At 53.0% G+C, this 57,671-nt stretch carries 55 protein-coding genes, 2 tRNA genes and 1 pseudogene (1 of these 58 only partly in view); 33 read left to right on the forward strand and 25 right to left on the reverse strand.

Annotation, left to right across the window (positions count from 1 at the left end; translation table 11 throughout):
- From FKW19_RS02540 to FKW19_RS02550, 3 genes are all read right to left on the reverse strand, one after another.
- A protein-coding gene (locus FKW19_RS02540) for an SNF2-related protein (RefSeq protein WP_089179962.1) crosses the window boundary here: on the reverse strand, positions 1–1,818 show its 5' portion. 1,122 nt of this gene lie to the left of the window's left edge; 1,818 of the gene's 2,940 nt are visible here — the first part of the coding sequence; its start codon is at positions 1,816–1,818; its stop codon lies beyond the left edge, outside the window.
- A gap of 2 nt (positions 1,819–1,820) precedes the next feature.
- On the reverse strand, positions 1,821–2,399 hold the full coding sequence (locus FKW19_RS02545; protein ID WP_089179556.1) for a recombinase family protein: 579 nt from the start codon (positions 2,397–2,399) through the stop codon (positions 1,821–1,823).
- A gap of 154 nt (positions 2,400–2,553) precedes the next feature.
- A complete protein-coding gene (locus FKW19_RS02550) occupies positions 2,554–2,949 on the reverse strand; it encodes a plasmid mobilization protein (protein WP_202878126.1) in 396 nt (131 codons plus the stop codon).
- Between the two features lie 212 nt (positions 2,950–3,161).
- Between FKW19_RS02550 and FKW19_RS02555 the strand changes: the two genes are divergently transcribed.
- Positions 3,162–3,530, forward strand: a complete 369-nt coding sequence (locus FKW19_RS02555) for a TraK family protein (RefSeq protein ID WP_238331258.1) — start codon at positions 3,162–3,164, stop codon at positions 3,528–3,530.
- A gap of 401 nt (positions 3,531–3,931) precedes the next feature.
- Here the strand turns inward: FKW19_RS02555 and FKW19_RS02560 are convergent, their stop codons facing one another.
- Together FKW19_RS02560 and FKW19_RS02565 are read right to left on the reverse strand one after the other, a co-directional pair.
- On the reverse strand, positions 3,932–4,846 hold the full coding sequence (locus tag FKW19_RS02560) for a replication initiator protein A (protein ID WP_338076418.1): 915 nt from the start codon (positions 4,844–4,846) through the stop codon (positions 3,932–3,934).
- Entirely contained in the window at positions 4,812–5,033 is a 222-nt protein-coding gene (locus tag FKW19_RS02565; protein WP_089179558.1) for an AlpA family transcriptional regulator, read from the reverse strand. The genes FKW19_RS02560 and FKW19_RS02565 overlap by 35 nt, the downstream gene beginning before the upstream one ends.
- Before the next feature lie 109 nt (positions 5,034–5,142).
- Here FKW19_RS02565 and FKW19_RS02570 point away from each other — a divergent pair, with 109 nt between their 5' ends.
- The gene (locus FKW19_RS02570; protein ID WP_116100217.1) at positions 5,143–5,985 is read left to right on the forward strand and encodes a helix-turn-helix domain-containing protein; all 843 of its coding nucleotides are present in this window, start codon (positions 5,143–5,145) and stop codon (positions 5,983–5,985) included.
- Here the strand turns inward: FKW19_RS02570 and FKW19_RS02575 are convergent.
- Both FKW19_RS02575 and guaA read right to left on the reverse strand, forming a co-directional pair.
- Positions 5,982–7,178: a site-specific integrase gene (locus FKW19_RS02575; RefSeq protein WP_089179559.1), complete on the reverse strand. Its 1,197-nt coding sequence runs from the start codon at positions 7,176–7,178 to the stop codon at positions 5,982–5,984. The genes FKW19_RS02570 and FKW19_RS02575 overlap by 4 nt on opposite strands.
- 306 nt (positions 7,179–7,484) lie before the next feature.
- Entirely contained in the window at positions 7,485–9,086 is a 1,602-nt protein-coding gene (guaA, locus tag FKW19_RS02580) for a glutamine-hydrolyzing GMP synthase (protein WP_089179560.1), read from the reverse strand.
- Between the two features lie 219 nt (positions 9,087–9,305).
- On the opposite strand from guaA, the gene FKW19_RS02585 reads away from it, so the two are divergent.
- Both FKW19_RS02585 and FKW19_RS02590 read left to right on the forward strand, forming a co-directional pair.
- A complete protein-coding gene (locus tag FKW19_RS02585; RefSeq protein WP_006115865.1) occupies positions 9,306–9,758 on the forward strand; it encodes a hypothetical protein in 453 nt (150 codons plus the stop codon).
- A 73-nt stretch (positions 9,759–9,831) separates the two neighbouring features.
- Positions 9,832–9,908, forward strand: a tRNA-Arg gene (locus FKW19_RS02590).
- Positions 9,909–10,021: 113 nt separating this feature from the next.
- Here the strand turns inward: FKW19_RS02590 and FKW19_RS02595 are convergent.
- Both FKW19_RS02595 and FKW19_RS02600 read right to left on the reverse strand, forming a co-directional pair.
- Complete coding sequence (locus tag FKW19_RS02595) at positions 10,022–11,422, reverse strand: sugar porter family MFS transporter (RefSeq protein ID WP_006115850.1); 1,401 nt, start codon at positions 11,420–11,422, stop codon at positions 10,022–10,024.
- A 79-nt stretch (positions 11,423–11,501) separates the two neighbouring features.
- Entirely contained in the window at positions 11,502–12,749 is a 1,248-nt protein-coding gene (locus FKW19_RS02600; RefSeq protein ID WP_089179561.1) for a lytic transglycosylase domain-containing protein, read from the reverse strand.
- 276 nt (positions 12,750–13,025) lie between these two features.
- On the opposite strand from FKW19_RS02600, the gene FKW19_RS02605 reads away from it, so the two are divergent.
- On the forward strand, positions 13,026–14,621 hold the full coding sequence (locus FKW19_RS02605) for an L-lactate permease (RefSeq protein WP_116100216.1): 1,596 nt from the start codon (positions 13,026–13,028) through the stop codon (positions 14,619–14,621).
- 85 nt (positions 14,622–14,706) lie between these two features.
- Here FKW19_RS02605 and FKW19_RS02610 read toward each other — a convergent pair whose 3' ends face one another.
- Entirely contained in the window at positions 14,707–15,009 is a 303-nt protein-coding gene (locus FKW19_RS02610; protein WP_089179562.1) for a putative quinol monooxygenase, read from the reverse strand.
- A gap of 149 nt (positions 15,010–15,158) precedes the next feature.
- Between FKW19_RS02610 and rfaD the strand changes: the two genes are divergently transcribed.
- From rfaD to FKW19_RS02635, 5 genes are read left to right on the forward strand one after another with little or no spacing between them, the layout of a single operon-like run.
- On the forward strand, positions 15,159–16,139 hold the full coding sequence (rfaD, locus tag FKW19_RS02615; protein ID WP_089179563.1) for an ADP-glyceromanno-heptose 6-epimerase: 981 nt from the start codon (positions 15,159–15,161) through the stop codon (positions 16,137–16,139).
- A gap of 24 nt (positions 16,140–16,163) precedes the next feature.
- Complete coding sequence (gene lgt, locus FKW19_RS02620; protein WP_063354605.1) at positions 16,164–17,003, forward strand: prolipoprotein diacylglyceryl transferase; 840 nt, start codon at positions 16,164–16,166, stop codon at positions 17,001–17,003.
- A gap of 8 nt (positions 17,004–17,011) precedes the next feature.
- Positions 17,012–18,040 carry a class I SAM-dependent methyltransferase gene (locus FKW19_RS02625; protein ID WP_089179564.1) on the forward strand — a complete coding sequence of 343 codons (1,029 nt, stop codon included), beginning with the start codon at positions 17,012–17,014 and terminating at the stop codon, positions 18,038–18,040.
- Entirely contained in the window at positions 18,037–18,822 is a 786-nt protein-coding gene (pgeF, locus tag FKW19_RS02630; RefSeq protein WP_063354607.1) for a peptidoglycan editing factor PgeF, read from the forward strand. Before FKW19_RS02625 ends, pgeF begins: the two co-directional genes overlap by 4 nt.
- The gene (locus FKW19_RS02635; RefSeq protein ID WP_150150524.1) at positions 18,819–19,862 is read left to right on the forward strand and encodes a hypothetical protein; all 1,044 of its coding nucleotides are present in this window, start codon (positions 18,819–18,821) and stop codon (positions 19,860–19,862) included. Before pgeF ends, FKW19_RS02635 begins: the two co-directional genes overlap by 4 nt.
- Before the next feature lie 48 nt (positions 19,863–19,910).
- Here the strand turns inward: FKW19_RS02635 and FKW19_RS02640 are convergent, their stop codons facing one another.
- Entirely contained in the window at positions 19,911–21,272 is a 1,362-nt protein-coding gene (locus FKW19_RS02640) for a transglycosylase SLT domain-containing protein (RefSeq protein ID WP_089179566.1), read from the reverse strand.
- A 189-nt stretch (positions 21,273–21,461) separates the two neighbouring features.
- Here FKW19_RS02640 and FKW19_RS02645 point away from each other — a divergent pair, with 189 nt between their 5' ends.
- Genes FKW19_RS02645 through FKW19_RS02655 form a run of 3 tightly spaced genes read left to right on the forward strand, consistent with a single transcriptional unit; the run spans position 21,462 to position 23,530 of the window.
- Positions 21,462–22,325 carry an ABC transporter permease gene (locus tag FKW19_RS02645; RefSeq protein ID WP_006115842.1) on the forward strand — a complete coding sequence of 288 codons (864 nt, stop codon included), beginning with the start codon at positions 21,462–21,464 and terminating at the stop codon, positions 22,323–22,325.
- A complete protein-coding gene (locus FKW19_RS02650; RefSeq protein ID WP_089179567.1) occupies positions 22,322–23,179 on the forward strand; it encodes an ABC transporter ATP-binding protein in 858 nt (285 codons plus the stop codon). The genes FKW19_RS02645 and FKW19_RS02650 overlap by 4 nt, the downstream gene beginning before the upstream one ends.
- Positions 23,180–23,530, forward strand: a complete 351-nt coding sequence (locus tag FKW19_RS02655) for a YnfA family protein (RefSeq protein ID WP_081461423.1) — start codon at positions 23,180–23,182, stop codon at positions 23,528–23,530. It begins immediately after the preceding gene.
- 4 nt (positions 23,531–23,534) lie between these two features.
- Here the strand turns inward: FKW19_RS02655 and FKW19_RS02660 are convergent, their stop codons facing one another.
- The 4 genes from FKW19_RS02660 to FKW19_RS02675 form a co-directional block, all read right to left on the reverse strand.
- A complete protein-coding gene (locus tag FKW19_RS02660) occupies positions 23,535–24,596 on the reverse strand; it encodes a transporter (RefSeq protein WP_035353675.1) in 1,062 nt (353 codons plus the stop codon).
- A gap of 146 nt (positions 24,597–24,742) precedes the next feature.
- A complete protein-coding gene (locus FKW19_RS02665) occupies positions 24,743–25,030 on the reverse strand; it encodes a hypothetical protein (protein ID WP_063354611.1) in 288 nt (95 codons plus the stop codon).
- 176 nt (positions 25,031–25,206) lie between these two features.
- Positions 25,207–26,277, reverse strand: a complete 1,071-nt coding sequence (gene hisC, locus FKW19_RS02670; protein WP_089179568.1) for a histidinol-phosphate transaminase — start codon at positions 26,275–26,277, stop codon at positions 25,207–25,209.
- A 102-nt stretch (positions 26,278–26,379) separates the two neighbouring features.
- Positions 26,380–26,952, reverse strand: a complete 573-nt coding sequence (locus tag FKW19_RS02675; RefSeq protein WP_063354613.1) for an ankyrin repeat domain-containing protein — start codon at positions 26,950–26,952, stop codon at positions 26,380–26,382.
- Between the two features lie 338 nt (positions 26,953–27,290).
- Here FKW19_RS02675 and tkt point away from each other — a divergent pair, with 338 nt between their 5' ends.
- The 8 genes from tkt (at position 27,291) to FKW19_RS02715 (ending at position 36,591) form a co-directional block, all read left to right on the forward strand.
- Complete coding sequence (gene tkt, locus FKW19_RS02680) at positions 27,291–29,393, forward strand: transketolase (RefSeq protein ID WP_089179569.1); 2,103 nt, start codon at positions 27,291–27,293, stop codon at positions 29,391–29,393.
- 84 nt (positions 29,394–29,477) lie between these two features.
- On the forward strand, positions 29,478–32,333 hold the full coding sequence (locus FKW19_RS02685; protein ID WP_089179570.1) for a bifunctional transaldolase/phosoglucose isomerase: 2,856 nt from the start codon (positions 29,478–29,480) through the stop codon (positions 32,331–32,333).
- Between the two features lie 21 nt (positions 32,334–32,354).
- Positions 32,355–33,353: a phosphogluconate dehydrogenase (NAD(+)-dependent, decarboxylating) gene (gene gnd, locus FKW19_RS02690; protein WP_089179571.1), complete on the forward strand. Its 999-nt coding sequence runs from the start codon at positions 32,355–32,357 to the stop codon at positions 33,351–33,353.
- Between the two features lie 36 nt (positions 33,354–33,389).
- On the forward strand, positions 33,390–34,277 hold the full coding sequence (locus tag FKW19_RS02695) for a Cof-type HAD-IIB family hydrolase (protein ID WP_063354617.1): 888 nt from the start codon (positions 33,390–33,392) through the stop codon (positions 34,275–34,277).
- Complete coding sequence (gene pgl, locus FKW19_RS02700) at positions 34,274–35,020, forward strand: 6-phosphogluconolactonase (RefSeq protein ID WP_006115830.1); 747 nt, start codon at positions 34,274–34,276, stop codon at positions 35,018–35,020. The genes FKW19_RS02695 and pgl overlap by 4 nt, the downstream gene beginning before the upstream one ends.
- 16 nt (positions 35,021–35,036) lie before the next feature.
- Complete coding sequence (gene rpiA, locus FKW19_RS02705) at positions 35,037–35,750, forward strand: ribose-5-phosphate isomerase RpiA (RefSeq protein WP_006115829.1); 714 nt, start codon at positions 35,037–35,039, stop codon at positions 35,748–35,750.
- 10 nt (positions 35,751–35,760) lie between these two features.
- Entirely contained in the window at positions 35,761–36,345 is a 585-nt protein-coding gene (locus FKW19_RS02710) for a gluconokinase (RefSeq protein WP_089179572.1), read from the forward strand.
- A gap of 18 nt (positions 36,346–36,363) precedes the next feature.
- Entirely contained in the window at positions 36,364–36,591 is a 228-nt protein-coding gene (locus tag FKW19_RS02715) for a hypothetical protein (RefSeq protein ID WP_006115827.1), read from the forward strand.
- 21 nt (positions 36,592–36,612) lie between these two features.
- Here FKW19_RS02715 and FKW19_RS02720 read toward each other — a convergent pair whose 3' ends face one another.
- Positions 36,613–36,825, reverse strand: coding sequence for a hypothetical protein (locus FKW19_RS02720; RefSeq protein ID WP_193561086.1), 213 nt, complete (start codon positions 36,823–36,825; stop codon positions 36,613–36,615).
- Positions 36,826–36,922: 97 nt separating this feature from the next.
- Between FKW19_RS02720 and FKW19_RS02725 the strand changes: the two genes are divergently transcribed.
- The 8 genes from FKW19_RS02725 (at position 36,923) to FKW19_RS02765 (ending at position 46,143) form a co-directional block, all read left to right on the forward strand.
- Positions 36,923–37,945 carry an ABC transporter substrate-binding protein gene (locus FKW19_RS02725; protein WP_089179574.1) on the forward strand — a complete coding sequence of 341 codons (1,023 nt, stop codon included), beginning with the start codon at positions 36,923–36,925 and terminating at the stop codon, positions 37,943–37,945.
- 84 nt (positions 37,946–38,029) lie between these two features.
- Positions 38,030–39,796 carry a chloride channel protein gene (locus tag FKW19_RS02730; RefSeq protein ID WP_089179575.1) on the forward strand — a complete coding sequence of 589 codons (1,767 nt, stop codon included), beginning with the start codon at positions 38,030–38,032 and terminating at the stop codon, positions 39,794–39,796.
- A 122-nt stretch (positions 39,797–39,918) separates the two neighbouring features.
- Entirely contained in the window at positions 39,919–40,950 is a 1,032-nt protein-coding gene (locus FKW19_RS02735; RefSeq protein WP_089179576.1) for an NAD(P)H-quinone oxidoreductase, read from the forward strand.
- A gap of 145 nt (positions 40,951–41,095) precedes the next feature.
- Entirely contained in the window at positions 41,096–41,794 is a 699-nt protein-coding gene (locus tag FKW19_RS02740; RefSeq protein WP_089179577.1) for a YggS family pyridoxal phosphate-dependent enzyme, read from the forward strand.
- Positions 41,795–41,907: 113 nt separating this feature from the next.
- The gene (locus FKW19_RS02745) at positions 41,908–43,890 is read left to right on the forward strand and encodes a potassium transporter Kup (RefSeq protein WP_089179578.1); all 1,983 of its coding nucleotides are present in this window, start codon (positions 41,908–41,910) and stop codon (positions 43,888–43,890) included.
- Positions 43,891–43,894: 4 nt separating this feature from the next.
- Entirely contained in the window at positions 43,895–45,049 is a 1,155-nt protein-coding gene (hemW, locus tag FKW19_RS02750; protein ID WP_089179579.1) for a radical SAM family heme chaperone HemW, read from the forward strand.
- Positions 45,050–45,093: 44 nt separating this feature from the next.
- Entirely contained in the window at positions 45,094–45,528 is a 435-nt protein-coding gene (locus FKW19_RS02755; protein WP_035353660.1) for a DUF1489 family protein, read from the forward strand.
- 539 nt (positions 45,529–46,067) lie between these two features.
- Positions 46,068–46,143 (forward strand) — tRNA-Glu (locus tag FKW19_RS02765).
- A gap of 564 nt (positions 46,144–46,707) precedes the next feature.
- Here the strand turns inward: FKW19_RS02765 and FKW19_RS15650 are convergent.
- The 4 genes and pseudogenes from FKW19_RS15650 to FKW19_RS02785 form a co-directional block, all read right to left on the reverse strand.
- Positions 46,708–47,772, reverse strand: a pseudogene (locus FKW19_RS15650) (recombinase family protein); the annotation flags it as partial.
- Positions 47,773–47,958: 186 nt separating this feature from the next.
- Positions 47,959–48,330 carry a hypothetical protein gene (locus FKW19_RS02775; protein WP_089179581.1) on the reverse strand — a complete coding sequence of 124 codons (372 nt, stop codon included), beginning with the start codon at positions 48,328–48,330 and terminating at the stop codon, positions 47,959–47,961.
- Between the two features lie 156 nt (positions 48,331–48,486).
- The gene (locus tag FKW19_RS02780) at positions 48,487–49,899 is read right to left on the reverse strand and encodes a hypothetical protein (RefSeq protein WP_089179582.1); all 1,413 of its coding nucleotides are present in this window, start codon (positions 49,897–49,899) and stop codon (positions 48,487–48,489) included.
- A gap of 95 nt (positions 49,900–49,994) precedes the next feature.
- Positions 49,995–51,212 carry a hypothetical protein gene (locus tag FKW19_RS02785; RefSeq protein WP_089179583.1) on the reverse strand — a complete coding sequence of 406 codons (1,218 nt, stop codon included), beginning with the start codon at positions 51,210–51,212 and terminating at the stop codon, positions 49,995–49,997.
- A gap of 1,790 nt (positions 51,213–53,002) precedes the next feature.
- On the opposite strand from FKW19_RS02785, the gene FKW19_RS02795 reads away from it, so the two are divergent.
- The 4 genes from FKW19_RS02795 (at position 53,003) to FKW19_RS15320 (ending at position 55,301) form a co-directional block, all read left to right on the forward strand.
- Positions 53,003–53,767 (forward strand): hypothetical protein, encoded by a 765-nt coding sequence (locus tag FKW19_RS02795; RefSeq protein ID WP_089179966.1) that lies wholly within the window; start codon positions 53,003–53,005, stop codon positions 53,765–53,767.
- A 133-nt stretch (positions 53,768–53,900) separates the two neighbouring features.
- Complete coding sequence (locus tag FKW19_RS02800; protein ID WP_089179584.1) at positions 53,901–54,134, forward strand: hypothetical protein; 234 nt, start codon at positions 53,901–53,903, stop codon at positions 54,132–54,134.
- A 79-nt stretch (positions 54,135–54,213) separates the two neighbouring features.
- Positions 54,214–55,005 (forward strand): hypothetical protein, encoded by a 792-nt coding sequence (locus FKW19_RS02805; protein WP_238331243.1) that lies wholly within the window; start codon positions 54,214–54,216, stop codon positions 55,003–55,005.
- Positions 55,006–55,133: 128 nt separating this feature from the next.
- Positions 55,134–55,301 carry a hypothetical protein gene (locus tag FKW19_RS15320; RefSeq protein ID WP_162870686.1) on the forward strand — a complete coding sequence of 56 codons (168 nt, stop codon included), beginning with the start codon at positions 55,134–55,136 and terminating at the stop codon, positions 55,299–55,301.
- Positions 55,302–55,342: 41 nt separating this feature from the next.
- Here FKW19_RS15320 and FKW19_RS02810 read toward each other — a convergent pair whose 3' ends face one another.
- The 5 genes from FKW19_RS02810 to FKW19_RS15325 form a co-directional block, all read right to left on the reverse strand.
- Positions 55,343–55,891: a hypothetical protein gene (locus tag FKW19_RS02810; RefSeq protein ID WP_089179585.1), complete on the reverse strand. Its 549-nt coding sequence runs from the start codon at positions 55,889–55,891 to the stop codon at positions 55,343–55,345.
- Positions 55,892–55,903: 12 nt separating this feature from the next.
- Complete coding sequence (locus FKW19_RS02815) at positions 55,904–56,416, reverse strand: hypothetical protein (RefSeq protein ID WP_089179967.1); 513 nt, start codon at positions 56,414–56,416, stop codon at positions 55,904–55,906.
- Between the two features lie 63 nt (positions 56,417–56,479).
- A complete protein-coding gene (locus tag FKW19_RS02820; RefSeq protein WP_086642075.1) occupies positions 56,480–56,878 on the reverse strand; it encodes an outer membrane protein assembly factor BamE in 399 nt (132 codons plus the stop codon).
- A 306-nt stretch (positions 56,879–57,184) separates the two neighbouring features.
- Positions 57,185–57,319, reverse strand: a complete 135-nt coding sequence (locus tag FKW19_RS15930) for a hypothetical protein (protein WP_255446463.1) — start codon at positions 57,317–57,319, stop codon at positions 57,185–57,187.
- 13 nt (positions 57,320–57,332) lie between these two features.
- Positions 57,333–57,503: a hypothetical protein gene (locus FKW19_RS15325; RefSeq protein ID WP_162870685.1), complete on the reverse strand. Its 171-nt coding sequence runs from the start codon at positions 57,501–57,503 to the stop codon at positions 57,333–57,335.
- Positions 57,504–57,671 lie beyond the last annotated feature (168 nt).

Here is a 57,671-nt window from a genome sequence, read left to right on the forward strand (position 1 = left end):
GCTCACACCAAACACGCCGGAGAATAGGTTGAATTTCTCGGTGAGCAGTTCCAGCACGCGCTGGTCAGCCTGGTTGCGGGTGTTGAGGAAGTTGATAACCACCACGTCGAAACGCTGACCGTAGCGATGACATCGGCCAATGCGCTGCTCGACGCGCTGCGGGTTCCACGGCAAGTCGTAGTTGATGATCAGCGCACAGAACTGCAGGTTGATACCTTCGGCAGCCGCCTCAGTGGCAATCATGATTTCCGCTCCGGTGCCGTCGTCTTTGCGGAAGTGGTCGATCAGCGCAGTGCGACGATCCACCTGCGGCGAGCTGGTAACGCGATCCGTGCCTTTGTAATCCTCCATCCAGCGCTGATAGATGGCAATGGAGTCATCGTGGTTGTTGGTGCCGCTGAACAGCACCAGCTTGCTCGCGTAGCCATTAGCTGAGAGGAAACGGTACAGGTACTCCTGCGTACGCTTGGACTCTGTGAAGATAATGGCCTTGCGTGGCGCACGTAGCTCGGCCATCTTGCCGAAACCTAGGTTGAGCGCCTTGAGTAAAGCCTGCGCCTTGGTGTCGGTTTGCAACGCCTGTGCGGCATCGACGAACGCGGTCAACTCCTCGATCTCGGCGGTGATGGCAGCACAGGTGGCATGGGCATCTTTTGCAGCGCCAGGCTTGTCGTCTTTGCCTGGCTTGGTCGTAAATGTTTCAGGGGCTTCGTTAGCCTCGCTGGCTTCCTCTTCTAGGTAGTCCTGCTTCAGGTCGTCCTCGGCAATCAGTGTTTCTACCAGCTGGCTACCATCGTCTTCCGCTTTTTCGACTGTGAGCAAACCCTGCAGGCGTTCGCGGATAGTGGCCAACGTGGCAGCAACGGCGTGCGAACTGGACGCCAGCAACTTGCGCAATATTAGGCCCGTGAGATGGCGCTGTTGTTTTGGCAGAACGTAGGAGTCTTCCTTTTGCAGAAAGGCCGAGATGCGCTCGTAGAGTGCTTGTTCGGCATCGGTGGGGTTAAAAGGCTGGGTGAACGCTCTACGTTCGGTGTAACTGATGTACTCCAGCACATCGTGGCGCAGTGTGCGTTTAGCAAAGCTGCCAAGTCGCTCGCGAAGTTCGTCCAAACCTGTCCCGCTGCTCATGAACTGCTTACGGAAGGCAGTTTCGTCGCCGAACAGGTGCTCGTCGATCAACGTGGACAGTCCGTACAGCTCCATCAGGGAGTTCTGCAACGGTGTGGCAGTAAGCAGTAACTTCTTGCGGCCTTGCAGTGCGCGCTTGAGTGCCTGCCCGGTACGGTTGCTGGCGCGGTGCGCATTACGCAGTTTGTGCGCTTCGTCGATCACCACCACATCCCAAGGCACGGCACGCAGCTCAGCTTCCAGCTTGGCTGCAAACTGGTAGGACATGATCAAGACCGCCTGACCGACAAGCCGTTGCATGGTCGACAGCATGTCGCCAGCACATTGCGTGCGCAGCGAAACGGCATCCACCACGATAGTAGGTACCGCGAACTTGTCGTGCAGTTCCTGCGCCCATTGCTTGCGCAGGCTGGCTGGGCAAATAACCAACAGTCGACGGCGGCGCTCAGCCCAGTACTGGCAGACGACCAGAGAGGCCTCGATGGTTTTGCCAAGCCCCACCTCGTCAGCCAGCAGCACTCCTTCCTGCAAAGGGTTCCGTAGGGCGAACAGCGCCGCCTCGATCTGATGCGGATTGAGGTCGACGCTGGCATCAAACAACGATTGGGAGAGACGATCTACGCCCCCTGCAGCGTGTCGCCGCGTCAGCTCGTGGGCATAATACTTAGCGTGATAGGCCGAATACAAGATCAATCGCCCCGACCACGAGGAGCAATCACACCTACATGCTTGTAAAGCGTGGTGCGCGACACGCCGTAACGTCTTGCCACGTCAGCAACCTGAATGTCCGGATCGCGCAGAAGCGCCTTGATCTCGCGCACCTGCATTTCCCCCAACTTCGGTTTACGGCCGCCTAAACGGCCTCTGGCACGTGCTGCGGCAAGCCCGACGTGGGTGCGCTCACGGATCAGACTGCGCTCAAACTCCGCAAGGGCCGCGAAGACATGGAAGACCAACTTGCCCGCAGCGCTGTTCGTTTCGATTTTCTCGCTTAAGCTCTCAAAACCAATTCCCAAACGTTCCAGCTCGGCCACGATCTGTACAAGGTCAGGCAAGCTACGCCCAAGGCGATCCAACCGCCACACCACCAGCGTATCGCCACTGCGCAGAGCCTTCCGGCATTGCTCCAACTCTAGGCGCGCAGCACTCTTGCCACTCGCCGCCTCCTCATAGATGACATGGCAACCAGCCTGCTGAAGCGCATCACGCTGCAGGTCTAAATGCTGATCCTCCGTAGAAACCCGCGCGTAACCGATCCGCTGATTCATTGACACAACCGCGACATTGAAAAATTTACGGGAATATTAACGGAATGATTATAGTTGCGATAGCCCAGCTTACGATTTTTTAGCATGTCTAGAAAACTACCGTTTTCTGGACACTCTATCTCTTACCTCATAAACTCCACACCAAAACGAGCCATCAGTCACAGATAGCTTTCTCCATAGTTACAATCAGGCTCGAAAGCTCGCCTTGCTTAGCCAAAATCGTATCGAGCGCGGCCCTCACGTCGCTCTCTGAAACACCCTGACAGGGCGCGTCCACAAGCCACAATTTCAAGAGACCACCCAGCCGCCCTAAGTCACCCCGCAACCGCCCAACCGCGTAGAGGGTTTCAAGGTCGATCTTGCTTGGCGGTTCATATCCAAGAGCCAGCTTCCGAAGCAGGGCAGAAACAGGAAGCCGCACCTTCCGGGCGGTCTCCTTGATTGCCGCCCTTTCTAAGCCAAAAACACGAACCTTCAGCGGGGCACCCACGGATCGTGGCCCCTTATCCTTGCGCCGTCTTGGCATAGATTTGGCCGCCGCTGCTGTCATGACTTGCCTCTATCCAACGTTGAGCCAAAGGCGAATAAGTGCGTTGCCCGGTACCGGGCAACCTATTTTGCTTTCAAACATCACGCGACAATATGCAATTATATGCGAATGCACCCCCGGTCTCACGATCAGGAAGATTTTCGCATATATTCGCCTATAATTGCACATATTGGATTATATTCGCACGCTAATAGGAAGGCTATGCCTTGGAAGTGGTTACAATGCCGCCAAATAAGAAGGGGATGGCTCGCGTGATGTTTCTTGCCCTGAAATCCGTCATCGCAGAAGAGTTGGAGCAAGGTTACAACAGTTCAGATATCTTCCAAAAACATCACGATGCTCTTCAGATGAGCTACAGTCAGTTCACTCGACACGTCAGGAAATTTATTTTGGGGCTCTCCTCACAGATATCCCAAAAAGAGCTGCCCTCTGCTCCTTCCACCGCCTTCGAGAAACAGAGCCCAAAGGCATCTCCGAAACGTCACGTCTTCAGCCCAAGGCCGCTAAACCTCAATCCGAGCCCTGATCCTGATCGTATTGCCTACTGGCGGTCTCCCGCAGACGATCCAGAGAAACAATGAATTGCGTGCCGTTTAAACGCTACGATCAAAGTGTTTAAACACCCTCAGCTCTCGACTACATCCTATACTGCGGAACGTTGCTGTAGACATATCCCCAGCTGGAAGAGCCCCTCAGACGTTAAAAGAATATATTTAAGTTAAAACGCGCGCGCGTGTTACGGGTTAGAAAAACATATCAATTCCAATATGTTATATACCATTCGTGTGGGTGAAAGTACGTGTCGGGGCGTGTGTAAAGGTACATGCTAATCCACAGGGAAACGTGGGTGAAGGTACGTGTCATTCCACAAAGCTGTCACCACTTATCAACAGGGCATTTTGGGAGGATCAGGCCTTCAATATCGCGCTGCTGCTGATGAAATGAGCGCCCCGTTCAGCGACAGATTGCGGGCAGCTGCTTTTTAGCGATCTTCTCTATTGGCGAAGAAAGTTACGTGGTCACGCTCTGTATCGAGCGATATCTGATAATCAGGTAGCAGATTGATAACAGACAGTTCCTTTATCTGCCGTCGAAACTCTCTCAACGTCGCGGTACTGCCGCTTTTCGCGTACAGGACCGTCACAGACACGCGCCATTTTGGCTGAAGACCACAATGTTTACGGGCAAGTTCATATATGCGCCGCTCAAGCGGCTTGCGGAGTTTGAAATAATCCCGTGACAGGGTCAGAACCCGCATGGTCGCAACAGAACGGAATAGCCAGTGTGGCAAATCCACCTCGATGGCTGTCACACGATCATCTGTTGAAGATTTTTCTACAATCCGCCATGAATCGATTAGTCCAAAGCCACGTCGCTCACGCAGTCCGTTCGTCTCAATGTTAGTCTCGATGCCAGTCCCTCTCAGCCTTGCCAGCATACCGACTATACGACGGTAACCTACACCCCCTGTTGAGCGGTTTGTACTACGGAGAAAATCATAGGCCGTAAAACGCACTGTAGGTGTTATGGGGCGCCCACGGTTCTTGGCCTCCACCAACTGACTGATGCAATAAATCCATAGGTCCTTGTCATGTATGGTAGCACAACCATCTGACCCGGGCTTCACGGTCACCACGAGACCATTACGCTCATAGGTTCTCACACGCCTATCACCCGCTTTTAACGCAAACAGTGGATGCTCCATGCTAACCGCGTCACCCTTTGGTGCAGCGGCCAGAATGTCCGCAACGAAATAACCCTCCCGATAGCAGCGTTCTGCCGGGGCACATTTTGATGCCTTGCCGACGGCGTGCTGTTCCCAGAAAATTGGAGACACAGGCGTTACAAATAAGCTTTGAAATTCAGAAGCGCATACCAGGACGCTGCGCCTGAGCACCCTGTGCCTTGCGCGTCTCAATCCACTCTATGACCTCTTCGAGATCCCACGCCACGTTTCTACTGGTCAGCGCGATACGGCGTGGAAACTCGCCACGTCGCTCCATATTGAAGATGGTTCTTTCGGCTAGCGGTATCATTGCGTGAAGCTTTTTGCGGTCAATAAGAACCCTACCCGTGTTTCCCATTTCTCTTCCCTCTACACCCCGATGACAATGTGCTTGAGGTTACCTGCCGCTGCCTGCTGCGGCTGGGAAAAAGATTGAATTTAGTTGACACTGCGGACATAAATTGACCATGGCCAAAGATCACGAAACCCTTCTTGCTTTCGATCCGATCCTCGAGCGCGTAGTTACCAAACGGGAAGCCACCGGTCGCATTGAGGCCAAGCTTTCAGACAATTTGACATGGTGTTTTTGTGAGCTTTGTGGAAATCTCACTGAATATTCAGCAATACGCTTCAATCCAGTTGTAGTAAAAAAACTGAAGAACGAAAATGCCAAGCTTGTTTCTCTAACAGAAAAAATGATTTCGTTAGGGCTGGAGAGAGCAAAGAAACTGGCTGAACATTATTCAGAGGCCTTGTCAGGAAAATATGGCCCTCATAAAGCGAGCCAAATGATCGCTCGTTATGGCGATCTAGTCGAGATGCGTGCAGATTGTTCCGTAGAGAGTTTCCACGAATACATCGAACCAAAAATGAAGTTACGGGAGCATGCACGTCATGGTGACCTTGCGTGGACAACTCGCTTGGCAGGCTCTCCCACTGCTAGCCCTAAACCTAGTAAGTTATATTGTGAGAAACACCATCCCAGCAGAAGTGATTCTTCAAGAAGAGCCTATCAACGTGATCGGAGATTTATTTGGGAATACCGTGCCCTGATGGAACAAATTTGGTCTCATGATTTCAATAATTCGACCCTCTCTGGCTGGGATATTGAAGAGCATGCTTACGTGCGGAGAGAAGCTTATAGACAAGTTAAAGCCTTGCGATCTCCCACAAGCATGCTTGATGATTTTCTCTCAAAAGGCACAATGACGCAGGCTGAAATAGCTCGGCAACTCGGCATTTCCCGTCAAGCCGTTTCAGCAGCCATCAAACGACGCGCCCTAAAAAAACGTCAAGAAAGCGATCGTTAACGTGGCTTGATCGTCCATTCATCAATCATATCAGCCCAGTCTTGCAGCATAGCGGTGCGCTGCTCACGATATTCAGCCTTGTTGTAAACGGCTCTTACCCCTTTCTGTTCATGAGCAAGGCACTTTTCGATCCAATCGGTATTGTAGCCGGCCTCATGCAGCAGAGTGCTTGCCGTCCTGCGCAAATCATGAGGACCAAATTTTGCGAGCGGCTTTCCTTCTTTCTGAGCGAGCCTGTAGGTCAGCGTGAGTACCTGATTGAGCGTGGCACTACTCATCGGCTGATCGGTGTCGTAGCGGGACGGCAATATATAATCTGAGCCCCCGGAAAACGTCTTCAGAGCAATGAAAATATCGAGCGCCTGTCGCGACAGAAACACCAAATGGGGGTTGCGCCGCTTCATCCGCTCTTTGGGGATCGTCCAAAGCGCCTGACTAAAACTGACCTCGCTCCACGTTGCGTTGGTCAGCTCGCTCTTTCGGACCATCGTCAGCAAAAGCAGCTTGGCTGCGGCCCGGATCGACGGGGTAGTGCCGATGCGCTCGATGTACTGATACATCAGGCCGATCTCTTCAGGCGTCAGAGCACGATCCCTTGGCTCAAATTTTGCTATGCTGGTCGGGCGAACCAGTTCAGCCGGATTTTCGACCTTTTGCCCCCGTTCGATAGCCCACCGGTAGACTTGAAACATCACCTCTCGGGCATGCACCGCAGTCGCCGGAGCACCACGTTCGACGATGGCATCGGTTAGTGCCCGTAGGTCCTCGTGAGTGATTTCGACAAGCTTCTGGCTGGCGAATTTGGGCTTGAGCTCCCGCTCGTAAACGGATTTGCGCATGTCACGGGTGGAGTCCGCCATCTGATATCCGCGCAGCCACTTCTCGGCCCACGCGCCGAACGTCTCCACGCCCTTGATCCGCGCCTTGTCGCGAGCCTTTTCCTTGGCGGGTGACTTACCTGCTGCGATCAGCTTTTTAGCCTCCCCTAATTGCTCACGGGCTTCGGCCAGAGTGATGCCCCCAACGCCATACCGCCCAAAGGTCAGAGTCTCCTGCCTGCCGTGGATCGCATAGTTATATCGGAACGAGATGCTGCCCGCAGGCGTCACCGCGACGTACAGCCCGTCGCGGTAATTCACCTTGTAAAGCTTATCCGTCGGCTTGAGATTGCGCAGTTTGGTATCAGTCAGCATCGGTTCATGGCACTCCAAACGACGATACCATGACTAAAAGCCATCAAAATAACCGGATAAAATCCTTATTATTCATATGGTTGTTAAATATAGATACCATGACACCCATAGAATGCCTGACATGGTATCAACAAAAATCATGGCATCAGACTCAGTCAGTGCCACGCACTATGCCATAAAAAATAACTGCTTGGCGATACCGTTCGGTGCCAGACAATGCCGGATCAAAAAACAAAAAAGCCCGCATTCCTGCGGGCTTTAAGGCACTTTCATGCCGGGTGATGCCACCCTATGCCAGACGCGGGATCATTCCCACTCAATCGTGCCCGGCGGCTTGGATGTGATATCATACGTAACGCGGTTGATCCCGCGCACTTCGTTTACAATGCGTCCAGCAACACGGGTGAGGAAGCCCATGTCAAACGGATAAACATCTGCTGTCATGCCATCTGTGCTGGTTACGGCACGCAGGGCGCAAGCTTGATCATACGTGCGACCATCGCCCATCACACCAACAGTACGCACAGGCAACAACACAGCAAAAGCCTGCCAAATGGCATCATACAACCCGGCAGCACGAATTTCTTCTAGAAACACGGAATCGACCTTACGCAGCAGATCCAGTTTTTCCCGCGTGATATTGCCTGGAATACGAATAGCCAGACCCGGCCCCGGAAACGGATGACGCCCAACAATAATTTCAGGAATATCCAGTTCACGCCCCAGATCGCGCACTTCATCCTTGAACAGTTCACGCAGCGGTTCAACCAGCTTCATGTTCATACGATCTGGCAAGCCACCCACGTTATGGTGCGACTTAATGGTAACAGAAGGGCCACCCGTAAAGCTGACGCTTTCAATCACATCCGGATAAAGCGTGCCCTGAGCAAGGAACTGCGCACCACCCAGCTTGGTTGCTTCTTCTTCAAACACTTCCACAAACAGGCGGCCGATGGTTTTCCGCTTGATTTCTGGATCTGTGACACCCTCCAGCGCTTTCAGGAAGATGTCTGAGGCATCACGGTGCACAAGCTGAATGTTAAACTGGCCGCGGAATGTCTTGATAACATCATCCGCTTCCCCAGCACGCAGCATGCCGTGATCAACAAAAATACAAGTCAACTGATCGCCAATGGCTTCATGGATCAGTACTGCAGCCACGGAAGAATCCACGCCGCCAGAAAGACCACAGATAACCTTGCCATCACCCACTTGCTCACGAATCCGGGCAATTTCCATTTCACGGAAACCTGCCATCGTCCACGTACCGGAACAGCCCGCTACGTTATGGGTGAAGTTCTTAAGCAATGCTGCGCCATGCGGTGTGTGCACCACTTCCGGGTGGAACTGCACACCATATAAGCGGCGTCCTTCATCTGCGATAACTGCAAACGGTGCACCTTCGCTTACAGCAACTGTGCGGAAACCGGGGGGAAGTTCCACAACACGGTCACCGTGGCTCATCCACACCTGCTCACGCCCACCGCGTGCCCATGCACTACGGAACAGCGCACAATCTTCTACAATATCAACAAAGGCACGACCGAATTCACGGTGGTCTCCGCTTTCAACCTGTCCGCCAAGCTGTTTGCACATAGCCTGCTGGCCATAGCAAATACCCAGTACAGGCACGGCCATTTCAAACACCACATCTGGCACGCGCGGAGCATCCGGATTGTTCACACTGGCAGGACCACCAGAAAGAATAATACCACGGGGTGAAAACTGACGAATCCGTTCGGCATCCGCCGTAAACGGCCAGATTTCACAATACACACCACTTTCGCGCACGCGGCGGGCAATAAGCTGCGTAACCTGACTTCCGAAATCCAGAATCAGAATACGGTCATGGTGCAAGGATTCATCCAGCTTGGAAGGCGAAACAGGCGGGGTGGCATCAACAGACATGAACTGCAGGTCTTTCTGATTTCAGTGCCAGAACTGGCTTTTCCTAAGGATGTGTAACCACATATAGGGCTACACGGGCTCTCTTACAGGCGGATATAAAGCCATGCTGTCATGGCGTCACCCTAAAAACCAGAAAGGTGCGCACCTATCCTGCCTGATACCTGCCTTGCGTGTGCCATACACAAGGTACAGATTGCCAACGAAATCAGGAGTTTTTGCATGAAGCACACACGTTTTTCCTGTTGGATGAAATATGGCGCACTGGCTTTGGCTGGCATTGGCTTTTTTTGCACATCGGCACAAGCAGCCAAACAACCTGCCTCTGCCGCAGATGACCCGTATGGGGAATGGATTGGCACACTGGTGCAGGATCAAGGCGAAAACTGCCCCGTTAACGGCACATCACTTATGCAGATTGAACCTAAACGCATGATTTTTGTGCCAGAAATGGGCACGCTTATCCTGCGAGGCACGCCTGATAAGAACAAACAGCACTATCATGCCCAACTTATTCTAAAAGATGCCAAAAACCAGCCGCTCCCCATGGTGTTTGAAGCCCATCCGGCTGGCGAGACGTTTGAAGGCACATACGGAACGCCAGAATGTCGGGCGCATGTTACGCTCCACCGCCCGGCAGACCGAAGCTGGAAAAACTTTCTTGGGAATGACTGACAAAAAAATTTCACTTTTTTACATTTTAGGGGTTGCCGACCTCACCGCCCTCGGCTAAATACCCGCTCACGGCGCACCCGTAGCTCAACTGGATAGAGCACCAGACTACGAATCTGGGGGTTAGAGGTTCGAGTCCTTTCGGGTGCGCCAAATTTTTCCAAGAAAATTTAAATTTCTTTCTGTGCAAGATTTTGCATATGAATTTGCGTTCTTGCCCTTTTAGAATGGACGCATTTTGTCTGCGTCCATTCCTATGCTTTGGTTCAAGAAACCCCGATATTCCGCAGTTTTTTGCCAGACATCAGATTCTGCTCAATTTGTTCCAAGCTGATGCCTTTGGTTTCTGGCACAAACAAATATGTCAGCCCTAAAAAGCAGGCATTCAATATGGCAATCATTCCAAAGGTGGCAGAACCACCCAGCAATGCCAGCACACTTAGAAAAGAAGCACCAACAATCATGTTGGCAATCCAGTTTGTAAGCGTGGACAGCATAATGCCCAGATCCCTACCCTGCATCGGCTGAATTTCCGAACACAGCACCCACACAATCGGCCCGGCGGACATGGCATGCGCTACAATAAAAACCATAATCATAAACACACATGCCATGCGGGATGCCTGATCCACCATACTGCCATGCAGCAGAAGAGATAAGCACGCCATGCTCAGCACCATAATGGCAAAGCCACAATACAGAACTGGCCTGCGCCCCCACTTATCAACCAAACTAATAGCCAGGAATGTTGCCATCACATTCACCAGCCCGATCATGGCGGTACACCACATCTGTGCAGTGCCGACAAAACCTGCAAGCTGAAAAATACGCGGGGCGTAATACATCACCACATTAATACCCGCGAACTGCTGCATAATTTGCAGCAACATACCCAAACCAACCGAACGGCGAAAATTGCTGTTTGCTCGCAATAAGCTCCAGCCATTTTGCTGTGCCTGTAACTGGTTATGAATGGCTTTTATTTCCGCTCGTGCTTCCTGCGGTGTTGCGCGCAGGCTGGTTAGCACTTCCAGCGCTTCGTCCTTACGGCCACGCATCATCAGCCAACGCGGGCTATAAGGCAGAAACAAAACACCAATAACGTAAACAACACCGGGGATGGCAATAACGCCAAACATCCACCGCCATTGTCCGTGGTAACTGAAAAACGTATCGCTTAAAAACGCCAGAAAAATACCTATCGTAATCATAAGCTGATAGGTGGAAATCATGGCGCCACGGCTGGATTGGTCTGATACCTCCGAAAGATAAAGAGGCGCAGCAAAAGCAGCCACGCCGATGGCCAGCCCCATAAGCAAACGCCCGACTATAAGCACAGGCACAGACCACGCCAGAGCACAGAGTAAGGAGCCGGCAATAAAAACGCCGCCCCCAAAAACCAGAGACCATTTGCGCCCGGTATGTCGGGTAATCCACCCAGCACATACAGCCCCTACGGCAGCGCCTGCCATCATGGCGCTGACAATCCATTCCTGCGCCAGGGTAGAGGCATGAAAATCCTGCGCCAGAAAATCTAACGCTCCGGAAATAACACCAATATCCAAACCGGACATTAAACCAGCTGTTGCAGCCAGAACACCAACAACCACAACCTTTATGGGAAAAGTACTTTCTGTTCCCTTATCAGGCATTGCTGCGTTTTCCATTTATTGTTCCACTTTGTTTTTCTGGAAGACGCAGTGGCTTTACAGGTAATTGGATCAAAAGGGAAAAGACTTTCCTTCCTTACCCTCCACGCACCTCAATACACGGCAAAGCACGCGCCCGTAGCACCTGACAAACATCTGCCGGGCCAGTATTTTGGGCCGTAATAAACTGCGCCCGATAATAAGACCGCCCCGCCACGGAAGCCTGTGTAACAGTAGGGCGCACAGATAAAGCATGCGCTGTTAACAGACGGCGTACCGAGTCTAGCATGCGCTGGGCCTCGGCATAGGATGCAAAAGCCCCAACCTGTACCGCGCCGGATGATCTTCCATGCAAAGGTGATGAAGGCAGTGTGAGAACATGCGCAGGGGTGGAAGAAGCATAATGCCTTTGTGCTGAAGGTAAATTGTAAGCCGCAGTTTGCACTGGTGTACTACGAGGCGCTACCGCAAGCGGGGTAGCTATTACCGCCTGATCCGAAATGCTAACCGGTTGGGCCTGTGCAACTTCTACAGGAGCTGCCTCTTCAACCGGTTGCGGATCAGGATGCGGCGTATCTCTATCCATCAAACAAGGGGTTGAGGGATCATACGCTGCATTAGGATCACGCAAGCAGCCATCGGCTGTGCGCGAAAGATCCGCTCGTGCATATTCTGCCACAGGAGCAGCTGCCACAGATGAACCTACGCTGGCTACCATGACAGGAGCAGAGGACGGAGCAAAACTGCCTGTTGGTGCCGTTGTTGTGCCTAAATGTGGCGTAATGGATGCAACATAATTCACCGTTTCATCCGGCAAAGGCCGCCCGGATGTTAAGTAATCATCCACGCGCTGCGGGCCTGCATTGTAGGCTGCCAAAAATCCTGGCGCACCATAATGATCATACATCTGGCGGATATAGCCTGCGCCCGCCATGATATTATCATGCGGGTTATACGGATCTCCCCCCAGATTGAACTGGCTTTGCATATCCGCATAAGTAGCGGGCATAAGCTGCATTAACCCCATTGCGCCAGCAGATGACGTTGTAAGCTGACCATCCAGATACTGATGCCCGCCCGATTCCTGCTGCATCACAGCACGTATCCAGCTTTCCGGTATGGAAAAACGCTGCGATGCTTCTTTTATGTATGGCCCCCAAGGATTTTCTGCCGAACCTACAGGCCTATAGGCAGCTGGGTTGGCTTCTGATCTTTCATATGCGGCCTGATAATACGCCTGAGAGGAGGCATATCCCCCGGGTCTGACGGCAGGTGTCGCGCACCCCGCCAACCCCAGCATGAGCGCAGCATATACTATTTGCCGTTGCTGAACCCGAAAAGACACCCGCTGTCCCCTTCCGTATGAACTTCTGCCATAAGGCTTGTCCCATAAACTTGCGACAAAAAGCACGGATTACGGGACACCCCCACATCTATTACCAATATGTCATTTTCATGGAAGATGGCTGTTAAGCGGCCTTATCTAAAAGTTATCTAAAAGTTCCCTCATCACAACATATTGTTATAACGACATTTTTTCTTGCATCACGCCGCAACCGCCCGCTTAAGATTGCTTTATCCCCCACATAAGAAGGGGAATAACGCCTATTCAGGAACTGCCATGTTCATACAGCCACTTGTTCCGGCGGGGCACAGCCTTGTGCTGTCATTTCTGCTCGCGGCCTCACCTATTATCGTGACACTCTTTGTTATGGGTATTCTACGCCGTCCGGCATGGCAGGCCACTCTGGGCGGCTTAATTGTCGGGTTGCTTGTTGCCACCACCATCTGGGGGCTACCAGCCAAACTGGCAGTCGCCAGCATCAGCAACGGCGTTGTATTTTCTCTTCTGCCAGTTATGTGGATCGCACTTTCTGCACTCTTTCTGTTCAATGTGGCCGTGCAAAATGGGCGGTTTGATGCCTTCCGAGACTGGATTATCCAACACGTTCCCAATGATAGGCGCATCATGCTGGTGGTACTGGGCTTCTGCTTTAGTGCTGCATTGGAAGGCGTGGCTGGATTTGGCACACCTGTAGCCATTACCAGCGCCTTACTGATCATGCTGGGTTTTTCGGCACTGGATGCCCTTACTTATGTGCTGATCTTTAACTCCGCACCGGTAGCCTTTGGTGGCTTGGGTATTCCTGTTACCGTTCTGGGCTCTATTACAGGCTTACCAGCAGATGTGCTGGGGGGCACCATTGGGCGGCAGCTTACCCCCTTTGCACTGCTTATTCCCTTTTACGTTATGGCGCTTTACGGCGGGTGGCGTTCCGTCCGGCAGACATGGCCTGTGCTGCTGGTAGCCGGTGGCAGCTTTGCCCTGACACTACTGGTTATCTCTGGTGCCGGACTTTACAGCCTCAGCAACGTGCTTTCTTCCAGCGTAGCGCTTGTTGCTACCATTGGCTTCCTGCGTTTTTGGAAACCAGCATCAGACCCACAATACGCTATTGATCTCAGCGGCTTGAACAGTCAGCAAGCTGGCGCGGCTCCTGCTGTTCCCCGCTGGCAAGGATGGATTCCTTGGATCACGGTTATTGCTGTGGTGATTGCGTGGGATGCCCTGCATATTGCTAAAATTAGCACGCTGCCCATTCATTGGCCTGGGCTGGATAATGCGGTGTTTATCTCTCTTTACAAAACGCCTTATGCCGCTGTGTGGAAGTTTGAACCATTGGGCACAGGCACGGCCATTTTGGTTGCTACCATTCTAACAGCCCTGTTCACCCGCACAACGTTGCAACAATTTGGCGCGGCTGCCCGCACCACACTCAAGCAGGGTTGGCTGGCTGTCGTAACTGTTGCACTCACAATTGGGCTGGCGTTTTTGATGAACTATTCCGGCATGACCTATACTTTAGGGTATGCGGTTTCCTCCGCTGGTATGGTCTTTCCGCTGGTTTCTGTTTTCCTAGGCTGGATTGCCGTGTTCCTGACAGGAAGTGATACCTCTGGCAATGCGCTTTTCGGCAACTTGCAGGTGGCCGCAGCGCATCAGCTTTCGCTAGACCCGGTGCTGTTTGCTTCTGCAAACTCGTCCGGCGGTGTCATGGGCAAAATGATCTCCCCCCAGAACATCACTACCGGCGTATCTGTAACATCCTTGAAAGGTCAGGAAGGCACTGTGCTGGCGCGCACCTTTAAGCACAGCCTGTTTTTAACCTTCTGTATCGGACTGGTGGTTGTTTTCCAGCAGTTTGTGCTGCGATAGCAGCCTTATTTTACTCGGTAACCCAAAACAAAAACGGCCCCATACAAGTGGGGCCGTTTTTTTATGCAGATTTCAGCGTATGCGTTCAGGCACCGGGCAAAGGCTGCAAAATATGAAGCTGAATTGGCTTTTCCAACAGCGGGCTAATTTCTGCTGCAAGTGTTTTAAAATGCGGTGTTTCCATATGATCCTGCAATGCCTTACGGCTTGCCCAGCGTTCTACAAAAACAAATGTCTGCGGATCATCCAGATCACGGTTCGGCACGTACTGGCTGTTGGTGCTTTCTGCACGAGATGGCTTGATGCACGCCGCCATAGCCCGCGCTACTTTTTCCTCTGTGCCCGGCTTTACCTTTAAAAAAGCAACAACTGTAATTTCTTCGCTCATGCTACGGGCCTCTTTCCTGATAAATTGCAATTACGCGTAAATAGTAGGCAATATATTGCGCTCTGACTACGGGATGAAACACCACCTCTGAGCACATCAGGCATTTGACAGCTTGGAGTGTGCGAAGCCGCCCATTATACTCCCGCACCATGATAGTAATTACAGGGGGAGCCGGTTTTATCGGCTCATGCCTACAGGCAGCATTGGCCGCCAGAGGGCTGGAAACCATAATTGTTGATTGGCTTGGGCAGGAAGGCAAATGGCGCAATGTGTCCCAACATGCACCAACACGCCTGATTGCCCCAGAAAACCTGGAAGATTTTCTGGCGACCACCCCCAAAATAGACACCATCTTCCATATGGGCGCTATTAGTGAGACCACCGCAACAGATGGTGATCTGGTATGGCGCACCAATGTGGAACTCTCGCAAACACTATGGGATTGGTGCACACGCAACCGCGCAAGATTTATTTATGCGTCTTCCGCCGCCACATATGGCGCGGCGGATAAACCCGAACTTTTTAATGATGATCCGGGGCATCTCTCACAACTGCGGCCACTCAATTTGTACGGCTGGTCCAAACACGTGTTTGATCAACACGTTACCACCACGCTGGATCAGCACACACCGCGCCCGCCACAATGGGCCGGACTAAAGTTCTTTAACGTTTACGGGCCGAACGAATACCACAAAGGCAAAATGATCTCTGTGGTGAAAGTGAAGTATGATGAGGTTAAATCTGGCCAACCCGCCCGTTTGTTCCGGTCTGATAGGCCAGACATTGCAGATGGCATGCAGGCCCGTGACTTCATATGGGTGGGTGATGTCGTAAACGTTATGCTCTGGCTGTATGATAACCCGGAGGTATCAGACCTGTTTAACTGCGGCACCGGCACAGCACGCACGTATCTGGATCTGGCTCATGCCGTGTGCGATGCCATTGGCTGCGAGCGCCAGATAGAATTTATTGATATGCCCCAAAGCTTGCGTGGGCAGTATCAATCCTACACACAAGCAGATCTTTCCCGCCTGCGGGCCGCTGGTTACACTGGCCAGTTCACATCGCTGGAAGAGGGCGTTAAACGCTACGTGCAAGATTATCTTGCCACGGATAATCCCTATCTCTGACCCAGCCATACCGGATCACCCATCATGCTTCCTGTTCTGATGTTTCCTCAGTTTAACCCGGTGCTGGTGCATGTCGGGCCATTTGCCATACGGTGGTATGCGCTCTCCTATATCATCGGCATTGTGCTGGGTATTACGCTGCTACGGCGCTTGGTTAATCTTCCTCCGCGTGCTGGCACGCCAGAACTGGCGGATGACTTTCTGGCTTGGGTAACCCTTGGTATTCTAATGGGTGGGCGGCTGGGATACGTGCTGTTTTACCAACCCGGCTATTACATCACGCACCCTCTGGCCATGCTGGAAGTATGGCATGGGGGTATGTCCTTCCATGGCGGCGCGCTTGGCGTCATTATCGCCATGATGCTGTTTACATGGCGCCATAAGTTGAACTTTCTGGCCTTTGCAGACCGCGTTACCATTGCCGTGCCTATTGGCTTAGGGCTGGGCCGCATAGCCAACTTTATCAATGGGGAATTATGGGGACGAGAAGCTCCAGCCTCTTTGCCGTGGGCCATGATCTTTCCCGATGGCGGGCCAATCCCGCGGCATCCCTCACAACTTTATGAGGCACTGACAGAAGGGCTGCTGCTTTTTCTGGTTATGTTTGCAGCATCTCGCAAGCTCTCTATCCGTGAACGCCCCGGTTTTCTTGCAGGTCTATTTTTGGCTGGTTATGCCTGCGCACGCAGTTTTTGCGAGTTTTTCCGGGAACCGGATTCATTCCTTGGGTTTCTGCCTGGCGGCATTACCATGGGGCAACTGCTGTGCTGCCCTATGCTGGCAGCAGGCATTGCGCTTATGGTGTATGCCAACCGCCACCCGGTTTACGAAGGCATTCCCCCAGAAGCAGAAGCCAAGCCATAATTACGCGCATGCCTTCCTCTTTGCCTCCACAAGCTGAAAGGCTGGATGTATTTATGGCGCGTGCCAATGCCCGCTATTATGCTACCACGCCTTTGCTTTCAGACTTTATTACCGCGCCCGAAATCTCTCAGGTTTTTGGCGAACTTCTAGGGGCTTGGGCCGCTACGGTCTGGCAGAGTATGGGTTGCCCTGCACACGTTATCCTTGCAGAAGCCGGGCCGGGGCGTGGCACACTTATGGCAGACGCGCTACGGCTAATTACACGCTGTGCACCAGATTTTGCGCGTGCGCTTGATGTGCATCTGATAGAAATCTCTCCCCTTATGCGGCAGGCGCAAAAGCAAGCCCTTGCACCTTACATGGTGCCCACATGGCATAACCGGATAGAAGACCTTCCCTCTGGCCCGCTTATCCTGCTGGGAAATGAATTTCTGGATGCCCTGCCCATTCGCCAGTTTATGCAAACGCCTTCTGGCTGGCGCGAACGCTACGTAATGGATCAGACATTTCATCTTGTTCCATGTGCCGCACCAACATTGCCAGACGACAGAAAACTGGAAGCAAACACCATTGTAGAACTTTGCGAACCCGCGCTGGAGATTGCACGCCATCTAGGGCAACGTTTCGCAACTCAATCGGGTGTGACGCTGTTTATTGATTACGGCCACCATTCCACCCTAACGGGAGATTCTCTTCAGGCATTACGCCATGCACGCCCAACACATCCGTTGGAAGCTGCCGGAGAAGCTGATCTGACAGCGCATGTTGATTTCACAGCCTTTGGCGCTACGGCCCAACAGGCTGGGGCCTGTGTTTATGGTGCAGAAACGCAAGGTGCATTTTTGCGTGCATTAGGCCTTATGGAGCGCACCGAACAACTGGCCACGCGCGCAACAGCAGAAGATGCCGCCATCCTGCGCAGTGCCGCACATCGGCTGGCCGCCCCAGAGAAAATGGGGCATTTGTTCCGTGTTATGGCTCTTGCCTCTCCCAGCTTGCCCTCACCTCCCGGCTTCATGAAAGGAGCGGACGTATGACTACAACGCTCTCACCTCTCACCAGCCCTTTACTTGGGCATACACGCCACGGATTTTTCACGCGGGAAGGCGGTGTTTCCACCGGCCCTTACGCCAGCCTCAACTGCTCTACAAAATCTGGCGACACCCCACAGAATCTGGCTGAAAATCGCAGACGGGTTGCAACGCATCTGGGTGTGCAGGCAAGCCATTTGCTAGGTGTCACACAAGTGCATGGCCGCGCTGTGATAACCGCCACAGCCCCTTGGCCACCCGGCACAGGCGCGCCGGCTGATGCGCTTGTAACCAATCAGCCAGATATTGCCATTGGCGTTATTACCGCAGATTGCGCACCCGTTTTGTTTGCCAATGCAGAAGGCACCATTGTTGGCGCCGCCCATGCAGGCTGGCGCGGCGCTTTGGCTGGGATTTTGGAATCTACACTGGAAGCCATGAAGGCCCTTGGCGCTAACATGGAAAGTATTAGCGCTGTTGTTGGGCCCTGCATTGCTCAGGAAAGCTACGAAACAGCCGAAGATATGCATACGGCCATCACTACGGCAGATAAACAGGCGGCTCGCTTTTTTGCTCCGGGCACACGCGCTGGCCATTATCAGTTTGATCTGGCGGGTTGGTGCGTTTTTCGGCTGCAACAAGCCGGAGTGCGTAATGCTGCCGCATTAGGCGTTGATACACTCTCTGACGAAAAACGCTTTTTTAGCCATCGCCGCCGCACTCTGGCTGGTGGTGGACAGATTGGACACCAGATTTCAGCGATTGCTACGGGACTTCAGAACGGATGAACCGCCTTTTACGCCATGCTGCCTTGCCGCTTTCCTCTCTACTGCTCTTGGCAGGGTGTTTGGATGTGCCGCATCCGTTTTCCAACCCCGGCAAAGCTGGGTCAAAACTTGCAGCCAATGCGCCGCCATCCCGGTTAGATATTCCCACGCCTACAGATTCTTTGCTGTCTGATGCCTCTGCCCAGATATGGGCCAAAGATGTTGCATCGGAACTTCTACAGCAAACCATTCCAGCCATTGCCCAACCCACAAGGCCTGGAGACTGGTGGCTGAAAATGCGAGCAGAACTGCGAGGCGATCAGGTTGTGCCAATTTACACAATCATGACGCCTAAAAACCAAATTCGCGCTACGCAGGAAGGGCAAGCTGTACCCGCGGCCCAGTGGTCTGCCGGAGATGCACCTTTCTTCACACTGGTTGCGCAGGATGCTGCACCACGTATTTCATCTGTGCTAACGGGTATTCAGGCAGATGATATGGAAAAAGACCCACACAGTCTCAAGCATCGTGCTGCACGGGTTTATTTTACAGGTGTAACCGGCGCACCGGGTGACGGCGATGTGTCTTTGGCCCGTGCCTTCACAGCCTCTTTCCGAGACAGTGAAGATACAATCCAGAACTCAAAAGAAAATGCTGATTTCACGGTTCATTCCACCGTTAAACTGACGCCCGGCCCGGTAGGCACGCTGGGGCATCCGCAACAGCATATCGAAATTGTCTGGAGCGTTGTGGACAAGGAAGGCAAGGAAGCCGGTGCGGCAACACAGCTCCATGATATTGATGCACACTCCCTAGATAATTATTGGGGGGATGTTGCCGTTGCTGCTGCGCAAGAAGCTGCCGCAGCCGTTAAACAAATTATCGGTCGCTATTCTGGGCGAGATAATGCACCATTAGGTGCGCCCGGTGCACCCCAGCCAGCACAGGCACAGGCACAGGCACAGGCACAGGCACAGGCAGCTCAAGCGGCTATTACCACAAACGGCAATACAAATGGCCCGACACGGCAAAACCAACCTGTGGCCCCGGCTCTACCATAAGAAAAATGGATATATTTTTGTGCCTATATCACTTAATAGGCACAAAAATCAGGAACGCGAACCGGGGGAAATCACCACGCAGCCACTTAGCTTGCGGCAAGCATCCAATGCTTCTTCGTGCGAAAGATTGGTCAGCCTAGCTCGATACAATTTGCCCGTTTTGGCCTGAACACTCGCTATTTGCGCACGTGCGCCAGAAAGGGCTGCCCGGTTGCGCGCTTGCCCGGTTGCACTTTGCGCCATGGATTGCGTGCCAAACGCACCTACCTGAATAGCCCATGTTTTGGACTCATCGCCACGTGTACGATGCGTCAGTAATGGCGCAGGTTCTGCGTGTGCAGCAGAAAACATCTGTATGCGCCGTTGAGACGTGCTCCCCAACACAAGGCGGGAAGGTGCTGTAGGTTGTTCTGGCGGGTTAGGAATAGGATCAGACGCATCTGCCACCTGCACTGGCGCAGTTGAGGCCGCTGTTTCGGAAGATCCTAGCCGCTGCGCCCAAGCTGCACGCACATCTGCCGGGCTTTCTGTCAGCCCGCTAATGCGGCCTTTACGGGCAACAGGTTGCCATTCTGGTGTATAGGATGTGGTTGCGGCATCTCCATCATTCCCCACCACTTCAGCCAGTTGCACCGGTTGTGCACCACTATTGCCGCTCCGCTGCGCCCAAGCAGATTTAACGGAGTTCACTTCCCCTACAGATTGAATAGGCTGGTAGGACTGGGCCATGCTATCATGGCTGGCAACCAACAAATCTGCCTGAGAGCGATTGGTCGGAGAAATCCCGACAATCCTGCGCCCGATAGAGGCTACATAATTCCGGGTTTCACGCGGGAGCGTACGGTTGCGCGTCAGAAAATCTTCCAGCCTTCCGGGGCCTGCATTGTAAGCCGCCAAAAAACCCGGAGAACCATACACATCATACAACTGGCGAATATAACCCGTGCCCGCCATAATATTATCATGCGGGTCAAACGCATCATCACCCAAGCTATAGGCTTGGCGCATTTCATCATATGTGGGAGGCATGAGCTGCATCAGCCCCATAGCCCCCGGCCCGGATGTGACAAGCTGCCCATTATGAAAAAGCCTGCCGCCCGATTCTTGCTGAATAACCGCGCGTATCCATGCATCCGGCACATCAAACCGCTTTGATGCTTCCTGAATATACGGCCCCCAAGGATCTTGCGCTGTGCCAGGTGGTGCGTAATAGGAACGCGCATGCGCCCGATACCGTGCGGCTTCTTCCGCCACAGGCATGGTAATATCATCCCCACTGGGCTGATTTGCACAGGCAGAAAGTAACGCCAAAAGCCCCAGAATAACTGAACCTTTAGTAGCGCGGGCCAATCTTTTGCCTCGCCATGCCACAGAACACCGCTTATGCTGGCTGACCTGTTTGGATGTCATGCTGTCTGGTCATCCCATTCATGGAAGGCAAGGCACCGGCTTGTCGGGAAGCTTTCCTGACGATCTGGCATAAAACTCATGCTGGTATTTATACCTCGGAGGTTTCTCATGCAAGAAATCGCTGTTGTTGTTCTTTGCCCATTATACTGCCTGTTGCAGAGACCGAATTGATCGGATAGGCCATAAAGCATGACGGCCACATCTGGTTCTTCCGCGCAGTTTTCTGGATCTGGGTTACCTACACACCCTAGCCAACCTTCGCGCTCCCGCCTTGTTTCTGCCTGCAATGACATTGCGGGCGGGCTACGCCTGTGGCGACTGGCCCTTTCGTTGGGCTGGCTAGATATCCGGCTGCAATTCAACGGATCACGCATTGGCCCCTTCTGGCTTACACTTACTACCGGTGTCATGGTTGGCTCCATGGGGCTGATCTATTCTCAGCTCTTCCATCTGGTTCTGCACGATTACCTCCCATACCTGGCAATTTCGCTTATTCTATGGCAGGCGGGACTTTCCTCTCTTATTCAAGAAAGCTGTTCTACCTTTACGCGGGCGGCAGAAACCCTGCGTTCGGTTAACATGCCGTATTCCGTGCAGGCGTTCCGCACCATGGTTCGGTGTGGGATTATGTTTGGTTACAACATCATTGTGCCTATTGTGGTATTTTTGGTGTTGGGCGTATGGCCGGGCCTTACCATGCTTTTGGCCATACCGGCCATTGCAGTATGGTTAGCCAACAACGTAGCACTCTGCCTGTTATTGGGCAGTGCTTGTGCCCGTTTTAGAGATATTCCGCCTATTGTAGGCAGTATTCTCCAGATTATGTTTTACATTACCCCTGTTATTTGGGAGCCCAAACAGCTCGGAAACACAACATTCTGGCTGTATTTCAATCCATTTTATGCACTGCTAGAAATTGTCCGCCGCCCGTTTTTGGGGCAGGCTCCGGAACTCACATTATGGATGATTGCCGGAGGTTTCAGCCTCACTTTATGGATTCTGGCCTTATTCACCTTCTCCCGCTCCCGTAGCAGACTGGCGTTCTGGATATGACAGATTCTTCTACGCTTGCGAGAGCAAAAACCACCACTGAATCAGCCTCCATCAGCATTAAAGATCTTTCGCTTAGCTTTCCCATTTTCCATGGAGGGGCGCGTTCACTTAAAAAAATGCTCCTTAAGCGCGGTAAGTCTCTGCTGGCCAGTGCGCGCGGGCTTCAAACTGGAGGCGCTGTTACCCTTGGGCAAGGTGAAACAGGCACAGTTTACGTAGAAGCACTCAGAGATGTTTCTCTCAGTATCAAGGCTGGAGAACGCGTGGGGCTTATTGGGCATAACGGTGCAGGTAAATCCACTCTGCTGCGTGTTATGGCGGGCATCTACATGCCGGAAGCGCCAAACGTGCATATTCATGGCAAAGTGGCCCCGTTGCTGGATCTGTTTTCTGGCATGAATCCACAGTTGACGGGGCGGGAAAACATCAGCCTGTTTGGCCACCAGAAAGGCTTTCATTCCGCACAGATCAGCCAACTTGAAAAAGACGTAGAAGCTTTTGCTCAGCTAGATGACTTTTTAGATTTACCCGTAAGGCTTTATTCCACTGGCATGACCATTCGGCTGGGTTTTGGCCTTGCAACTTCCATTACCCCACAAATCCTGCTGATGGATGAATGGTTTATGGCTGGAGATTTCCACTTTCAGGAACGTGCAGAAAAGCGCTTGGCCTCTGTAGTGGATTCTACGGATATTCTGGTCATTACTTCACATGCGCTGGGTGTGCTGGAAAAATGGTGCACCCGGCTTATCTGGATGGAACATGGGCAGATACGGATGGATGGCTCGGTAAAATCTGTCATGGACGCATACCGTGCAGAGTCTGAACAAAGCACCCAGAAAGACCATTCCTGAATCATGAATGCACTTGTTTTTCTGCTGCGTTCTTTCGGTATCTATCTTCTTGCCGGTTTTGCCGAAATTGCAGGCTGCTTTGCCGTCTGGCTCTGGATAAAGGAAGGCCGCTCAGGTTGGCTGACTGTCCCCGGACTGATCAGCCTCTGCATATTTGCCTTTCTGCTCACACGTATAGATGAAGAAAGCGCAAGCCGGGCCTATGCTGCTTATGGTGGTGTTTATATTACGGCATCACTTATATGGATGCGCTGTGTAGAAGGCCGGACACCGGATAAATGGGAAATGACCGGCGCGTTAATCTGCTTACTGGGTGCTGGCGTTATTCTGTTAGCCCCACGGCACGGATAAAAGCTTAAAGCAGTTTTGTCAGCTTCAGCACAAACCATGTGCCAAGCATGATACCAAAGCACAGAATACCGGCAATAACCGTATCCCACGCACCGCCGGACAAAAACATACCACCAGTGTTCATGCCGAAAAACCCGGTTACAAACGTGGCTGGCAGCATCAATGTTGTGCCAACAGAAACGATATACAGCCGACGGTTGGTTTCTTCCGCCTGATTAGATGTAAGTTCATCCTGCAAAGAGCGCGCCCTGTCCTGCAAGGCCAAAAGGTCATCCAGCGCTGCATGAACCTGCCGTTGGGAACGATCTCGCAAATCATCCTCAGCCCATTCAGGCAGTTCCAGTTCCTCATCACGAAAAATACGATCTACCGGTGCCAGAACACGTCGCAATTCTGTAGAGCGACGCCGGGCAACACCCAGCAGGCCACTCATGCGGCCCAGATCTGTATCTCGATCCAGCATCAGCAGCACATCTTCTGCACGATCCAACTGATCATCCAACCGTGCAAAATCACGCCGCAATGTATCTGCAAATTCCAGCAACGCCCGATCTACCACCTTGGCAGGAGAACGGGGAACAAGCCCACGCTGTAACTCGTGATACACCACACCCAATGCAGGAATAGGGTGCCTGCGCGTGGTGAGCAGCAGGTCTGGTTCCAGAGCAAACCGCCACGTGCTAACATTTCTTTCATCATCAGTGGATGTGTCATCAAACGCTGGCAGGGCACCAAAAACAATATCGCCCTCACTTTCCAGCCGCGTGCTGCGCTCCAGATTGGTCAGAACCTGACGTACCTCTTCTGGTAACGAAGGTATACTTTCAATCTGCGCGCGAGAAAGAGTATGGACAATATCAAAATGGAACCAAGCCCACCCATCCTCTTTCATGAGTTCTGGGGGGAAGCTACCAGTTGTTAGGCGTTGCGTTACAACATCCCGCCCCAGTTCCACCGGCTCCTTACCCGGACGGCAGAAAATGGCCCACACCAAGCCATCACGCAGCAGGGTACCACCTTCAGAAAGAAGATCAGGCAGGGCTCCGGCTGATGGTAGGTTGGGCATCACTGGTCTCCCTGCTTTCTTACGGGCATATCCCTAAGCGGGCTGCGTAATAAAACCTGTTTTTGGCGCCAGCGCCAGTCAGGTTGCATAGCATGGGCCAAACATTGGCAAAAGGCAGGCAAACCACCTTTTGCCAACACTTAAACTTATGATCGCACCCGCAAACCGCCGGAACGACGGCCAGAACTATCCCTTGCAGGGCGAGCAGAGCGCGCACCATCTTGCTGCTTGCGTGCAGCTTTAAGAACAGGTGCCGCTGTAAGCTCGGCTTCTAGCTGAGCAATACGCTTACGTATGCTTTCCTTAAGCGCCGGAGAGGTATGAGCCTTCATTGCCCCCAGCGTTTCCTTCAGATCGCGCAGCTGCTTCTGTTTTTCTGGCAGAGAACGACGAATAGGCTGGTTGTCAGACATCTGGCCACGATAAGCACGCATGAGCTGAACCTCATTACAACAAAAGAAGGCACGGCCAGCATTATGGCCGCGCTGCCTGCACAGTGCAGAAGTGACCTATTGAAACCTGCGCCAAACGCACATAGCCGGTCACCCACCGCAAAAAACGGCAGGCAAGCCCCCTATACGCGCAAAGAAAGCAGACTTTTAAGGTCTGATTATAGCGAATTGCTGCACAGAATATCCCGCAGCGTTGAAAGCAAGCTTTCACACTGCTGATCTGTGCCGACCGTAATGCGCAACCACGCAGCGGTGCGCTCACCCCTTAAGTGCCTAACAATAATGGCACGCTCTCTGAGTTGGGTGGCCAGTTCTGCTGCGTTCCGGTTCGGATGTCGAGTGTAAACAAAATTGGCTTTGGACGGCAAGACATCAAAGCCGAGTTTTTGCAGCCCATTTGCCAACGCCGTTCTGCTGGCAATCACCTTCTGCACGCTGGAAGCAAACCATGCCTCATCTTCCACCGCAGCCGTTGCACCCACCTGCGCCAGACGATCCAGAGGGTAGGAATTAAAACTATCCTTAATCCGCACCAGCCCTTCAATAAGTTCAGGCTGCCCAAACGCAAAACCAACCCGCAAGCCAGCAAGTGCACGGGATTTAGAAAAAGTCTGTACCACCAAGAGGTTGGGGTATTCCTTAATTAAGGAAACAGCACTTTCAGCGCCAAAATCCACATAGGCTTCATCAATCAGCACAACACGGTCTGGCTGAAGCTCCAGAAGTTTACGCACCTCCGCCAGACTAAGGGCAATTCCCGTTGGTGCGTTGGGGTTGGCAACCACCACACCACTGCATGGGCCTGCATAATCTGCAATATTTACCTGCATATCATCCGTAAGTGGAACCGTACGGAAAGGTAGGGAATAAAGGCCGCAATACACATGGTAAAAGCTGTAGGTTACATCTGCAAACAACAACGGTGCGCCATGCGCAAAGAATGCCTGAAAAGCATGTGCCAGAACCTCGTCCGAACCATTGCCAACAAACACATATTCCGGCCCCAACCCAACACGGGCACCTAAAGCTGTGCGCAAAGCCAAAGCTTCAGGATCTGGATACAGGCGCAACGTATCATTATCCGCTGCCTGAATGGCCTCCAGCACGCGCGGAGACGGGCCATAAGGCGATTCGTTGGTATTCAACTTGATCAGATCGGTCATTTTGGGCTGCTCACCGGGAACATACGGTGTCAGCTTATGAACAAGCGGGCTCCAGAAACGACTCATGCTACCTATATCCAAAAAAAACAAAAGCAGCCTGATGTTCAGGCCGCCTTATCCCTTCTTATCTGAAGGTGTAAAACCAAAATAATCTGCCAATCCCTTTATTCAGGAAAGGCTGGCAGCCACTGCTTTCAGTGCTTCTTCAAGAGCAGGTTTGCCTTGCCTGTGGGCCAGATCAATAGCGTTTAAGCCTTCGCCATCACGCAATGTCGGGTTGGCCCCGGCTTTCAGCAACAGCAGAGCCATATCATCCCGCCCAAACATCACGGCAAAGATCAGTGGCGTGCGCCCAACAGCATTGGGAATATCCACCGCAGCCCCAGCTTTCAGCAACATGTTAGCAATAGGCATATCGCCTTTAAACGCCACACCTGCCAGCGCCGTGGCTCCTTTTTCATCCTGCAAATCAGGCTTTGCACCATGCGCTAAAAGTACGCTTACGGCATCCTTATGCCCATTGTAAGAAGCCAGAATAAGCGGCGTATATCCTTTTTCAGCCCGCAGATTCGGATCCATACCGGCCTGCAAAAAGCGGGCCAGCATATCTGCATCCCCTTCCCGCGCAGCGTTTAGAAAAAGTGCTTCAATCTGCTCACGCGTAAAGCCCTGTGCGCTACCACCGGTTGCCGGGGTGGCTGTTCCCTGCTCGGACGGAGTCCGGGAAGAAACTTCTGTCATGACTGACCTCCGGAAAAGAATGGTTTTGCAACAACGGTTATCTTACGCTGCCGCGTTATTTAGAAAAAGAACCATATCAGCCCCTTTGTCCATACCACAAACGCACAAGTGGCACGCCTGCTCCCTACCTTGGCAAAAAGAGCATTTCAGGCCCAAAATCACAGAGTTATGACAGCAGACCTGTTCAACATAAAAAGCTGCCTGCACGTCATCATCTCTTGCCGAAAAACGCCTAACCGTGGAATTGTGCGGAACTCTTATAAGGCACACCGCTTAGGGTGCTCATAACTTTCCGGCCATAATTCGTAATTACGGCCCAGTCTGGAGGATAGGTCTGCATGCGCGTTTCTCTTCCCACCCCTGTTCGCGCACCTGCACAAACGCAGGGCAGTGGCGCATCCAGCCTTGATACGCTGTGCATCAACACCATTCGCGCACTTGTCATGGACACTGTGCAGAAGGCCAATTCTGGCCATCCGGGAGCGGCCATGTCCATGGCACCGCTGACCTATACTCTATGGCAAAACCTTTTAAACTATGATCCAACCAACCCGCTGTGGCCTAATCGGGATCGGTTTGTACTGTCCATCGGGCATGCCTCTGCCCTGCTGTACTCTATGATCCATCTATCTGGCATCCGGCAGGTTACAAACGGCAAGATCACCAATGCTCCTGCTCTTACAACGGCTGATTTAGAGCAGTTCCGCCAGCTTGGCTCCAAAACACCGGGCCACCCGGAACATGGACATACAACCGGCGTGGAAACCACAACCGGGCCGCTAGGCGCTGGCTGTGGGAACTCTGTTGGCATGGCCATAGCAGAAAAGTGGCTGGCCGCACGCTTCAATAAACCGGGTTTTGACCTGTTTAACCACCATATTTACACCCTGTGTGGTGATGGTGACATGATGGAAGGCGTAAGCAGTGAAGCGGCTTCCCTCGCTGGTCATCTCCAGCTTGGCAACCTGATCTGGATTTACGATTCCAACCGTATTTCTATTGAAGGCGGCACCAACATTGCGTTTACAGAAAATGTGGCAGAACGCTTTGCGGCCTATGGCTGGCAGGTTCTGGAACTGAAGGATGCAAACGATACCGCAGCTTTCACCCAACTAATTGCCAAAGCCAAGGCTGAAACCAGCCGCCCAAGCATTATTATCGCACATTCGGTTATCGCATGGGGTGCGCCCAATAAAGCTGGTATGGCCTCCGCTCATGGGGAACCTTTGGGCGCAGAGGAAGTACGTGAAACCAAAAAGTTTTTCGACTGGCCAGAAGATAGCAGCTTCTTTGTGCCAGAAGTAGCGCTACAACATATGCAGGATGGCTTGGGTGCCCGTGGGGCCGCTGCCAGCGCCGCATGGAACAAACTGTTTGCCAATTACCATTCCTCACACCCAACCCTGGCCGCAGAGCTAGATGCCATTTTCAATGGCACGCTACCAGAAGGCTGGGATGCAGATATTCCAGTGTACGAAGCCAGCGCCAAAGGTGAGGCCTCCCGCTCCAGCTCTGGCGCGGTGTTAAACGCTGTAGCAGGCCGGTTGCCTTGGCTGCTGGGTGGTTCTGCCGATCTGGCGCCTTCCACCAAAACGCTACTAAAAGGCGAAAAAAGCTTTCAGCCCGCACAATGGGGCGGAAGCTATGCTGGGCGCAATTTCCACTTTGGGGTGCGAGAACATGCCATGGGGGCCATTGCAAATGGTATGGCCCTGTATGGCCTGCGCCCTTATGCGGCTGGCTTTCTGATTTTCTCGGATTACATGAAGGCCCCTATCCGCCTTTCCTCTATTATGGGCGTGCCTGTTACCTATATCTTCACCCATGACTCCATTGGTGTGGGTGAAGATGGCCCAACACATCAGCCTATCGAACAGCTTGTGCAATTGCGCGCTACGCCGGGCCTGATAACGCTGCGCCCAGCAGATGCCAACGAAGTGGCAGAAGCATGGCGTTTTCTGATCCAGCACCGCACCGGCCCCAGCGCCCTTGCCCTGAGCCGCCAGAACCTGCCCACGCTTGATCGCACCCGCTATGCACCGGCTTCTGGCCTCAGCAAAGGTGCTTACATTCTTGCAAGCAGTGAGCAGACACCAAAGGTCATCCTAATTGCATCGGGCAGCGAAGTTTCTTTGGCTGTCGGCGCGTATGAAGCCCTGAGCGCAGAAGGTATTCCGGCCCGCGTTGTTTCCATGCCCAGTTGGGAACTTTTTGAAGCCCAGCCACAATCTTACCGTGAGAGCGTGCTACCCGCCGCTGTAACAGGACGTGTGGTTATAGAAGCAGGCTCACCCATCGGGTGGGATCGCTATGCTGGGCCAACGGGTGAAATCATTGCCATGCGCGGCTTTGGTGCCTCAGCTCCAGCGGGCAAACTGCTTGAAAAATTTGGTTTTACGCCAGAAGCCGTATTGGCAGCAGCCAAACGGCAGGCAGGCTGAACAAACCAGATATTTCACCGCGCGTTATATTACATCGGCCTGCCCGGTTTTTAATCGGGCAGGATGGAGAAAGGATAACCACCAATGACATCCTCCGCCACGCCAAGCGCCAATCCATTACGGGCACTCGCAAAAGCCCATCAGTCCCCCTGGCTGGACTTCATCCGTCGCTCCTTTGTGGAGGATGGTTCACTGGCGCGCCTTGTGCAGGATGATGACATTCGTGGTGTCACCTCCAATCCTGCCATCTTCCAAAAAGCGATGGGAGAAGGCACGGAATATGATGCCCAGATGCGTGACATTCTGGCGCATGAAATTGTTTCCCCCGGAGTGCTCTACGAAAAACTGGCCGTTACAGACATTAAGGCAGCCGCCCGTGTTCTGGCCCCGGTGTATGAGCAGGCTCGTGGCAAGGATGGCTTTGTAAGCCTAGAGGTTTCTCCGTATCTGGCACGAGATCTGGCAGGCACAACGCATGAAGCCGCCCGCTTGTGGGCGGATGTGGCTGAGCCCAACCTGATGGTCAAAATTCCCGCAACGCCTGAAAGCATTCCGGCTATCCGGGCCAGCATTGCCGCGGGCATTAACGTTAACGTCACGCTTATTTTCTCTCTGAATGCTTACAAAGATGTTGTTGATGCGTGGTTGATTGGTCTGGAAGACCGGAAAGCCAAGGGCGGAGATCTCTCCCACGTTGCCTCCGTTGCCTCCTTCTTTGTCAGCCGGATTGACAGCAAGATTGATGCAGAAATTGATCGGCGCGTTGCTGCTGGGGATAAAGATGCCGCAGCGCTGAAGGCTCTACGCGGCAAAGTTGCCATTGCGAATGCCAAGATGGCCTATGTTTACTGGCAGGAAATGATGCAAACGCCGCGCTGGAAAGCGCTGGAAGATGCAGGTGCGCAAACTCAGCGCCTTCTGTGGGCCTCTACCGGCACTAAAGATAAAGCCTATAGCGATGTGCTGTATGTTGATAGCCTGATCGGCCCGCAAACCGTTAACACCCTGCCGCCTGCGACTATGGATGCCTTCCGTGACCACGGCACTGTGGCTGAAACACTTGGCACAGATATCGCCAATGCCCGACAGGTGATGGAAGATACCCAGCGCCTTGGTCTGGATCTGGAAGGAATTACCAAAACCCTTGTAGATGAAGGCGTGCTATCCTTTGCAGATGCCTTTGATGGGCTACTGGGCTCTGTTGCTGCCAAACAGGCCACCCTTTTGGGCGATAAACTCACCACCCTGAAAACAAGCCTGCCAGCCGATTTTCAGGAAGCAGTTAACAAAGGCCTCACCGCCTGGCGCAAATCTGGCTCTATCCGCCACATCTGGGCCAAAGATGCCGCGGTATGGACCAATGGGCCAGAAGCCAAATGGCTAAACTGGCTGAATACGGTAGACGACCGCCTGCACCATATTGCGGATCTGGAAGCTTTTCAGGCTGAAGTGAAGGCCCGCGGTTTCCATCAGGTTCTGCTGATGGGCATGGGGGGGTCCAGCCTTGGGCCAGAAGTGCTGGCCATGACCTTTGGCAAGCACGAAGGCTTTGGCCACCTTTACGTGCTGGACAGCACGGACCCGCAGCAGGTTGCCGCTTTTGAAAAGAAGATAGATCCGCACCACACGCTGTTTATTGTGGCCTCCAAATCCGGCAGCACGCTGGAGCCCAATATCATGCTGGCCTATTTTCAGGATCTGGCCAAACGGGCACTGAAAGAAAAAGCGGGGTCACATTTTGTAGCCATTACAGACCCGGGCTCTAAGCTGGAAGCCTTTGCCAACGCCGAGGGATTCTGGAAGATTTTTGCCGGTGACCCACAGATTGGTGGTCGTTACTCTGTTCTTTCTAACTTTGGCATGGTGCCTGCTGCGGCAGCCGGTGTACCTCTACGCTTGTTCCTTGAAGATGCACTGCGGGGTGTACGCATGTGTGATGGCAGCGTGCCGCCCGTGTCCAACCCCGGCGTTTTGCTTGGCACCATTATGGGCGTTGCCGCCACACAGTTTGGGCGCGATAAGCTGACGATTATCGCCACACCACAAATCATGGATTTTGGCGCGTGGATGGAACAGCTTATTGCTGAATCCACCGGCAAACATGGCAAGGGCATCATCCCCATTGACGATGAAACGCTGGGTGGGCCCAAGCGCTACGGCACAGACAGGCTGTTTGTTTATCTGCGCCTCGCCACCGAACATCGGCATGAGCAGGACGAAGCCATTTCAACCCTGATTGATGCCGGGCAGCCTGTCATCACCATCAACTTCCATAACAGACGCCAGATCGCGCAGGAGTTCTTCCGTTGGGAGATTGCAACCGCTGTTGCAGGTGCTTTCCTGAACATTGATCCGTTTGATCAGCCAGATGTTGAATCCACCAAGATTGAAACACGCAAGCTGATGGAAGCTTACGAAAAAACCGGCAAACTGCCCGCAGAAGAACCTTTTGCACAGCACGGCCCGCTGGTATTTTTTGCAGATCAAGCAAATGCGAACGCCCTTAAGGGAGATACCGCAACAGCTATCCTGAAAGCACACTTTGACCGCGTAAAAGCCGGAGATTACGTGGGGCTTCTGGCTTACATCGAACGCAACCGTGAAACACTGGAATGGATCCAGCATGTGCGCTTGCATGTGCGAGATGCCAAAACCATTGCCACGGCAGCAGAATTTGGCCCGCGCTTTCTACACTCCACCGGTCAGGCTTACAAAGGTGGACCCAACACGGGTGTTTTCCTGCAAATTACTGCGGATGATGCGCGAGACCTCCCCGTGCCGGGCACAGGTTATTCCTTTGGTGTTGTCAAAGCCGCTCAGGCACGTGGAGATTTTGACGTGCTAGCCGAACGCAAACGCCGTGCCCTGCGCGTGCATATTAAAGGAAATCTAAAAGAAGGCCTTGCAGCGCTTGCTTCCGCCCTGCATGACGCCCTGTAAAATATCAGACAGGAGAACATTATGCAGATTGGCATTGTTGGACTGGGCAGAATGGGCGGCAACATTGCCGTCCGCCTGACACGGCACGGGCACGACGTTGTTGTTTATGACCGCGATACCGCAATGGTGGAAAAAACCGTTGCCCGCGCAGAATCCGGTCGTGCTGTTGTCGCCAGCAACCTTGCCGATGTGGTGGAAAAACTGAACGGACCCAAAAGAATTGTGTGGTCCATGCTTCCGGCTGGCACCATTACGGAAGAAACCGTAATGGCTTTGGCTGGCCTGATGCAAAAAGGCGATATCGTTATTGATGGTGGCAACACCTATTACAAAGATGATATCCGCCGCGCCAAAATGCTGGCTGAGAAGGGCATTGATTACATTGATGTCGGCACATCTGGCGGTGTGTGGGGCTTAGACCGTGGCTACTGCATGATGTATGGCGGCCCGCGTGAAGCCGCCGATCATATTGATCCTATTCTGGCCTCTCTGGCACCGGGCATTGGAGATATCCCACGCACGCCAGGTCGTGATCACGCAGACCTCGACCCCCGTGCGGAACAAGGCTACCTTTACTGCGGCCCTGCCGGATCAGGCCATTTTGTTAAAATGGTTCATAACGGTATTGAATACGGCATGATGCAAGCCTTTGCCGAAGGCTTTGACGTGATGTACCGCAAGGACTCACCACTTCTGGCAGAAGATGAACGTTTCTCTCTCAACATGGCAGATATTGCCGAAGTCTGGCGCCGTGGCAGCGTGGTATCTTCTTGGTTGCTAGACCTTACGGCTCAGGCTCTGGCCCAAAATGGTGAACTTTCTGAATTCAGCGGTGAAGTGAGTGATTCGGGTGAAGGCCGCTGGACAATCGAAGCCGCTATTGAAGAATCTGTGCCCGTGCCGGTTATGACAGCCGCACTGTTCACGCGCTTCCGTTCACGCAGTGGCAATACATTTGCAGAAAAAGTGCTATCTGCCATGCGTTTTGGCTTTGGTGGCCACGTAGAAAACAAGAACTAACATAACATTTTAAACGCAGTGCAGGAGTCGGGAAGTATGACAGATAACGGACAGAACGGACTCAACCCGGGCCGTCCGCCTGCTTCCCGCATCCGCCTTGTTGTGTCTGACATGGATGGCACGCTGCTTACGCCGGAAAAACAGGTTACCCGGCATAGTATTGCCGCTATCCAGGCTCTTCAGCAGGCCGGTGTGCCTGTTTGTCTTGTTAGCAGCCGCCCTCCGGGTGGGATGGAAATGTATTTTGATGTACTGGGCCTGCACACGCCTTATGGCGCGCTGAATGGTGGCACCATTTTTAATGCAGACCGCACAATCCGCTCTCGCCTCTCACTAGACCCCGAAGCTGTTCAGGAAACCTTGGATATGCTGAAGGTGCATGACATTGATGCCTGGCTGTTCCGTGGACATGAGTGGTTGGTAACCAATGCAACCGGCGCATATGTAGAACCCGAAGCAAAAGCCGTGCGCATGACCCCTACGGCGGTGCCATCGTTTGATGATTACCAGCTGGATGTTGGCAAGGTGACTGGATCTTCTGCCGATTATGAAGCCTTGATGCGTCAGGAGCTGGAAATCGGGCAGTTGCTAGAAGGCCGCGCCAGTGTAGCCCGCTCCTGCCAATGCTTTTTAGATATCACCCCCAAAGATGCCAACAAGGGCTACGCCCTGCGCCAATTGGCCAATTTGTACAACGTACCCATAGAAGAAGTGGCCTGCATTGGGGATATGAACAACGACGTACCCATGCTCTCCATCGGTGGGCTTTCTATTGCGATGGGGCAGTCAAAACCCGAAGTGGCGGAAACAGCCCATTTTGTAACGGCCCCGAATTCAGAAGATGGCTGGGCCAAGGCTATAGAACAGTTTGTATTGCCCCGCGTGGCTCCTCTTTCAGACACGGCAGGAAAGACAGTATCGTGACAGAACAGAATACCGCCACCGGTGCCCTGCACATTTCTGCAACACGAGACAGCCTGATGCATGATCTGGCTGACTGGCTTGTTAAGCAGACGCTCCAGCGCCCAGAAGCTCCCTTCCGCATTGCGCTAAGTGGAGGTAGCACGCCGCAACATCTCTACCGCTTGATGACAGAAGAACCCTATGTCAGCCGCTTTCCGTGGCAGCGCATGCAGTTTTTTCTGGGAGATGACAGGTTTGTGCCGCACGATCATGCAGATAGCAATTATGGCATGATGCGCCGCCTGCTGTTTTCCCGCGTGCCTGTGCCCGCAGAAAACATCTTTCCCATGCCGGATAAAGGTACTGCGGAGCAAGCTGCCAAGGACTATGAAGCCACCCTGAAACAGATCTATCACGGAGATGCCCTTCAGGCAGGCAAACCCCTTTTTGACGTAAACCTACTGGGCTTAGGCACAGATGGGCATACAGCCTCGCTTTTCCCCGGTCAGCCGGTGTTACAGGAACGCACCGCATGGGTTGCCCCTTGCGTACCGCCTGTTGCCCCCCACACGCGACTGACACTGACATACCCGGCTATTCATGCCAGCCGACACGTTATTTTTCTGGTAGAAGGGGCAGACAAGAAAGAAGCTGTTACCCGCGTAAGAGCGCAGGATCCTGCCTGCCCCGCCAGCGCCATTACCAGTGCAGGAAATCTGATCTGGTTTTTAGATCAGCCCGCCGCTCCCGCACCGCAGAACTAACAGGATACAAACAGGCATGACCGCAACACCGCCCGATCCCGCTGCAGCCTTCAAACAGCAGGCTGCCATTAAAGCTGCATCTCTTGTGCAAGATGGCATGGCCGTTGGCCTTGGCACGGGTTCTACCGCCAAATTTGTTGTTGCTGAACTTGGCCGCCGTGTGCGGGAAGAAGGGCTGCGTATCCGCGCCATTCCTACATCCAGTGTCACAGAAAAACAGGCCAGAGAAGAAGGTATCCCCCTCACCACTTTTGGGGAACAGCCAGAACTTGATATCGCCATAGACGGGGCGGATGAAATTGAACCACGCACCCTCAACCTCATCAAAGGTTTGGGTGGCGCTCTGTTATGGGAAAAAATAGTGGCCTCTGCCGCCAAACAGTTTGTGGTGGTGGCCGATGCCACCAAATATGTAGACCATCTGGGTGCAAAATGCCCCCTGCCAGTAGAAGTTATTCCTTTTGGCTGGGAAAATGTTGCACGCCAACTGGGGGCACTGGGCGCACATGTTACACCACGCCGTAACCGTGATGCCTCTTTCTATCTGACAGATGAGAAGAACCTGATCATGGATTGCGTGTTTGGCCCCATGATGGAACCTGAAAAGCTGGGCCGCTCCATTCTGGAAATTGTTGGTGTGGTTGAACACGGGTTGTTCCTGCATATGGCGCGCCAAACCATTACTGCTGGGCCAGAAGGCATACGCATCCTCACCCCACAGCAGGATTAAAACATCACCCATGCCACAAAATGCTTCTGCCCACCCTACAGACAGCACACTCCCTGCCCAACCAGCAGCACGAAGTATTACCCGGCACCTACTGGTTATTATGGGTGTATGCGGGTCTGGCAAAAGCACTGTGGCTGAAGGGTTGCATAATGAATTGGGGTGGCCCTGGCTGGATGCAGATAGCCTGCATGCTGCCTCCAGCATTGAAAAAATGGCCCACGGCGTTCCACTGACAGATGAAGACCGCCAAGGCTGGTTGGCCCGTTGCCATGCCTGGTTGGCAGAAAAACAAAAAGCCGGAACGGGCGGTATCCTTGCCTGTTCCGCCCTCCGCCGCGTTTATCGTGATCGACTTCAGCAAGATGGCGTAAAGCCTATATTTATCTATTTAAGCGCAGATACATCTGTGCTGGCACAAAGGCTAAAAACCCGGGCCGACCACTTTATGCCTGCCTCTTTATTACCTAGCCAGTTGGAAACGCTGGAACCGCCACAAGCGGATGAGAAAGCGCTTACTTTTTCCGTGCTCCCAGAACCAGCAGAAATTATCGCAGAAATTCTAACACGCTTGAGAACTCTTCCCTTAAACATGTAAACGCTACGGGAGAAGCTAGTGGGACACAATTACGCCAAACCCCTTACATCCGGGCAAAAAATGGAACGCCTGTTGGCACGTATTCCACCGGGTTGGCACATTGCGTTGGAGCGTCAGACTGGTGAGGCCACATGGCGTGCCCTTACGCATGCCCCGGATAAAGAAGGAAGCTGGAGCGCACCTTATGCTGATCCAGCAGATGCATTGGAAGAAGCATGGCGCAACAATCGTTCAGTGCTTGTCTAATTTTTGCATGAAGCTGGGCCGCTACCGCCCTGCTTTGTCCGATGTCACCTTACGGTAGGGTTTGCCGGTTAGACTATTTATTCTAACCTTACGGGGGCGCTTGGGCGTTTCATCTGGCACAACGTGACACGGTACACCTTCAGCCTGCCGTGCTTTTGCAAAGCGTTGCGCATGTGAAAGTTGAGATGCCTGATAAAGCAGCTTGTCCCCCAGCATAACCTTGTGCTTACGCACGATAATTTTCCTCCAAGAGTTCACCATATCCGCACTAACATGGTGCTTGTGGCGCATCTATCTGTATCCTATCGTATATAAAAACAGGATACGCTCCATGCCTTCATTGCTGACACGCCTTTGTTGTTCCTCCCTGCTGATTGCGGGATTGGGCTCTTTTGTTGCTTCCTCCGCCATAGCACGCAGCGTTACGGATATGAGTGGCCATACCGTTGAGATCAAGGACGACCACCCAGCCATTGCAGACCTCTGGTTTGCCCATAATGAAATTTCCGTCATGCTGGGGGCCGCAGACCGTATCCGGGTTTCTGCCGAAAATCCGGTGGATAGCCCGTGGCTGTTCAAGGTGGCGCCTATCATGAAAAACGCCCATACGGGCGTGCGGCCTGATACCGCCAGCGCAGAAAATTTACTGGCCCTCAATATCGGTCTGGCTTTTGTGCCAACATCTGCAAAGGCAGAAGAACTACGCAGAATGGGCGTGCCCACTTTGTGCGCAGAATATACAACTCTGCCACAGATGCTGAAATCTATGGATATGACAGCCCAAGCGCTGGACACACCGGAAGCCACTCGGGTTGCTCAGTCTTACAAAGAGGACATGGAAGCAACGCTTAAGCAATTAAGCACCCGGTTGGCCAATCTGCCCGCCGCAGAACGCCCTCGCGTTTTGCATATTGCGCGCCTGAACCCATTGCAGATTGATGGTACAGACACACTGATAGATGCCTGGATACAAACTGCTGGCGGGCACAATGCTGCAACGGTCAGCGGCAACCATCGCCCTGTTTCCTTTGAACAAATTGCCGTGTGGAATCCGGATGTCATTATTATCGGAGCCTCCGCAGGCATGCCGGACGCGGCCTCCCCTCTAAGGTCTCTGGCTGCTTTCAAAAACGGACGGGCATGGATAAACCCACGAGGCGTATTTGCATGGGACAGATACGGCGCGGAGGAGCTACTTCAACTTCAATGGGTTGCGCAAAAACTGCACCCAGATCTTTTTGCAGATACGAATATGCACAAGGCCACACAGGCCTTTTACCGCAAGTTCTTCCATTATCCTTTAACAGATCAGGAAGCTGACCTTATTCTGGCTGGAAAACCACCTGCTCCATAACCAGCATGCATCATATTTCATAAAAGTGCATGACACTTATGTGATGTGTTGGACGTTGGTCAGCCGTCCTGTTATGTCCGATTCATGACAGGACTGCTAGACCACCTGCGCACTCATAAAACACCTGCACGCCTTTTGCTAACCTTACGTGCCTTGGTGCGCACGGATTCTCTGTGGCTTGTTGCTCTGGCGGTTCTTATTGGTCTGCTGGCTGGCGGTGCGGTCAGCCTTATGACCAAAGCAACCTTTCTGGTTCATCAGATTCTAGCTCCCGGTCATTCTCGGCTTTCTGGCCTTCAACATATTACACCCCTGCATGCCCTGCTGGTTCCAACCTGTGGGGGATTGTTGCTGGGATTATGGAACCTTGCCCTTACCCGCCAGCGCCATCGGCCTGTAGACCCTATAGAAGCCAATGCCCTGCATGGTGGCCGCATGAACCTGAAAGACAGCCTGATTGTTGCAGGGCAAACTGTTCTTTCAAACGGTTGCGGTGCTTCTATTGGGCTGGAAGCCGGTTTCAGCCAGATTGGAGCCGCGTTTGGCTCTCGCATTGGGCGCAACCTCAGCATGCACCGTGCAGATATACGCCTGTTGGTAGGGTGTGGTGCGGCAGGCGCTATTGGTGCTGCGTTTGATGCCCCACTGGCAGGAGCTTTTTACGCATTTGAACTGGTTATTGGTTCCTATGCCTTTCCCCTACTGGCACCTGTGGCCTGTGCATCTCTCTGTGCTTTGGCTGTTGTTCATCTTGCAGGAGCTAATCTGCCAGAACTTTCTCTTACGCTGCCACAAACCATTCCTTCACTGGCATATCCGTTCCTCATACTGCTTGGCATTGCCACAGCCTTTATTGGCGTTGGGCTGATGAAAAGCGTAACGCTTACGGAATCCCTTTTCCGTCGTATTCTGCCAGCCCTTTGGCTGCGCCCGGCAGTAGGGGGGGTACTGGTTGGGTTACTGGCCCTCGTTTCCCCATCTGTGCTGTCTTCTGGGCATATGGCCATGCGGGAGGGGTTGATGATGCCTCCGGCATTGTGGCTGGCCATAGGGCTGCTCCTGCTTAAGGCCTTGGCCTCTACTATCTCTATTGGAAGTGGATTTCGTGGTGGGCTCTTTTTTGCATCTCTCTATTTGGGGGTTCTAACAGGTGCAGCCTTTACGGGGCTTACAGCACCTCTTCTGCCTCTGCCCATTACACTTTGCACCGTTGCCGGTATGTGCGCACTGGCAACAACCATTATTGGGGGGCCCTTCACCATGATTCTGTTGGCACTGGAAACAACGCACAGCGCCAACATGACGGCAGCAGTGGCACTGGCAGCCATTACATCCTCACTCACCACACGGCGTATTTTTGGCTATTCCTTCACCACCTGGCGCTTTCACCTCCGTGGGGAAAACATTCGTTCTGGTGTGGATGTAGGCTGGATGCGTACACTGACTGTAGGGCAAATGATGCGCACGCAGGTTGATACCCTACCCGCTGAAACGTCTGTAGCCCAAGCACGCACGGCATTTACGGGCCGTGCGCCTCGTTACATCGTTGTGCTGGATAAGCAGCACCACTGCATGGGGTTGGTGGAATATACGCAAATCCAATCCATGATAACGCCTTCCGACCATCCCGTACAAAACCTTCTGCCACCGGACAGCATGGTTCTGGCTCCGGAAGACAATCTCTCCCGCGCTTTAGCTGCATTTGAACGCACAGGCTTGCCTGCCTTGGCTGTGACAGACACAGACCACAATGTGCTTGGCATACTGAGTGAACGCTATGTTTTGCGCCGCTATGCAGAAGAACTGGAACGCACCCGCCGAGAGCTTGCCGGAGAAAAACACCGGCGCTAGCACATCACAAACCAGAGAAAATTGTTAATTATAGCGTGGACGTGAAGTTGCATACGTTATCCATACGGTATGCAGCCACGTTAAATGCTTTTGGTTAACCACTACAGACGGCGGAATTATCTATGCCTGCTCCTACCCTTCTGCCTTCCACCATGAAAGCCATCTGCTTTACGCAGGCAGGCGCACCCGATGTCCTGCTCCTGGAAACCATTCAGGTTCCGCAACCTGGCCGAGGAGAAGTGCTGGTGCGCGTGATGGCTGCTGGCGTAAACCGGCCGGATATCATGCAGCGCAAAGGGCTTTATCCACCTCCGCCCGGAGCCTGTCCAAGATTAGGGTTGGAAATAGCCGGGGAAGTTGTCGCACACGGCCTGCCACAAGATGGTGTCACAATGCCTGCCATAGGAAGCCGCGTATGCGCGTTGGCAAATGGGGGCGGCTATGCAGAATATTGCCTTGTACCTGCCGGGCAATGTTTACCTTGGCCAGAAGGCTTTAATGCCATAGAAGCCGCCGCCCTACCGGAAACTTTTTTTACCGTGTGGTCCAACCTTTTTATGCCCACCATGCTGCCCAAAGATGCACGGGTATTGATTCATGGTGGTAGCAGCGGCATTGGCACAACGGCTATACAGCTTGTTAAGGCTTTTGGCGGCACGCCCTTTGCAACAGCCGGAACGGATGAAAAATGCGCTCTGTGCGAACAACTGGGTGCACAGGCCATTAACTACAAGACGGAAGATTTTGCCGAACGCATTACTGAGCTCACCAAAGGCGAGGGCGTAAACGTTATTCTTGATATGGTGGGTGGCCCTTATTTTGAGCGAAATCTCAAAAGCCTCGCCTTTGATGGCAAGCTCATCATTATCGCACTGCAAGGTGGCGCAAAGGCCGAACAGGCCAATCTGGTGCGGATTATGACACACCGGCTTATTGTAACAGGCAGCACATTGCGCCCACGCGATAGCGCCAGCAAAGCCCGCATTGCACAGGATCTAAAAGAAAAAGTCTGGCCTTTGCTGACAAACCGCACAATACGCCCTTTTATCCATCAAACTTTTCCATTGGCACAAGCTGCGGCGGCGCATCAGGCAATGGAAGATGGACACCATTTGGGTAAAATTATCCTAACAGTCGATTCTCTTGCAGTATAAATTTGGTTTTATACTAAGGTACCCCTCAGGCGCTTTAAGCCAAGACCTTCTAGGCGCCTGAAAAGGTTATCTTCCTCTCCCAACATAGGTATGCGGCGTTTGCGGCACTTGACCAAGTGCGCGTCTTCAAGAATTTTGACGCCTCATGGAAACACCATCCACCCTTCCCTCATCTGTTCTAGCGGATCGGCTTACTGCCGTTCGCCAGAATATTGACGCAGCAGCACACACAGCAGGCCGGAATCCCGCCTCTGTCACGCTGGTTGCCGTTTCCAAATTTCATCCGCTTTCCAGCGTGCAGGAAGCCCTTGCCGCAGGCCAGCGTGTGTTTGGAGAAAACCGTGTGCAGGAAGCTGCCAGCAAGTTTCCCACCCTGCGGGCAACTTACCCTGACCTTCGGCTGCATTTGATTGGTGGCCTGCAAACAAACAAAGCGCGTGATGCAGTACGCATTGCCGATGTTATAGAAAGCTTGGACCGGCCGGAACTGGCAGAAGCTCTAGCCAAAGCAGCAGATAAAGAAGGTCGCCTGCCTGAGCTGCTCATTGAGGTCAACACAGGCGATGAGCCCCAGAAATTTGGTGTCCCGCGTGAAAAAGCAGATAGCTTTATCCGCACCTGTCGCCAGCAGTTTGGGGCAAAGTTGCAAGGGCTGATGTGCATTCCTCCCGCCATGCAAGACCCTGTGCCGCATTTTAGGCTTCTGCACAGCATGGCGCAGGAACATGGGCTCCCTGTTATCTCCATGGGGATGTCTGCCGATTACCCACAAGCCATTGCCGAAGGGGCAACTCTTGTGCGTGTTGGCACCGCAATTTTCGGGCCGCGGCCACCTTCTCCCTGATTTTCATTTTCTGGGTGGAAGCCAGTATGCCTTGCTTCCACCTATCTGCGCCCTTTATGCAGGGCGAACGGGGCAACGTGCCCCTGTAAGACTGACGTGGAGCCAGAGACACCATGACTGACCCCGCCAACAAACCGGCTGGTTCTCCTCCTACAGGAGATCAGCCGCATGTGGCTTCAGCGCCGGAACCGCGGCGCATTACGGAATTTGACGCCGACCAACCGCAGCACGCTGCCGCCCCTGTTGGCTTTGCCGCTCTGCTGGGTGTGTTGGGCGTTGTGTATGGTGATATCGGCACCAGCCCACTTTACGCCTTCCGCTCTACTGTAGAAGTTATTTCGGGCCACCATCAGGTTGCTCCGTGGGAAATTCTGGGCGTTGCCAGCCTGATTTTCTGGACACTGATCCTGATTGTCACGGTCAAATACGTCATCCTGATCATGCGGGCTGACCATAATGGTGAGGGCGGTATCCTTGCTATTATGTCCCTTGCCCAACGTGTGGTGGTTAACCAGAAAACCCGATGGATATTAGGGTTAGTTGGTATTGTAGGCGCCTGTCTGTTTTTTGGTGATGGTATTATTACCCCTGCCATTTCCGTGCTTTCCGCCATTGAAGGCGTGGAAGTGAGCGTGCCCGCCGCGCATGACTTTGTGATACCCGTAGCCATATTGGTGATTATCAGCCTGTTTAGCGTACAGTGGATTGGCACAGGCAAAGTTGGCACCATATTTGGGCCAATCATGCTGCTGTGGTTTGGCACACTAGGTGCGCTGGGGCTGATCGAAATTCTACATCACCCAGCTATTCTCACGGCGCTTTCACCTACCTATGCGCTGGAGTTCATCTTCTACCACGGCAAGCTTTCCTTCCTTGCCCTCGGTTCTGTTGTGTTGTGCGTAACCGGGGCTGAGGCTCTGTATGCCGATATGGGCCATTTTGGCCGTGCACCCATCCGTTATGCATGGCTCTTTTTTGTGCTGCCCATGCTAGTGCTCAACTATTTCGGTCAGGCTGCTCTGGTTATTGCTGACCCCAAAGCTCTGGCAAACCCCTTCTTCCTGCTATGCCCACATTGGATGCAGGGACCAATGGTGGTGCTTTCTACTTTTGCAACCGTTATTGCCAGTCAGGCTGGCATTTCCGGCGGCTTTTCCATCTGCCGCCAGTTGATCCAGCTTGGCTATATGCCCCGCCTGCGCATTACCCACACCAATGCGGAAGAAGAAGGCCAGATTTATCTGCCAGACTTCAACCGCTTTCTGGCTGTGGGCGCTGTGCTGCTGGTGGTGGCCTTCCGCAGTTCTGATGCCTTGGCGTCCGCCTATGGTATTGCGGTTACGGGTACATTTATCTGCACCTCTGTTCTGGCCATTGTCGTTTTCCGGCGCCATTTTGACTGGCCAGCATGGAAAGTAGGCGCTGTGTTTGGTAGCTTCCTGCTGCTGGACAGCACCTTCTTTGCCGCCAACGCCCTTAAAATTCCTGATGGCGGTTGGGTGCCTGTGTTACTTGGCTGTGTGTTAACGCTGATGATGACCACATGGAAAAAGGGTCGCAGCCTTATTATTGCGCGCCAGCGGCAGGATAGCCTGCCCATGGGGTCCTTTATCGCGCGCCTTCCGCAGTCCCGCATTATTCGCGTGCCCGGCATGGCTGTGTTTATGACCAGTACACCAGACTTTGTGCCCCCGTGTCTGCTGCATAATCTGCGGCATAACAAGATTTTGCATGACCACGTGCTCTTCGTAACCGTGCAGAACCTTGATCAGCCAGAGGCAGAACGCGGCCACCGTGTAGCTGTGGAGGAACTGGCCCCAGATATCTACCGCATTGTGCTGCGCTACGGGTTTATGGAAATGCCCAACATTCCCCGCGCACTGGAAGAACTGAAAGCGAACGGTGTGGATTTTGATGCCCTTCAGGCATCCTATTTCACATCTCGCGAGCTGATTACCCGGTCTTCTGTGCCACGTATGTCACGCTGGAGGATGTCTATCTTCCTGTTCATGCTCCGCAACTCTACCTCCAGCATGGAATTCTTCCGTATTCCGCCGGATCGTGTTGTAGAACTAGGCGTGAAAGTGGCTATCTAATACTGTGGAGCAGGACACACTCGCCCTTTATATCCACTGGCCATTCTGTTTGGCCAAGTGCCCGTACTGTGACTTTAACTCACACGTGCGGGCAGAAATTCCACAGGCGCGCTTTGCCCAGGCGCTCCGTACAGAACTTGCACACGAGGCAAACCGTTTGGGCCGCCGCCGTCTGACATCCATCTTTTTTGGCGGCGGCACGCCTTCACTTATGGCCCCACAAACAGTCGCAAGTTTGATAGATGATGCCACATCCCTGTTTGACGCGGCCCCCAACCTTGAAATTACGCTGGAAGCCAACCCAACCAGCGTAGAAGCTGAAAGGCTGAAAGATTTTAGGCAGTCCGGGATAAACCGTGTCTCCCTCGGCATTCAGGCCCTTAATGATAAGGCATTGCATTTTCTGGGCCGTCAGCATTCCGCTACGCAAGCACTGGCTGCACTGGAACTTGCCCGCTCATTGTTCCCCCGCATTACGTTTGACCTGATTTACGCCCGCCCCAACCAGAGTGTGGCCGCATGGAAAACTGAGCTGGAGACAGCGCTGCAACTGGTAGCAGACCATGTCTCGCTCTATCAGTTGACCATTGAACCCGGCACCAAATTTGAAGCTCTTTATCGGCAGGGCAGCTTCAGCCTGCCTGATGAAGAAACAGCCGCTGAACTTTATGAAACAACAACAGCCATCACCCATGCGCATGGGCTGAATGCTTACGAAGTTTCCAACTACGCCAAACCGGGTAGTGAAAGCCGCCATAATCTGACCTACTGGCATTACGGTGATTATCTGGGCCTTGGCCCCGGCGCGCATGGGCGCATTACACTGGATGGCCAACTGTATGCTACGCGCAGGCACCGTGCGCCTGAACCATGGGCCGAACTGGTGGAACGCACAGGTTCTGGCCAGACATCTCAGGAACCACTTGTACCGCAGGAACGTGCACGAGAAATGCTCTTAATGGGCCTGCGTTTACAGGAAGGCGTTGCGCTCAAACATTTTGAGGCACGCACAGGCCTACACCTGTCTGAAACCCTAGACCCGGTTATTCTGGCGGCTGCGGTGGAAGAAGGTTACCTTGTGCAAACCCCCACCCATTTACACGCCACAGAAGAAGGCCGATTACGGCTGGAAGCCCTGCTGCATGCGCTGGTGCTTTAAAAATAGAGCCTTGTCTGATGTAAGTGACGCACTACATTGGAAAAATGCTTAATCTGATCAAGCTGGCTGTGGGTGTTGAATCACTCGAAGATCTGACTGAACGGCTGAAACAGCCCTTCAATACCTATGCTCATCCAGATTATGATGTTCCTTTACCGGTAGTGCACACACGCTCTTTTCCCAAACAAAAAGATGCCCTTCTGGATGGTGGTTCACTGTACCGCGTCATCAACGGGCTTATTCTATGCCGACAGCCCATTATGGATATTCAAACCACAACACGGGCGGACGGCACACAAGGCACACTTATCTTGCTTTCTCCCAAGATTATTCCCGTACAACCCCGAGCCATACGGCCATTTCAGGGATGGCGCTATCTGCAAAGCCAAGATGCACCCACTGATTTGCAGGGCACTCCAACGCACGCCGTAGGCCTGCCTCTTTCTCTGCAGAAAAAACTGTTAGAGCTTGGCCTCTAAAATATTCCCTACCAACCACGAATAACAGCACGGCCAGTGTAGGGAAGACTACAAAATTTCACCTCTCCCAATTCAATCAGGCAAGATGCATACTGGCCATTGAGCTGTTGAACTACGGCATTACCTGTATAGGGCGCCTTACAGAATGTGGCATTTCCTACTATAACTGAACATCTATAATATCTGCCGTTTTCCGACGTTAAAGGCAGCACAGCGTCCCCTGTAAAGGGCAGGCCACAAAATACAGGATGACCATCAGAAAGCTGACAGGCCGCAATATTATGCGCGATGCTTTGCGCCAATACGGCTGTTGGGAACCCAAGACAGAAAACCATAAGACCTTTTATAAAATGCTTGGCTTGCATGTGTTTGCTATCCTCAATTGGTACTTATGCATGCCAATTGAACTGGAATGACCCTTTGGCAATATGCTGGCATATGATGGAATGATGATTTTTTCAAAAACCTCCGTAAAAGTCTATTTCCTGCCTTGACGCCCCTCAGCAATATCTCTACAAAGCGCCTCAACACAGCCTCTTGTCCCGTTCGTCTAGAGGCCTAGGACACCGCCCTTTCACGGCGGCAACACGGGTTCGAATCCCGTACGGGACGCCACTCCCGTCCAAAACTGGGAACTTTCGGGTTCAGTTTAGGACGGTCCGAGACAAGCTGGTTCATCAGCCTGTCTTTCCTTCCAAAAATACGGATTTCTCTGTCATCGACCTCAATGCGATCGACGATCGCACGGAGATACTCCTTGCGCATGGCGACGGGACCATCGGCCAGCTTTGCCCGCAGGTCATGAGAGAAGCGTCCGATCATTTCATCGGTAATGACCGGCACGACCATCGCCGGGGCTTCCGCCATCGCGCAAAGGCGCCTGGTTTCATCCCGCTGGGCCTTCAGTGCATCAAGCCGTTCCCTGAGCGTGGGATCGGTGGCATCGACAACGCCATTTTCGATAGCCGCATACAGCCTTTGCACCTTCTGTTCGGCTTCACGGGATGCGTTACGCAGACTCTCCTTGCGGGCGGCATCACGGTTATGGTTGGCAGCATAGTGTGCCAGGAGTGCCTCCAGAATCACGCCAAGCCTGTCCTTCGTGAGCAGACGGGTGGCGAGATGCTCCATGACCAGCGTATCGAGCAGATCCATCCGGATGCTCCGTCCCTTGCAGGCCGTCTTTCCCTGCCGGGCCTGTGTCGCGCAGGTATAATAGCGATAACGACCGTATTTCCCTGTCCGCAACGTCATCCCGCCCCCGCAGGTGGCGCAGACTGCCAGCCCCGTCAGCAGGCATGGACCATTGACGATCCGGGGCGCCGTCACACGCGGGGTGTTCTGTTTCAGACGCCGTTGCACTTCCGCAAACTCGCTACGAGGAATAATGATTGGAGCATCCATGGTGATCACCTCATCCGATGCTTTCTTACGGCCCGTTTTCGCTTCGACCACATTGAACGCATGCGTGCCCGCATAGGTCTCGCGCGTCAGCACGTCATGAATGAATTTGCAGGAAAATCGTGAACCGGTCTGCGTACGGTATCCCTTTGCATTGAGAAGGTTGACGATCGCCTTGATGCCGAGCCCGCCGGACTGTCCATCTCCGTGACGGTAGAGTTCGAAAATGAACCTGACCGTCTCAGACTGGACTGGATCGATCTCCAGCTTCTTCTTGATTTTCTGCCCGCGACGCTCCGCCTCCACGGTACGATAGCCGAAGGGCGGGCGGGAGCCGTTCCAGAATCCCTGACGGGCATTCTCGTTCATCGCCCGCAGTGTATGCTTGGCATTCTCACGGGACTGATATTCGTCGAACAGCGCCACGATCTGACGCATCATCACAGAGGATGGATCATCTCCCAGTTCCTGCGTGATCGAAATCAGCCGGATCCCCTGCTTTGCAAGACGTCTGACGTTGAATTCAAGCTCGAAATGATCACGGAAAAAGCGGCTGAAGGAATGCACAACGACAACATCGAACCGTCCTGGTTTCTCCGATGCTGCCTCCATCAACTTTTGAAATTCCGGTCGCCGGTCATCTGTCGCCGAAGCACCCGCCTCAATGAAAACTTCGACGACCTCCCAGCCTTTCGCGGCACAATACGCTTCAGCCTGACGCTGCTGATCGGGGATTGACAGGTCGTGCTCGGCCTGCCGCCCTGTTGATACGCGCAGATAAAGAGCCGCGCGCAGGGACGGCTGTGGCTGGAGGGGGCTCGAAGCAACGGGCAAGGATGTCATCGCAAAACCTCGTCAGAATATCGATTTCCGCTTTGTCGACCGGGATTTCTGGCGGCAGATCATCCTGAACCCGCCAGTTGTGCATTGTGTTGGAGAGTACCACGGACCGCTGTCCTGAGCCAGAGTCGATGGGTCTGTTCCCGAGTGTTGAGCTTGTAACGGTTCGTCCGGGCGATATCGCGCGTTTCATGAGCGTAAGTCCGCACCGGGAGTGCCGACATTTAGCTGCCTGAAAGTAATGGATCTCTGAATGTGATACTGAATACTTTCAGTTTCTATAAAACGCGATGTACCTATCTTTATCGTTACGATCCTGCCTGATGCCGCAAAGCAGTATGCTGACCTGCGTACAATGTCGAAGAGTTCAGCAGAGGTCGCGATTTCAATTACTTTTGGGAAATCGACTATTTCCAGCATCATTCTGCTTTCAACCTGTACTTCGTTGAAAGCAGCCTCGATGAGGGTACGGGGAACAAAAACTGCAATTTCTATTGCAATTTTCAGATCGAAACGAGAAATGCCCCCGTCATGATGTGCGCGGCCTGCCGCTCCGATCACATCGCAATCGTATTTTCTGCGGTTATTATACGAACACTATACTGGAGCGAGATTTTTTTATCTCTACGGCCGGTCGAACCGGTTTGCGGAAGAAAGAACTGAATTCTGCCTTTCAGGCCACTCTGGGCACACGGCGCCTGTGTCGCATGGGCTGCGTCAGGAGTTCCTCTGCTTGCTATGCTGCGGTTTATAACCATCGAGTATGTCAAGAATTTCTTTGGGAAGTGGTGGAAGAATCAGAGCCGGTAGTTTCATGCATACAGGTTTTTCTTTTTCTCCCATGTCCGTTGCTACTGGGGAGACATCCGGGGAATATAAACTAGGAGCAGCGATACCTGCCGTGTCGGCGACGTCCTCTGCCCGATCGTCATACAGGTGTGGATCATAAGCGTAGCCATAAACCGGGTCCTGCCGTGCAATCGACCCGTCATCCCGAGTGAAATCCAGTTCGCGCCCGATCACCTCTGGCAGAGAAAGATCGCTTTGCAGGCACGCGATATCCGCAGCGCGGAACAGAGCCCGGCTTCCCGGAGCAGAAGGCTTTTTCAGACCCCAGTCCTGAAACCACAGCGCATACCCAAGCGTCGCCCGGGTCATACCTCCATCCCGCGGATCGTCCATGAAACTCCGGCCCGCTGTCAGAAAACCAGGGTCAGTTTCACATGTCGGGCGGTAGGGCGGCCACACGTCGTCCGTGGGATGTATCGGCAGATAGGCACGGCAGGCCAGAACATCCATGGCGGCAAGAATATGCGCGACCGGTCTGAAATGTTTAAGCATCTCCGCAAGTGTACGTTTGCTGAGATGAGTCTTTTCTCTCTCGCTGACTTCCCGTTTTCTTTTTCTCAGCAGACGCGAGGGAGTGGAGGGCTCCATGACATAATCATCAACAGTGCTGAATGGATCAATCCCCCTGCGGCCAGCCTGAAACACGTGCAGGCAACGTTCCCACGATATGGGTATGTCGGGATGATGCAGCGACAGACGGGCGGCGATATGCACCGCCCGACCAATGTAGCGGCAGCCCTCTTCAATAATGGTGGCCCGGATCGCACTGTATTCTGAAAAACCGTACCGAGGCATGGCCGTTTTGAGCCTCGTGCCGATATCGGCAATCCGCATCTGCAACCGCCAGAGATCATGCTCCTGATAGAGGTTCTGGAGCTCAAGAGCCTTGTCGAGACTGCTGAGCGGCTGTGCGTGGATCTGATCGAGCAGCTTCCGCCTGACCGATCCAAGATCATCCAGCGTCTGGAGGTCGAACGGCCTGAGAAAATCCAGGAACTGCCGCCCCGATGTGCGCTGGCGGGCCAGCAACTGCAGATGCTGCCGTTCGAGAAGCATCATTTCCAGATGGAGACAGTCATCCGTGACAGAAGATGACCTGTCACGGCTATCCGACCACATGCTGCCGTATTTCTGCCCCCTACTCCGACGCCCGGCTGTAAAGTTCCTTTCGGCTGCGACGAGAAGACCCTGAAGAGCAAAATTGTTGCTCTCACCCGGTCGATTGATATCGAAGAAAACCGTATGCCTCTCGAAATTTTTTTTATTTTTTTCCATAGACATAACTGATCTCTTTCGGTTGACATTTTTCAATGTCGCGGCATACAGCCAACGAGACTAAATTCCCGTGGAGTTACGTGACAATCCGCATGAGCAAATTATTCTTCATGTAATTGACGCGCTTGCGCAGATGTCTCTTCCGAGTTCAGACTGCCCGTTTCATTATATCTGTAACTGTTTGGAACAGGCATAATAAACTCATTCAGTAGCTGGCGTATTTCTTCCTTTATAAGACGAGAATCCTCATCATCTTGTGACACTCGCATAGGAAGGGGTTTCTGGCTAAACACACGATGAAAATGTTCAAGAACATCAATGTTATCTGTCGCCATCTGCATAAGACCGAGCAGGTCTCTCTTGCCAAAATCGGAGAGGATCAGAAATCGTAAAAGAGCAGCTTCGTCTTTTTTTGGTCTCGCTATGCCGATATCTGACATCTTGTCATAAGTTGTTATACGATTTCGTTTTTTTCCTATTTTTCTTACATCAATGATCATTTTTGACAGATCAAATCTCATCTTAACAAGCAACGTGAGACATTCTTCTGTACCCAGTCTGTCAACAAGAGATTCAGATATTCTGCAGTTACCCAGATTCAATTCAATCTTCCGCAAGACATCTGATACATATATCTTTTGAGAAGCCATCTCCTCAGTAAATTGCGGAAAATATGCTTTAAGAGAATTACGCTGGTTCGGAGGATACAACGGGGAAATACCAAATCCGTAGACAGACTGCTGGATTGTGCGATAGTACCAATTTGCAAAGAAGCCCATCCATAGAAACGCAGCAATGCGTAATGGTGCCCGAGCTGAAAGCGGCTTGGGAGAACCGGTGAGGTTTGTTTCGGATAGGCCGGGATGAATATTCATCGCACCAGCCAAACGCACTGTAGAGATAAAACGAACTTCTGCTTCTGGCAAAGGGTATGTTTGCAGTATCTCCATAAATAGATTACGCGCAGAATCGATAAAACCGATCTGCTCCTGATTACGCCTGTAAAAGTCGAAAAGACGAATCATCAGAAGATGCTGTGTACGTGACGGGTCGAAAACAAACCCGATATAGCCATCAAATACGTCTGAGAACGTATCTTCTCTGACAAGAGTATTTAAACCATCAAGTATACTCTGATCCATTTTAAGTATCGCACGTGTGGCTGTTGCAGCCATTGCTGTATTTCCACGCGGTCCAAGAATTTTTTTTGACAGCGCCTCGGCACGTCCAGGCATGATGCGACCGCCCGTCTCCCGTATAAATTCGACAACTTCTACTGAACCAATTCGCGCCGCATCATATGGAGTGGAGTGTGACATGATCAACAATTCCTTCTAGAACATTATTAGAAAATCAATACATTTTCAATAACGTTTGAAAAAACACTAATCTTTCTATCGTCGACAAACAGGATATCACTGGCATGGTCAAAGAATGACGTTCCGCTTTTCCGCTTCTCTGTGAGTCGATTTCCCGAACATAGCACAGTCATTTTTCAGATATTTTCTGTTTGCTTTTGTTTTTTTTCCTCAAAATCAGGAAAAAATTTAAATTGGAATCATGCTTTAAATATCCATCACAGAATCGTGAATTCGCTCTAAGGTATCGAAAAATATTCAAATAAACCAATATATTATATTTTTTAGCCTAGAAAATTATCGTCACATCGTGGAAAAATGCATAAAAAAACGCTCAATCTAATTAAAAAAAATTCACTCTTTTATTTTGAATTGAGCTGAGAAGAGCTGTTTGGCCGGACGGCGACCGGTTCAGAGCCTTTTGGGGCGTTAGCCATCTGACACCAAAGCAGCCTTGCCGATTACAGGCATAGTCTACAGAAATTGTTTTTCCGCACTTGCTTCTGTAGTAATGAATCAGATTCCAATCTGCCAGCACCCTCACATTCGCAGAAAACTACCGCTTTCAGCGAACTTTCCTCCGATAAAAAGGTCTTCATAGCCTACTGTATTCAGCATTTTCCGCAGAAAGTCCTGTGCGGCTGAATCACTTTTCAATCTGCACCCGCCCTCACATCGTGGGAAAACTGCTCCTTCCAGCGAATTGGCTTTTGGAAAAAGGGGCTTCTCAGACTACTGTAATCAGCATTTTCCTCAGAAAGTCTTGTGTGGTTGAATCACATTACAATCTGCCATCACCCTCAAATTGGCAAAAAACTGCCGCTTCTAGCGAAACGGCTTTTGAAAAAAGGGTCTTCCCAGACTACTGTAATCAGCCTTTTCCGCAGAAAGTCTTGTGTGGCTGAATCACATTACAATCTGCCATCACCCTCAAATTGGCAGAAAACTGCCGCTTCTAGCGAAACGGCCTTTGAAAAAAGGGTCTTCTCAGACTATTGTAATCAGCATTTTCCTCAGAAAGTCTTGTGTGGCTGAATCACATTACAATCTGCCATCACCCTCAAATTGGCAGAAAACTGCCGCTTCTAGCGAAACGGCCCCTGAAAAAAGGGTCTTCCCAGACTACTGTAATCAGCCTTTTCCGCAGAAAGTCTTGTGTGGCTGAATCACATTACAATCTGCCAAAAACGCAAAAACCCGCAGGAAACCGCGAATCTTCCCCGATCATTACTAAAAACCAAGGAACCTTCGGCCACCTATACACAAAAACCCTCTAGGATGGCCGCACAGGCCGGTCTGTAGACCCACCCGCACAAGACCCTCGGATTTCTACCAGACCGCCCTACAGACCGTTTCTAAGACCTCTTTGTGGCATGACCGAAGAACACTCACACCACAAAGATATCAAAACGGCTCAAATCTATCCCTGCTCGGGATTTAAGGCACGATACCGCATTTTGGTGCGCAAAGCGCACGCAAAACGCCAAAAAACGTTAGTTAACCGCCATTTTTCGTGTGGTCCTTCGGACGTCGCTGGATGCGCGCCTGGCAGCGCGACTTTGACCCTATCAAAGTCTGCATCCGGGAGACCGGAAGACGCGGTCTGAGAGAAGACGGTCGGACAGGGAGACATCCTCGGTCCTGAGGGCTGGCGATGAAGGGACTGGTCCCTTCGTTCCCAGAGAGAAGGATGTGGTGTGTGGGCCTGTGTGCTCCCGCCGTGTCCTTCCTCGCCTTTCAGGACATGTTTTATGACACGGATTTCATCATCCTTTTTCTCTTCCACCTCGCCGGTCAGTGCGTTGCGCGCTGATAGTGTGGGGCAACTCACGTCCCTTCGCCTGCGCCTGCTCAGCTGGTGGCCGGCCAGACCCCTGACCCGCTTTGCCGAGGGCAGCCGTTTCGTGGTCGTGGTGCAGAATATCCTGTGGACCCCGCTCACCGTCTCGACGGTGTTGAACTATGTCCGCATGATGGATCTCCATCACGATGCCAGCGGACGGTTGTGCTTCGATGAACCGCTGGTCTTTGCCGAAGAAGGCATGGACGCACCAAACGCCATCGCCGTTTTCAATTACCACTTCCTGCGGCGCTTTCTCGCGGAGGACGATCCGGCTCTGACCCTGCCGGGTCTGTGCCTGCATCGCGCAGCCCGGGAACTCTGGCCGCATCTGATGTTCCATACGCCGATGAGTCTGATCGTGCATGCCGCCTCCAGCGGGCGGCTGGCGGGGCTGGTGCCCGAAGATCTGCTGGGACTGACGGATCCACAGAGGGATCTGATGCTGTTTGACGCTCTCAGCAGGCAGATCAATCCATCAGACCTGATCTGCCTGTCAGCCTCCACAGCGGTGGACGCCGCCCCCGTCATCAATGGTCTGGCTGTTGACCCGCACTGGTTCCTCACGGAGTGCGCGCCGGGCTACAGCCTGCAGGCCGGACTGGAGCATCTCGGTGTGCTCGACTGCCCTGAAGACGATCTGCTGCCCTTCGATCTGTCCCGCACGGATTACTGACGCTTTTTCTCTCTTCCTCAACACCTGCTTTTTTCATGACCTGCCCCAGAAGTCTTTTCAGTCTCCGGACGCATTACGGCGTGCCGGTGTCGATCTGCGTCTGCAGGGCAGGTCGGACCAAGGATTATCCCTTATGTCTGCTGAACAATTCTCTCTGTCCCAAACGGACCTCGACCGGCTGATCACTGTCTGGCTGCAGATGCACGATGTGCTGCTGCCCGCCCTGTGTGTCGCCCGTGATGACGGTCCTGACGATACGCTCCCCTTTGGCCGCCCGCTGGAAGGCCATGTGCTGCTGCTCGGTGATCTCCTCGAAGATTTTGGCGAGACGCTGCAGGAAATCATGGACCGTCCGGCTTCAGCGTGAAGGCCGGATCTCAGCCTCTTTCGGGACGTCAGCCCCCCCCAAAAAACCAAAGTTATCACTCTGTCACAGGATTTTCATCATGCGTTATCAGATCACACGCCATCAGACCGGTCGACACGGTGTGTCCCGCGCCATCCACCGTTTTCGCCAGACCCCTCGTCTATCGCCATGGGATGCGACAGACGAGGATCTGCACCTCATGGCGACACTCACCAAGCGGCTGGGTGCACCGCCTGTCTCGAACATGATGCGCTATTGCGGCCCCGAGGCCCGGCATCTGGACCAGCTGGGCGAAAGCCTTGGCGACTGGCGGCGGATGCTCGAAGCACTCGCCCGCCGTTATCCGGATCTGCCGCGCTCGGGAGCGCAGGCCTCCGATGGCACGACACTGGACTCAGCACCCGAGCGCATTGTCTGGGAAACCCTTGTGCAGAGGGTGCCCGATGACCTCGACCTGTGCTGCCACCCCTGGCTGGAAGACGGCCGGTATCTGCGCAGCGATTTCGGTCTTTGCGCGCCAGAGGAAGAGATCCCTCTGGTCTGCATCGAGGTAATGGGCATGCTGGGCTCCGACCGGATCTGCCGGACGGATGTCGAGGAAGCCTCTCTGGACCGTCTGGCGGAAAAGCTGGACTGGTTCAGCCAACCGGGGCGGCCGCTGCTGCAGGTGATCTGGCTCGACATGATGGCGCACCCGGACTGGCTGGCAGCCATCTGCACGGAAGCCATCAAGGCGGCTGTCGCGCAGCGTGTCTGTCATCAGGAGGGACGTCGTGCATCGGGCAGGAGACTGTCAGCGCGCGAGGCTGAACAGGGGCAGCAACTACCCCCGCGCGTGCGCCCGCGCGAGTACAGAGTGAGAAAGAACTGAGTGGTACTTTGGGTTGCTGGCGATGAGGGGATATCCCTTCATTCCCAAGGAGACTCTTTAAGGATTGTAAGTTCAGCAGTCCCTGATGCAGTGCCCTGGTGTCAAGCCATAAATAAAGGATAACTCTTATGGCGCACCCGAATAGTATCGATCATGAGGATCTGGAAAATATCGTCTCTTCCGTCATTCTTCCGCTGCTTGTGGCCTATCGCGACAGGCTGGCGGAAGACGTGCCGGAACTGAATGGCGTCATCAGTATTCTGCGCCTTGTGGAAAACAGACGCGCAGATGAATGAATAGACCGGACCAGCCTCCCCGACGGGAGGCTGGTTACCGCTTAGTCACTTTTGTCATCATATGGCGGCAGCAGTTCAGGCTCTGGCTTGTCCTGCTGTCTGTCAGTCTCTTCTGCCTTTTCGATGCGGGTTGCACGCCACAGCAGGACGGGCGCAGCAAGAAGAAACAGAATGCCGGAACCGGGAGTGAAATAGAGATGGAAGGTCGAGAACGCAAAAAGAAAGCTGCTTGTCTCTGTCTGCGAGGATTGTAGAAAAACGTAGATTTTGACGAGACAGAACAGCGCCATGCCCCATGACGCGCGATCACAGTAAAGACGGGGGATATTGAACGACGCCCGTCGACGACTGAGGCAGGACGCACCAAAACTGGCGATGGTCAGCCAGAGTATGATGCCCAGAATATGAAACCCGCTAAAGCCAGCGTGCTGAACCGACGTCATATTGCGTTCGGCATGGCGATAAGCACAGGACAGAAACCCCGCCAGAACGGTGCTGCCCAGTGCTGCCAGGACAAGTTCATTGGGGGTCTCCCAGAACAGACCTAACCGGGTCTTGATTCCTTCAAAATCGATGTCATTCCTGTTCATGGCGGAGTCTTTTTATTCTGTGTCGATGACGGTGCGTAACTGATAAGCCTGTCTGGCTGCCGACCAGCTCCAGACAGGAACCCTTGGCCCCGCTCCACCGAAACTCAGATCGTGAACCCCGTCATGACGGCTTTCCAGAATGGCAATGGCGGCAGCGGAATTCTGCCACACGACATGATGTGTTCTGTCGAGAAGGGTATAACGGGCGCCATCGCCCCCGAAGCAGGTCGTATCTTCCTCGATGACCGCCGTGAGGGTGCCAAGAGCACCCCCAACATCGAGAGACAGGATTTTAGGTGTCACGCCTGTGTTGCACAGATCGTGATACTGCCTGGCGGTTTTCGTAAGGTCTGGCATAGCCTTCAGGGTGGCGTTATCCGAGGATGTGGCCGGTCGGGCCTGTTCCGCGCTGAGCCAGTGTGCGTTAGTCACCATCTGTTTGTCACTCTGATGACCCGTCTGGGCGTGAGCAGAAACGGTGAGCAGCACCATGGCCGACAGGGGTAAAGACAGGAAAGGTTTCATGAAGAGAGTCCGTTTCATGGAGGACGCAGAAGTCACCCGGCATCCGGGATGCCGGATGCTAAATCAGAAGACGCCACTTCCGCTTTTGACGGCCGAGGCATTCATGGTGTGATGCCAGACGACGTCACCGTTAAAGAGAACGGTCAGGGTTTTCTCGGTGCCATGTGTGCCCTGATGGAGATCGCCATACAGCGGAATGAAGTTCGCCGCGTCGGAAGACGCGTTGGTGAAGGAGTAGCGCCACTGTTCATGGCCGCTATCGGTAAATGAGCTTTCCCGGGGATCGCCGAACAGAGCCCGGATCTGGGCTTTTGTCGTGACGCCATCCTGAATTTTCTGGTCGATGGAGGTCACTGTTTCGTTCTTCAGGCTTTCGTTACCTTCCGATGCGCAGCCAGACAGCAGGATCATGGCTGTCAGAGAAACAGCACCGCCGAGCATTTTGAGAGAGCGTGAGGACATAGAGATATTTTCCTTTTTTGTGAGAAGATGATGAAAAGACCGTGGTATTGGGATCAGTCGGATACTCTTCTGTCTCACCGACTGTATTCGTGCAGAATTATTTGATTTATTCAGTAAATATGGTTTCTGATTAGGATCTATTCAGTCGAGCCCATAGAACCGCCGTCGTTCTTCTGCGGTCTTGCGTTTTTGCAGCATCGGCCTGCGGGGATAGACCCATGCGACAAGCCCGAAACAGAACGCGAAGACCGGATGAAAGGGGATCGACATGATGATCCCGCAGACGGCGCAGACACCGGCTGAGAACTACGTCATGTCACGAAGTTCCTTGCGGTTTTCAGCTTCTTCCGCGCCATATTCTTCTTCATAGGCAGCAAGGCGGGCGGCTTTTTTGTCCGAGGCGTTCTGACCGGCCTGCAGAATGGCGTCATTGAGGGGCATTGTACTCTCCCGGTCAGTCATGACGGTGGAACAGCAGCATGCCCAGCACATAGGTAAAGAGCATGATGGCGATCGGATAGGGGACATCAGTGGCCATGAGCCAGTCGGCAAATTTATCCAGGCACACCAGCAGGATGATCCCGACCACCACAACCACGCTGATAAGGACTGTCAGAAGCAGCATGTCAGGATGCTCCTGCGCCATAAGGAACAGAAAGCACGCTGAACGACGCGATCCGACAGGGTGTGCGACCCCAGACTGGCAGAGAAACCATCATGACCTCCCGATGGCAGAAGGGGCGGAAAACGTCGGCCCTGCATGCCCGATAGGAGGGATAATTTACGAGATATC

The organism is Acetobacter sp. DmW_125128 (assembly GCF_008704325.1).
GTDB lineage: Bacteria > Pseudomonadota > Alphaproteobacteria > Acetobacterales > Acetobacteraceae > Acetobacter > Acetobacter oryzifermentans.

Coding starts and splice junctions, on each gene's coding strand:
- FKW19_RS02545 (WP_089179556.1), bottom strand. CDS start 2,399: ATGAATCAGCGGATCGGTTACGCGCGGGTTTCTACGGAGGATCAGCAT.
- FKW19_RS02550 (WP_202878126.1), bottom strand. CDS start 2,949: ATGACAGCAGCGGCGGCCAAATCTATGCCAAGACGGCGCAAGGATAAG.
- FKW19_RS02565 (WP_089179558.1), bottom strand. CDS start 5,033: ATGGGAAACACGGGTAGGGTTCTTATTGACCGCAAAAAGCTTCACGCA.
- FKW19_RS02570 (WP_116100217.1), top strand. CDS start 5,143: ATGGCCAAAGATCACGAAACCCTTCTTGCTTTCGATCCGATCCTCGAG.
- FKW19_RS02575 (WP_089179559.1), bottom strand. CDS start 7,178: ATGCTGACTGATACCAAACTGCGCAATCTCAAGCCGACGGATAAGCTT.
- guaA (WP_089179560.1), bottom strand. CDS start 9,086: ATGTCTGTTGATGCCACCCCGCCTGTTTCGCCTTCCAAGCTGGATGAA.
- FKW19_RS02585 (WP_006115865.1), top strand. CDS start 9,306: ATGAAGCACACACGTTTTTCCTGTTGGATGAAATATGGCGCACTGGCT.
- FKW19_RS02595 (WP_006115850.1), bottom strand. CDS start 11,422: ATGGAAAACGCAGCAATGCCTGATAAGGGAACAGAAAGTACTTTTCCC.
- FKW19_RS02605 (WP_116100216.1), top strand. CDS start 13,026: ATGTTCATACAGCCACTTGTTCCGGCGGGGCACAGCCTTGTGCTGTCA.
- FKW19_RS02610 (WP_089179562.1), bottom strand. CDS start 15,009: ATGAGCGAAGAAATTACAGTTGTTGCTTTTTTAAAGGTAAAGCCGGGC.
- rfaD (WP_089179563.1), top strand. CDS start 15,159: ATGATAGTAATTACAGGGGGAGCCGGTTTTATCGGCTCATGCCTACAG.
- lgt (WP_063354605.1), top strand. CDS start 16,164: ATGCTTCCTGTTCTGATGTTTCCTCAGTTTAACCCGGTGCTGGTGCAT.
- FKW19_RS02625 (WP_089179564.1), top strand. CDS start 17,012: ATGCCTTCCTCTTTGCCTCCACAAGCTGAAAGGCTGGATGTATTTATG.
- pgeF (WP_063354607.1), top strand. CDS start 18,037: ATGACTACAACGCTCTCACCTCTCACCAGCCCTTTACTTGGGCATACA.
- FKW19_RS02635 (WP_150150524.1), top strand. CDS start 18,819: ATGAACCGCCTTTTACGCCATGCTGCCTTGCCGCTTTCCTCTCTACTG.
- FKW19_RS02640 (WP_089179566.1), bottom strand. CDS start 21,272: ATGACATCCAAACAGGTCAGCCAGCATAAGCGGTGTTCTGTGGCATGG.
- FKW19_RS02645 (WP_006115842.1), top strand. CDS start 21,462: ATGACGGCCACATCTGGTTCTTCCGCGCAGTTTTCTGGATCTGGGTTA.
- FKW19_RS02650 (WP_089179567.1), top strand. CDS start 22,322: ATGACAGATTCTTCTACGCTTGCGAGAGCAAAAACCACCACTGAATCA.
- FKW19_RS02660 (WP_035353675.1), bottom strand. CDS start 24,596: ATGCCCAACCTACCATCAGCCGGAGCCCTGCCTGATCTTCTTTCTGAA.
- FKW19_RS02665 (WP_063354611.1), bottom strand. CDS start 25,030: ATGCGTGCTTATCGTGGCCAGATGTCTGACAACCAGCCTATTCGTCGT.
- hisC (WP_089179568.1), bottom strand. CDS start 26,277: ATGAGTCGTTTCTGGAGCCCGCTTGTTCATAAGCTGACACCGTATGTT.
- FKW19_RS02675 (WP_063354613.1), bottom strand. CDS start 26,952: ATGACAGAAGTTTCTTCCCGGACTCCGTCCGAGCAGGGAACAGCCACC.
- tkt (WP_089179569.1), top strand. CDS start 27,291: ATGCGCGTTTCTCTTCCCACCCCTGTTCGCGCACCTGCACAAACGCAG.
- FKW19_RS02685 (WP_089179570.1), top strand. CDS start 29,478: ATGACATCCTCCGCCACGCCAAGCGCCAATCCATTACGGGCACTCGCA.
- gnd (WP_089179571.1), top strand. CDS start 32,355: ATGCAGATTGGCATTGTTGGACTGGGCAGAATGGGCGGCAACATTGCC.
- FKW19_RS02695 (WP_063354617.1), top strand. CDS start 33,390: ATGACAGATAACGGACAGAACGGACTCAACCCGGGCCGTCCGCCTGCT.
- rpiA (WP_006115829.1), top strand. CDS start 35,037: ATGACCGCAACACCGCCCGATCCCGCTGCAGCCTTCAAACAGCAGGCT.
- FKW19_RS02710 (WP_089179572.1), top strand. CDS start 35,761: ATGCCACAAAATGCTTCTGCCCACCCTACAGACAGCACACTCCCTGCC.
- FKW19_RS02725 (WP_089179574.1), top strand. CDS start 36,923: ATGCCTTCATTGCTGACACGCCTTTGTTGTTCCTCCCTGCTGATTGCG.
- FKW19_RS02730 (WP_089179575.1), top strand. CDS start 38,030: ATGACAGGACTGCTAGACCACCTGCGCACTCATAAAACACCTGCACGC.
- FKW19_RS02735 (WP_089179576.1), top strand. CDS start 39,919: ATGCCTGCTCCTACCCTTCTGCCTTCCACCATGAAAGCCATCTGCTTT.
- FKW19_RS02740 (WP_089179577.1), top strand. CDS start 41,096: ATGGAAACACCATCCACCCTTCCCTCATCTGTTCTAGCGGATCGGCTT.
- FKW19_RS02745 (WP_089179578.1), top strand. CDS start 41,908: ATGACTGACCCCGCCAACAAACCGGCTGGTTCTCCTCCTACAGGAGAT.
- FKW19_RS02755 (WP_035353660.1), top strand. CDS start 45,094: ATGCTTAATCTGATCAAGCTGGCTGTGGGTGTTGAATCACTCGAAGAT.
- FKW19_RS02780 (WP_089179582.1), bottom strand. CDS start 49,899: ATGTCTATGGAAAAAAATAAAAAAAATTTCGAGAGGCATACGGTTTTC.
- FKW19_RS02785 (WP_089179583.1), bottom strand. CDS start 51,212: ATGTCACACTCCACTCCATATGATGCGGCGCGAATTGGTTCAGTAGAA.
- FKW19_RS02795 (WP_089179966.1), top strand. CDS start 53,003: ATGACACGGATTTCATCATCCTTTTTCTCTTCCACCTCGCCGGTCAGT.
- FKW19_RS02800 (WP_089179584.1), top strand. CDS start 53,901: ATGTCTGCTGAACAATTCTCTCTGTCCCAAACGGACCTCGACCGGCTG.
- FKW19_RS02805 (WP_238331243.1), top strand. CDS start 54,214: ATGCGTTATCAGATCACACGCCATCAGACCGGTCGACACGGTGTGTCC.
- FKW19_RS15320 (WP_162870686.1), top strand. CDS start 55,134: ATGGCGCACCCGAATAGTATCGATCATGAGGATCTGGAAAATATCGTC.
- FKW19_RS02810 (WP_089179585.1), bottom strand. CDS start 55,891: ATGAACAGGAATGACATCGATTTTGAAGGAATCAAGACCCGGTTAGGT.
- FKW19_RS02815 (WP_089179967.1), bottom strand. CDS start 56,416: ATGAAACCTTTCCTGTCTTTACCCCTGTCGGCCATGGTGCTGCTCACC.
- FKW19_RS02820 (WP_086642075.1), bottom strand. CDS start 56,878: ATGTCCTCACGCTCTCTCAAAATGCTCGGCGGTGCTGTTTCTCTGACA.
- FKW19_RS15930 (WP_255446463.1), bottom strand. CDS start 57,319: ATGCCCCTCAATGACGCCATTCTGCAGGCCGGTCAGAACGCCTCGGAC.
- FKW19_RS15325 (WP_162870685.1), bottom strand. CDS start 57,503: ATGCTGCTTCTGACAGTCCTTATCAGCGTGGTTGTGGTGGTCGGGATC.